Annotated in this window: 55 protein-coding genes (2 of these 55 running past the window's edge); 31 read left to right on the forward strand and 24 right to left on the reverse strand. The window is 68.7% G+C overall.

Translation table 11 applies throughout. The annotated features are described in order from the left end of the window. The 3 genes in view from ACSFBM_RS10485 to ACSFBM_RS10495 are tightly spaced (at most 41 nt apart) and all read left to right on the forward strand, a layout consistent with a single transcriptional unit that may run on beyond the window. Positions 1-57, forward strand: partial view of an ABC transporter permease gene (locus ACSFBM_RS10485; protein WP_435436586.1) — the 3' end only. Its footprint begins 816 nt before the window's first position; the window shows 57 of its 873 coding nt (coding positions 817-873); the start codon falls outside the window, past its left edge; it ends in the stop codon at positions 55-57. Position 58: 1 nt separating this feature from the next. After that, entirely contained in the window at positions 59-943 is an 885-nt protein-coding gene (locus tag ACSFBM_RS10490; RefSeq protein WP_435484274.1) for an ABC transporter permease, read from the forward strand. Positions 944-984: 41 nt separating this feature from the next. Continuing rightward, the gene (locus ACSFBM_RS10495) at positions 985-2,253 is read left to right on the forward strand and encodes a xanthine dehydrogenase family protein molybdopterin-binding subunit (RefSeq protein ID WP_435484275.1); all 1,269 of its coding nucleotides are present in this window, start codon (positions 985-987) and stop codon (positions 2,251-2,253) included. Between the two features lie 50 nt (positions 2,254-2,303). Here the strand turns inward: ACSFBM_RS10495 and ACSFBM_RS10500 are convergent, their stop codons facing one another. From ACSFBM_RS10500 to ACSFBM_RS10515, 4 genes are read right to left on the reverse strand one after another with little or no spacing between them, the layout of a single operon-like run. Beyond that, positions 2,304-2,981, reverse strand: a complete 678-nt coding sequence (locus tag ACSFBM_RS10500; RefSeq protein WP_435484276.1) for an aspartate/glutamate racemase family protein — start codon at positions 2,979-2,981, stop codon at positions 2,304-2,306. A gap of 11 nt (positions 2,982-2,992) precedes the next feature. Further along, positions 2,993-3,763: an amino acid ABC transporter ATP-binding protein gene (locus tag ACSFBM_RS10505; RefSeq protein WP_435484277.1), complete on the reverse strand. Its 771-nt coding sequence runs from the start codon at positions 3,761-3,763 to the stop codon at positions 2,993-2,995. A 1-nt stretch (position 3,764) separates the two neighbouring features. Next, positions 3,765-4,562 carry an amino acid ABC transporter permease gene (locus ACSFBM_RS10510; protein ID WP_435484278.1) on the reverse strand — a complete coding sequence of 266 codons (798 nt, stop codon included), beginning with the start codon at positions 4,560-4,562 and terminating at the stop codon, positions 3,765-3,767. 10 nt (positions 4,563-4,572) lie between these two features. Beyond that, positions 4,573-5,406, reverse strand: coding sequence for a transporter substrate-binding domain-containing protein (locus ACSFBM_RS10515; protein ID WP_435484279.1), 834 nt, complete (start codon positions 5,404-5,406; stop codon positions 4,573-4,575). A gap of 167 nt (positions 5,407-5,573) precedes the next feature. Here ACSFBM_RS10515 and ACSFBM_RS10520 point away from each other — a divergent pair, with 167 nt between their 5' ends. The 6 genes from ACSFBM_RS10520 (at position 5,574) to ACSFBM_RS10545 (ending at position 10,094) form a co-directional block, all read left to right on the forward strand. Further along, entirely contained in the window at positions 5,574-6,704 is a 1,131-nt protein-coding gene (locus tag ACSFBM_RS10520; RefSeq protein WP_435436584.1) for a sterol desaturase family protein, read from the forward strand. Next, on the forward strand, positions 6,704-7,492 hold the full coding sequence (locus tag ACSFBM_RS10525; RefSeq protein ID WP_435484280.1) for a YaeF family permuted papain-like enzyme: 789 nt from the start codon (positions 6,704-6,706) through the stop codon (positions 7,490-7,492). The genes ACSFBM_RS10520 and ACSFBM_RS10525 overlap by 1 nt, the downstream gene beginning before the upstream one ends. Then, the gene (locus ACSFBM_RS10530) at positions 7,489-8,733 is read left to right on the forward strand and encodes a BaiN/RdsA family NAD(P)/FAD-dependent oxidoreductase (RefSeq protein WP_435484281.1); all 1,245 of its coding nucleotides are present in this window, start codon (positions 7,489-7,491) and stop codon (positions 8,731-8,733) included. The genes ACSFBM_RS10525 and ACSFBM_RS10530 overlap by 4 nt, the downstream gene beginning before the upstream one ends. Positions 8,734-8,843: 110 nt before the next feature. Beyond that, a complete protein-coding gene (gene rpsU / locus ACSFBM_RS10535; RefSeq protein ID WP_007833691.1) occupies positions 8,844-9,056 on the forward strand; it encodes a 30S ribosomal protein S21 in 213 nt (70 codons plus the stop codon). A gap of 109 nt (positions 9,057-9,165) precedes the next feature. Then, positions 9,166-9,615, forward strand: coding sequence for a GatB/YqeY domain-containing protein (locus ACSFBM_RS10540; protein ID WP_435436581.1), 450 nt, complete (start codon positions 9,166-9,168; stop codon positions 9,613-9,615). Next, positions 9,615-10,094, forward strand: a complete 480-nt coding sequence (locus ACSFBM_RS10545; protein ID WP_435484282.1) for an NUDIX domain-containing protein — start codon at positions 9,615-9,617, stop codon at positions 10,092-10,094. The genes ACSFBM_RS10540 and ACSFBM_RS10545 overlap by 1 nt, the downstream gene beginning before the upstream one ends. A gap of 13 nt (positions 10,095-10,107) precedes the next feature. Here the strand turns inward: ACSFBM_RS10545 and ACSFBM_RS10550 are convergent, their stop codons facing one another. Beyond that, positions 10,108-10,863 carry a sulfite exporter TauE/SafE family protein gene (locus ACSFBM_RS10550; protein ID WP_435484283.1) on the reverse strand — a complete coding sequence of 252 codons (756 nt, stop codon included), beginning with the start codon at positions 10,861-10,863 and terminating at the stop codon, positions 10,108-10,110. A 101-nt stretch (positions 10,864-10,964) separates the two neighbouring features. Here ACSFBM_RS10550 and ACSFBM_RS10555 point away from each other — a divergent pair, with 101 nt between their 5' ends. Next, positions 10,965-11,861, forward strand: a complete 897-nt coding sequence (locus tag ACSFBM_RS10555; RefSeq protein ID WP_435484284.1) for a LysR substrate-binding domain-containing protein — start codon at positions 10,965-10,967, stop codon at positions 11,859-11,861. A gap of 33 nt (positions 11,862-11,894) precedes the next feature. Here the strand turns inward: ACSFBM_RS10555 and pmbA are convergent, their stop codons facing one another. After that, positions 11,895-13,265: a metalloprotease PmbA gene (gene pmbA, locus ACSFBM_RS10560; RefSeq protein ID WP_435484285.1), complete on the reverse strand. Its 1,371-nt coding sequence runs from the start codon at positions 13,263-13,265 to the stop codon at positions 11,895-11,897. A gap of 133 nt (positions 13,266-13,398) precedes the next feature. Between pmbA and yjgA the strand changes: the two genes are divergently transcribed. From yjgA to ACSFBM_RS10575, 3 genes are all read left to right on the forward strand, one after another. Next, a complete protein-coding gene (gene yjgA / locus ACSFBM_RS10565; RefSeq protein ID WP_435436576.1) occupies positions 13,399-14,055 on the forward strand; it encodes a ribosome biogenesis factor YjgA in 657 nt (218 codons plus the stop codon). Between the two features lie 133 nt (positions 14,056-14,188). Next, positions 14,189-14,779 carry a molybdopterin adenylyltransferase gene (mog, locus tag ACSFBM_RS10570; RefSeq protein WP_435484286.1) on the forward strand — a complete coding sequence of 197 codons (591 nt, stop codon included), beginning with the start codon at positions 14,189-14,191 and terminating at the stop codon, positions 14,777-14,779. 14 nt (positions 14,780-14,793) lie between these two features. Then, positions 14,794-15,960, forward strand: coding sequence for a hypothetical protein (locus ACSFBM_RS10575; RefSeq protein ID WP_435484287.1), 1,167 nt, complete (start codon positions 14,794-14,796; stop codon positions 15,958-15,960). 25 nt (positions 15,961-15,985) lie between these two features. Here ACSFBM_RS10575 and ACSFBM_RS10580 read toward each other — a convergent pair whose 3' ends face one another. From ACSFBM_RS10580 to czcI, 5 genes are all read right to left on the reverse strand, one after another. Further along, positions 15,986-16,915, reverse strand: a complete 930-nt coding sequence (locus ACSFBM_RS10580) for a cation diffusion facilitator family transporter (protein ID WP_435484288.1) — start codon at positions 16,913-16,915, stop codon at positions 15,986-15,988. Next, positions 16,905-20,144, reverse strand: coding sequence for a CusA/CzcA family heavy metal efflux RND transporter (locus ACSFBM_RS10585; RefSeq protein ID WP_435484289.1), 3,240 nt, complete (start codon positions 20,142-20,144; stop codon positions 16,905-16,907). The genes ACSFBM_RS10580 and ACSFBM_RS10585 overlap by 11 nt, the downstream gene beginning before the upstream one ends. A gap of 9 nt (positions 20,145-20,153) precedes the next feature. Continuing rightward, positions 20,154-21,587: an efflux RND transporter periplasmic adaptor subunit gene (locus ACSFBM_RS10590; protein ID WP_435484290.1), complete on the reverse strand. Its 1,434-nt coding sequence runs from the start codon at positions 21,585-21,587 to the stop codon at positions 20,154-20,156. Positions 21,588-21,606: 19 nt separating this feature from the next. Next, positions 21,607-22,950: a TolC family protein gene (locus ACSFBM_RS10595; RefSeq protein ID WP_435484291.1), complete on the reverse strand. Its 1,344-nt coding sequence runs from the start codon at positions 22,948-22,950 to the stop codon at positions 21,607-21,609. A 98-nt stretch (positions 22,951-23,048) separates the two neighbouring features. Then, a complete protein-coding gene (gene czcI / locus ACSFBM_RS10600) occupies positions 23,049-23,423 on the reverse strand; it encodes a cation efflux protein, CzcI family (protein ID WP_435484292.1) in 375 nt (124 codons plus the stop codon). A 161-nt stretch (positions 23,424-23,584) separates the two neighbouring features. Between czcI and ACSFBM_RS10605 the strand changes: the two genes are divergently transcribed. Together ACSFBM_RS10605 and ACSFBM_RS10610 are read left to right on the forward strand one after the other, a co-directional pair. Continuing rightward, positions 23,585-24,262, forward strand: a complete 678-nt coding sequence (locus ACSFBM_RS10605; protein WP_435436568.1) for a heavy metal response regulator transcription factor — start codon at positions 23,585-23,587, stop codon at positions 24,260-24,262. After that, a complete protein-coding gene (locus ACSFBM_RS10610; RefSeq protein WP_435484293.1) occupies positions 24,259-25,590 on the forward strand; it encodes a heavy metal sensor histidine kinase in 1,332 nt (443 codons plus the stop codon). The genes ACSFBM_RS10605 and ACSFBM_RS10610 overlap by 4 nt, the downstream gene beginning before the upstream one ends. Positions 25,591-25,614: 24 nt before the next feature. On the opposite strand, the gene ACSFBM_RS10615 is transcribed toward ACSFBM_RS10610, so the two are convergent. Beyond that, complete coding sequence (locus ACSFBM_RS10615; protein WP_435436566.1) at positions 25,615-26,880, reverse strand: cation:proton antiporter; 1,266 nt, start codon at positions 26,878-26,880, stop codon at positions 25,615-25,617. A gap of 113 nt (positions 26,881-26,993) precedes the next feature. Between ACSFBM_RS10615 and ACSFBM_RS10620 the strand changes: the two genes are divergently transcribed. Next, the gene (locus ACSFBM_RS10620; protein ID WP_435484294.1) at positions 26,994-27,692 is read left to right on the forward strand and encodes a hypothetical protein; all 699 of its coding nucleotides are present in this window, start codon (positions 26,994-26,996) and stop codon (positions 27,690-27,692) included. 3 nt (positions 27,693-27,695) lie between these two features. Here ACSFBM_RS10620 and ACSFBM_RS10625 read toward each other — a convergent pair whose 3' ends face one another. Further along, positions 27,696-30,065, reverse strand: coding sequence for a heavy metal translocating P-type ATPase (locus ACSFBM_RS10625; protein WP_435484295.1), 2,370 nt, complete (start codon positions 30,063-30,065; stop codon positions 27,696-27,698). A gap of 70 nt (positions 30,066-30,135) precedes the next feature. Here ACSFBM_RS10625 and cadR point away from each other — a divergent pair, with 70 nt between their 5' ends. The 5 genes from cadR to ACSFBM_RS10650 all read left to right on the forward strand — a co-directional run bounded on the left by cadR (position 30,136) and on the right by ACSFBM_RS10650 (position 33,858). Then, complete coding sequence (cadR, locus tag ACSFBM_RS10630) at positions 30,136-30,606, forward strand: Cd(II)/Pb(II)-responsive transcriptional regulator (RefSeq protein WP_435484296.1); 471 nt, start codon at positions 30,136-30,138, stop codon at positions 30,604-30,606. A 176-nt stretch (positions 30,607-30,782) separates the two neighbouring features. Then, on the forward strand, positions 30,783-30,980 hold the full coding sequence (locus tag ACSFBM_RS10635; RefSeq protein ID WP_435436562.1) for a CsbD family protein: 198 nt from the start codon (positions 30,783-30,785) through the stop codon (positions 30,978-30,980). Positions 30,981-31,024: 44 nt separating this feature from the next. Beyond that, positions 31,025-31,273, forward strand: coding sequence for a CsbD family protein (locus tag ACSFBM_RS10640; protein WP_435484297.1), 249 nt, complete (start codon positions 31,025-31,027; stop codon positions 31,271-31,273). A gap of 37 nt (positions 31,274-31,310) precedes the next feature. Continuing rightward, positions 31,311-32,285: a hypothetical protein gene (locus ACSFBM_RS10645; protein ID WP_435436560.1), complete on the forward strand. Its 975-nt coding sequence runs from the start codon at positions 31,311-31,313 to the stop codon at positions 32,283-32,285. Positions 32,286-32,370: 85 nt separating this feature from the next. Continuing rightward, complete coding sequence (locus ACSFBM_RS10650) at positions 32,371-33,858, forward strand: PAS domain S-box protein (RefSeq protein WP_435484298.1); 1,488 nt, start codon at positions 32,371-32,373, stop codon at positions 33,856-33,858. Between the two features lie 9 nt (positions 33,859-33,867). Here ACSFBM_RS10650 and cysE read toward each other — a convergent pair whose 3' ends face one another. Continuing rightward, positions 33,868-34,659 carry a serine O-acetyltransferase gene (gene cysE, locus ACSFBM_RS10655; RefSeq protein WP_435484791.1) on the reverse strand — a complete coding sequence of 264 codons (792 nt, stop codon included), beginning with the start codon at positions 34,657-34,659 and terminating at the stop codon, positions 33,868-33,870. A gap of 57 nt (positions 34,660-34,716) precedes the next feature. Further along, a complete protein-coding gene (locus ACSFBM_RS10660) occupies positions 34,717-35,472 on the reverse strand; it encodes an RNA methyltransferase (protein ID WP_435484299.1) in 756 nt (251 codons plus the stop codon). Between the two features lie 120 nt (positions 35,473-35,592). Between ACSFBM_RS10660 and ACSFBM_RS10665 the strand changes: the two genes are divergently transcribed. Genes ACSFBM_RS10665 through ACSFBM_RS10680 form a run of 4 tightly spaced genes read left to right on the forward strand, consistent with a single transcriptional unit; the run spans position 35,593 to position 40,394 of the window. Then, positions 35,593-36,645, forward strand: coding sequence for an inositol monophosphatase family protein (locus ACSFBM_RS10665; RefSeq protein WP_435484300.1), 1,053 nt, complete (start codon positions 35,593-35,595; stop codon positions 36,643-36,645). Continuing rightward, entirely contained in the window at positions 36,645-38,888 is a 2,244-nt protein-coding gene (locus ACSFBM_RS10670) for an FUSC family protein (RefSeq protein ID WP_435484301.1), read from the forward strand. The genes ACSFBM_RS10665 and ACSFBM_RS10670 overlap by 1 nt, the downstream gene beginning before the upstream one ends. After that, complete coding sequence (locus tag ACSFBM_RS10675; RefSeq protein ID WP_435484302.1) at positions 38,888-39,964, forward strand: mechanosensitive ion channel family protein; 1,077 nt, start codon at positions 38,888-38,890, stop codon at positions 39,962-39,964. The genes ACSFBM_RS10670 and ACSFBM_RS10675 overlap by 1 nt, the downstream gene beginning before the upstream one ends. A gap of 28 nt (positions 39,965-39,992) precedes the next feature. Then, the gene (locus tag ACSFBM_RS10680) at positions 39,993-40,394 is read left to right on the forward strand and encodes a YbaN family protein (protein ID WP_435484303.1); all 402 of its coding nucleotides are present in this window, start codon (positions 39,993-39,995) and stop codon (positions 40,392-40,394) included. Positions 40,395-40,482: 88 nt separating this feature from the next. Here ACSFBM_RS10680 and ACSFBM_RS10685 read toward each other — a convergent pair whose 3' ends face one another. Then, positions 40,483-40,959 carry an Lrp/AsnC family transcriptional regulator gene (locus tag ACSFBM_RS10685; RefSeq protein WP_435484304.1) on the reverse strand — a complete coding sequence of 159 codons (477 nt, stop codon included), beginning with the start codon at positions 40,957-40,959 and terminating at the stop codon, positions 40,483-40,485. Between the two features lie 106 nt (positions 40,960-41,065). Between ACSFBM_RS10685 and ACSFBM_RS10690 the strand changes: the two genes are divergently transcribed. After that, the gene (locus ACSFBM_RS10690) at positions 41,066-41,686 is read left to right on the forward strand and encodes a LysE/ArgO family amino acid transporter (RefSeq protein ID WP_435484305.1); all 621 of its coding nucleotides are present in this window, start codon (positions 41,066-41,068) and stop codon (positions 41,684-41,686) included. Here ACSFBM_RS10690 and ACSFBM_RS10695 read toward each other — a convergent pair. After that, positions 41,659-42,906: a DUF418 domain-containing protein gene (locus tag ACSFBM_RS10695; RefSeq protein WP_435484306.1), complete on the reverse strand. Its 1,248-nt coding sequence runs from the start codon at positions 42,904-42,906 to the stop codon at positions 41,659-41,661. The genes ACSFBM_RS10690 and ACSFBM_RS10695 overlap by 28 nt on opposite strands. Positions 42,907-43,033: 127 nt before the next feature. Here ACSFBM_RS10695 and ACSFBM_RS10700 point away from each other — a divergent pair, with 127 nt between their 5' ends. Then, the gene (locus ACSFBM_RS10700; protein ID WP_435484307.1) at positions 43,034-43,798 is read left to right on the forward strand and encodes a hypothetical protein; all 765 of its coding nucleotides are present in this window, start codon (positions 43,034-43,036) and stop codon (positions 43,796-43,798) included. 25 nt (positions 43,799-43,823) lie between these two features. Here ACSFBM_RS10700 and ACSFBM_RS10705 read toward each other — a convergent pair whose 3' ends face one another. Further along, positions 43,824-44,351: a LysR substrate-binding domain-containing protein gene (locus ACSFBM_RS10705; RefSeq protein WP_435484308.1), complete on the reverse strand. Its 528-nt coding sequence runs from the start codon at positions 44,349-44,351 to the stop codon at positions 43,824-43,826. A gap of 3 nt (positions 44,352-44,354) precedes the next feature. Beyond that, on the reverse strand, positions 44,355-44,762 hold the full coding sequence (locus ACSFBM_RS10710) for a LysR family transcriptional regulator (RefSeq protein WP_435484309.1): 408 nt from the start codon (positions 44,760-44,762) through the stop codon (positions 44,355-44,357). Between the two features lie 146 nt (positions 44,763-44,908). Between ACSFBM_RS10710 and ACSFBM_RS10715 the strand changes: the two genes are divergently transcribed. The 3 genes from ACSFBM_RS10715 (at position 44,909) to ACSFBM_RS10725 (ending at position 48,408) form a co-directional block, all read left to right on the forward strand. After that, entirely contained in the window at positions 44,909-45,922 is a 1,014-nt protein-coding gene (locus ACSFBM_RS10715) for a Bug family tripartite tricarboxylate transporter substrate binding protein (protein ID WP_435484310.1), read from the forward strand. Positions 45,923-46,057: 135 nt separating this feature from the next. Continuing rightward, positions 46,058-47,065: a Bug family tripartite tricarboxylate transporter substrate binding protein gene (locus ACSFBM_RS10720; protein ID WP_435436547.1), complete on the forward strand. Its 1,008-nt coding sequence runs from the start codon at positions 46,058-46,060 to the stop codon at positions 47,063-47,065. A 26-nt stretch (positions 47,066-47,091) separates the two neighbouring features. Next, positions 47,092-48,408: a sulfatase family protein gene (locus ACSFBM_RS10725; RefSeq protein WP_435484311.1), complete on the forward strand. Its 1,317-nt coding sequence runs from the start codon at positions 47,092-47,094 to the stop codon at positions 48,406-48,408. A gap of 86 nt (positions 48,409-48,494) precedes the next feature. On the opposite strand, the gene ACSFBM_RS10730 is transcribed toward ACSFBM_RS10725, so the two are convergent. Both ACSFBM_RS10730 and ACSFBM_RS10735 read right to left on the reverse strand, forming a co-directional pair. After that, a complete protein-coding gene (locus tag ACSFBM_RS10730) occupies positions 48,495-49,361 on the reverse strand; it encodes a protein NO VEIN domain-containing protein (RefSeq protein WP_435484312.1) in 867 nt (288 codons plus the stop codon). A gap of 100 nt (positions 49,362-49,461) precedes the next feature. Then, a complete protein-coding gene (locus ACSFBM_RS10735; RefSeq protein WP_435484313.1) occupies positions 49,462-50,208 on the reverse strand; it encodes a hypothetical protein in 747 nt (248 codons plus the stop codon). A gap of 145 nt (positions 50,209-50,353) precedes the next feature. Between ACSFBM_RS10735 and katG the strand changes: the two genes are divergently transcribed. Then, positions 50,354-52,612, forward strand: a complete 2,259-nt coding sequence (gene katG / locus ACSFBM_RS10740; RefSeq protein WP_435484314.1) for a catalase/peroxidase HPI — start codon at positions 50,354-50,356, stop codon at positions 52,610-52,612. A gap of 49 nt (positions 52,613-52,661) precedes the next feature. Here the strand turns inward: katG and ACSFBM_RS10745 are convergent, their stop codons facing one another. The 3 genes in view from ACSFBM_RS10745 to ACSFBM_RS10755 are tightly spaced (at most 20 nt apart) and all read right to left on the reverse strand, a layout consistent with a single transcriptional unit that may run on beyond the window. Beyond that, positions 52,662-53,459: a crotonase/enoyl-CoA hydratase family protein gene (locus ACSFBM_RS10745; RefSeq protein ID WP_435484315.1), complete on the reverse strand. Its 798-nt coding sequence runs from the start codon at positions 53,457-53,459 to the stop codon at positions 52,662-52,664. A gap of 13 nt (positions 53,460-53,472) precedes the next feature. Further along, the gene (locus tag ACSFBM_RS10750; protein WP_435484316.1) at positions 53,473-54,456 is read right to left on the reverse strand and encodes an acyl-CoA dehydrogenase family protein; all 984 of its coding nucleotides are present in this window, start codon (positions 54,454-54,456) and stop codon (positions 53,473-53,475) included. A 20-nt stretch (positions 54,457-54,476) separates the two neighbouring features. After that, a protein-coding gene (locus tag ACSFBM_RS10755) for an acyl-CoA dehydrogenase family protein (RefSeq protein WP_435484317.1) crosses the window boundary here: on the reverse strand, positions 54,477-54,956 show its 3' end. It continues 678 nt past the right edge of the window; only the last 480 of its 1,158 coding nucleotides appear in the window; the start codon falls outside the window, past its right edge; its stop codon occupies positions 54,477-54,479.

Raw genomic sequence — 54,956 nt, forward strand, 5'->3', positions numbered from 1 at the left:
GTGCTGATGATCATCTGGGGGCTGACCCGGCTGGTCGACATTCGCAAGGAGCTCTAGGGTGAAAATCGGCGAACAACGCAGCCCCGGCTTCTGGCCCCTCGCGACAGTCTTCGCACTCTTCGTGCTGTTTCTCTACGGCCCGATGATCACCATCTTCGTGCTCAGCTTCCAGGGCCCCGAGGGCGGCCTGACGTTCCCGCTGCGGGGCGTGTCGTTGCACTGGTTCTACAAGCTGGCCGAAGGCCTGGGCACCGTCGACATCGGCGCGGCCTTCCGGCGCTCGCTGGCGCTGGGGGCGGTGGTGATGGCCTTCACCGTCGTGCTGTCGGTGCTGGCTGGTCTGGCGTTCCGCAAGAAACTGGCCGGCAGCAACGCCCTCTTCTTCGTGACGGTGGCGAGCCTGATCATGCCGTCGATCATCATTTCTCTGGGCATCGGCCTGCAGTTCCGGCTGCTCGACACCGCCGTGAAGGGCATGCTGACGGCCATGGACGCGACCACGCTGCTCGAAGGCTACGGCACCGCGCTCGGCCTGTTCAGCTCCGCGCTGGGGGCCCACCTGACGTGGACGCTGCCCTTCGGGCTGCTCATCATGTTCGCGGTGTTCAACCGCTTCAACCCGGCCTACGAAGAAGCCGCGCGCGACCTGGGTGCCACGCCGTGGCAAACCTTCCGCTTCGTGGTGCTGCCGCTGATCGGCCCCTCGATCGTGGGCATCGGCATGTTCGGCTTCACCCTGTCGTGGGACGAGATTGCCCGCACCTCGCAGGCCATCGGCGACGTCAACACGCTCCCGCTGGAGCTGCAGGGCCTGACCTCGACCGTGACCACGCCGTCGATCTATGCGCTGGGCACGGTGACCACCGTGGTGTCGCTGCTCGTGATGGCCGTGGCATTGGGCGCCGCCGCGCTGCTGGGCCGGCGCTCCACCCGCAAGCGCTGAGCCACCGAGAGCCTGAGGCCGCAGGTTGCCGGCCGCGGGCGGTGCCCACTGGAGCGCGCCAGAGCCCGGCGCTGCCAGCGCCAAGCAGGGCGCTCGACGTCGAGGTAGCGACCCTCGACATGCTGGCCAACACGTTCATGCGCGCGCCCGGAGAAGCGGTCGGCACCTTCGCGCTGGAGAGTGCCATCGACGAACTGGCCGATGCCATGCAGATGGACCCGATCGAGCTTCGCATCCGCAACGAACCGCAGAAGGATCCGACCACGGGCGCCCCCTTCTCGTCGCGCCACATCGTCGAGGCCTACCGCTCCGGCGCCGAGCGCTTCGGCTGGATCCGTCGAAACGCGACGCCGGGCACACGCCGCGAAGGGGAATGGCTGGTCGGCATGGGTTGCGCGACCGCCACCTATCCTTACTACCGCATGCCGGGCGGCGCGGCGCGCATCACGCTTGCGAAAGACGGCGGGGTGTCGGTCGAGATTGCGGCGCATGAAATGGGCATGGGCACCGCCACCGCGCAAAAGCAGGTCACCGCCGAGCGGCTCGGCCTGACGATGGACCAGGTGAAGTTCTGCCACGGCGATTCGCGCTTTCCCGGGGTCGTGCTTGCAGGGGGGTCTCAGCAGACTGCCTCGATCGGCAGCGCAGTCATGGCGGCGCAGCACGAACTCTTCGCAGCGCTGTTGAAGCTTTGCGACAAGGACTCGCCCTTGCATGGCCTGAAGCCCGACGATGTGGTCGGCCGCGACGGCGGCATCGGCAACGTCGATGATCCCGCTCGTTTCGAAAGCTATGCCGCCATATTGGCGCGCGCCGGGCGCGACGAGCTGGTCGTCGAGGCCAGCGCCCCGCCCCCGCTCGAGACCATGCATTGGTCGATGCACTCGCACGGCGCGATGTTCTGCGAGGTGCGGGTGAACGAGGTGACCGGCGAGACGCGGGTCAGCCGCTTTCTAGGCTCGTTCGACTGCGGACGCATCCTCAACGCCAAGACGGCCGCCAGCCAGTTCCGTGGCGGCATCGTCATGGGACTGGGCCTGGCGTTGATGGAAGAAACGCAATTCGACGAGCGCAACGGCCGCATCATGAATGCCAGCCTTTCCGATTACCACGTGCCGGTGCACATGGACGTGCCCGAGATCGACGTGATGTGGACCGACATACCCGACCCGCACTCGCCCATGGGCGCCCACGGCGTAGGCGAGATCGGCATCACCGGCGTGGGCGCCGCGGTCGCCAATGCTGTTTTCAACGCGTGCGGAAAGCGGGTTCGAACGCTGCCCATCACGTTGGACAAGCTGATGAGCTGATGAACTGACGCAGCGGCGCATCCGTCCAAGGGGGCCAAGGGGCCTGGGGGTCAAGGGCGGGCGACTCTGCCAGCCCACCGGGCCACCAGCAGCGTCTCGATGTCGTGCACACGGCGGCCCGTGGCGCGCACGATGGCGTCGCGGTAAGGCGGCATGTTGGTGCACTCCAGCACGATGTCTTCGACCCCCGGATGAAGCGCCACCAGACGGCGCGCGGCATCGACCACGTCGCGTTCGGCTTGCGCGAGGTCGAGCCGCGTCTCGTTGTTCAGGATGCGCCGATGGAACTCGCAGCCCGGCCGCACGCCTTGCACCGGCGTGTGCCGCGGCACGTCGGCCGCATCGAGGATGGCCCGGCTCATCGACGCCGCGTCGAAGGTCAGGATGCCCGGCCGCGCGAACTCCCGGCATTGCAGCAGGCTCGACGTGACCACAGGTACGTGCACCGCACGGGCCAGCACCTGCTGGTACGCCGCGAGAAAACCGCAGCTGGTCGTGAGCATCGCCGCGCCCTCCCCGGCCAGCCGCAGCGCGCCGTCGACGAAGGGTTGCAGCAGTGAAGGGTCGGCCTCTTTCACGATGCGCTCGGGCGATGCGCCCTCGATCGTGAGCAAGCGCACGGCCATGCCATGCCGCTCGAAAGTCGCCGGGTTGCCCACGTCGCCCGGCGGCCGCGGAAACCGCGTGTCGAGCATCAGCACGCCGAGAAAGGGCGCTGCGTCGCGCACAGCACCCGCCACTATGCCGCCGCGCCCTTGAAGCGGCCCAGAAAAGCCTGCGTGGACGCTTGCCGCGGGTCGTCGATCACCACATGCGCAGGCCCGCTTTCCGCGACCACGCCGTCGCGCATGAAGATGACCTGGTCGGCCACCTCGCGCGCGAAGCCGATCTCGTGCGTCACCAGGATCATGGTCATGCCGTCCTTGGCCAGGCCCTTGATGACGCCGAGCACCTCGCCGACCAGCTCCGGGTCGAGGGCGGACGTCGCCTCGTCGAACAGCATCACGGCGGGCTTCATGGCCAGCGCACGCGCAATGGCCACGCGCTGCTTCTGGCCGCCCGAGAGCTTGTCGGGAAAGTAGTCCGCGCGATCGAGCAGGCCCACCTTGGCGAGCAGCGCGCGCGCCTCGGCCTCGGCCTGCGCCCTGGGCGTCTTCAGCACGGTGACGGGACCTTCCATCACATTGCGCAGCACCGTCATGTGCGGGAAGAGATTGAAATGCTGGAACACCATGCCCGTCGACGCCCGGAAGCGTGCGAGCGCGCGCTCGTTGGGCAGCGTGGTGTGCACCCCGTTGAACTCGATGGTCTGCTCGCCCACCGTGATGCGTCCGCCGTGGGGCACCGACAGCAGGTTGATGCAGCGCAGCAGCGTCGACTTGCCCGAGCCCGAGGGCCCGATGATCGCGACCACCTGGCCGCGCTCGACCTGCAGCGAAATGTCCTTCAGGACGACGTTCTGCCCGAACGCCTTCCTGAGGTTGCTGATCTCGATCAGGGGCTGGGGCATCTCAGACTTCTTCCTTCGGCCCGGCGCCGAATTCCATGCGCTTGGCCCAGATGGTGACGGGCAGCAGCACCGCAAAGTAGGCGACCGCGATGAAGGTGTAGAGCTCCAGCGGGCGGTAGGTTTCGTGCGCGATCACCTGGCCCTGGTAGAGCAGGTCGGGCACGGCCAGCACCGACAGCAGCGAGGTGTTCTTCAGCTGCATGATCGACTGGCTCATGAGTGGCGGCACCATGCGCTTGAACGCCTGCGGCAGCACCACGCGGCGCATGAGCTGCATGCGCGTCATGCCGAGCGCGCGGGCGGCCTCGACCTGGCCGCTGTCGATGGAAATGATGCCGCCGCGCACGATCTCGGAGTAAAAGGCGCCGCCGTACAGCGACAGGCACAGCGTGGCGGCGACCACCGCCGATATCTCCAGCCCGGTGAGCACCGGCAGCGCGTAGTAGAACCACACGAGTTGCACCAGCACCGGCGTGCAGCGGAACACCTCGATGTAGGCGCGGATCGGCGCCGACACCCAGGGGTTGCGCGACAGGCGCCCCAGCCCCGTCGCCAGCCCGACGATGAGCCCGAGCACGATGCACACGACGGTGAAGACCAGCGTGTAGGCCAGACCGATGAGCAACAGCCTGCGGTAGGTCCAGAGCACGCCGAAATCCCAGTCGTAGGCCGTGCCCGACGCGCCGCCGGAGAAATGGCGCACCGCGGCCCAGATGCCGGCCAGCACGCACGCCAGCAGCACGACCGTGCCGAGCCGGGAGCGGCCCCTGGCTTCGCTCGCGGGATCCTGGAGGTCCATGACGCCCCCTTCAGAACTTGATTTCGGGCGGGAAGGCGCTGGCCGGCACGCCCGCGAGCTTTTCCATGTTCTTCAGGATGACGCTGCGGACTTCGCCCTTGGTGCGCTCTTCGGCCAGCCAGGCGTTCACTGCTTTCTGCAGGCCGGGGTCGGTGTCCTTGCGCAGGCCGATGCTCACGGGCGCGGTGTAGACCGGCTGCGGGACGTACATCGTGCCCAGGCCCGGACGCTTGGCCAGCAGCGGCTCGGCCAGCAGGATCACGAGCACCTGGCAGTCGGCGCGGCCGGCCTGCAGCGACATGGTGGCGGCGCCGGAGTTCTCCAGACGGGTGACGTCGGCCTTCGGCAGCACGCGCTGGGCCAGCTGGTCGTGGCTGGAGCCGATGTCCACCACGATCTTGGTGTCGGGCGTGTTCAGCTGCTCCCAGCTCTTTTGCGGCACGCCCTTCTTGCAGACCACCGTGTAGGTGTTCTCGAACAGCGTGTCGGCAAAGTTGACCATGGCGGCGCGCTGCGGCGACGGGGCCAGGCCGAACATGGCGTCGATCTTGTTGGACTGGAGGTCGAGCACCGCATTGCCCCAGGTGGTCTCGACGTATTCGACCTTGGCGCCGAGGCTCTTGGCCAGGCTCTCGCTGAAGTCGGGGCCGAAGCCTTCCCACTTGCCGGTGCCGGGGTCCTTGGCGAAATACGGAATGGCGCCGGCGATGGCGCCAACGCGCAGCACATGCGTGCGCTGAACCCGCGCGAGCGAGCTCTCCTGGGCTTGGGCAAAGGCCGACCCGAGGGTGCAGGCGGCAACGGCAGCCACGAGGGCGCGGATGAAATTTCGTTTGATGATCACGACCACTCCAAGCAATTAGTTTGCCAATATACGAACGTCGACGATTGTGTCCCAAGGCGTCGACGGCGCCCGTCGCGCTGGAGCAGGCCCCAGGGCGCGCCCGGAAAGGGCCCGCGCGACCTAAAATCCGCCGCACAACAAACACAACGCAACCCCGAGGGGGCTCCATGCTCGACATCGACAAACTCAACGATTTCACCCAGAACCACGGCGAACTGCGCCGCGGCCAGGGCTTGGTCACCGGCACCATTGCACTGAGCCTGGCCATCCTGTGCTTCCTTGGCGTGCTGGCCTTCCACTTTCCGCAGTACCTCACCACGCCCGAGCTGCGCAAGAGCTACAACGTCGATGTGATGCGCTACATCTTGCTGGCGGCGCTGGTCGTCTCCGGCGGGCTGTCGCTGGTGAACATCATCTTCAACCGCTCGCGCTGGCTGTCTTCGGCCGCGTTCCTGCTGGTGGCGGCGTCGGCGCTGCTGGGCGGGCACAAGGTGCCGGTGCACGACTTCGCGGACAACACGCCGTACATCGGTCTGGACTGGTTCATTCTCGATCTGCTGGGCTCGTCGCTGATCTTCATCTTCATCGAGAAGCTCTTTGCACTGCGCAAGGACCAGCCCGTGTTCCGCGAGGAGTGGCAAACCGACTTCCACCACTTCGTGGTGAACCACATGATCGTGGGCTTCGTGCTGCTGGCCACCAACCTGATGGTGCACAAGCTCTTCGGCTGGGCCGCCAACGACGGCATTCGCGGCTGGGTGGGCAACCTGCCTTTCTGGGCCGGCATCCTGCTGATCATCCTGGTGGCCGATCTGGTGCAGTACTGGACCCACCGCGCGTACCACGAGGTGCCCGTGCTGTGGCGCCTGCACGCGGTGCACCACAGCGTTAAGAGCATGGACTGGATGGCCGGCTCGCGCCAGCACATCCTGGAGCTGCTGATCACGCGCACGCTGGTGCTGGCGCCCATCTACGTGCTGGGCTTCAGCAAGGAAGTGATCGACGCGTACATCGTGGTGGTCGGCTTCCAGGCGGTGTTCAACCACTGCAACGTGAGCGTGCGGCTGGGCCCGCTGCGCTACCTGATCGTGACGCCCAACTTCCACCACTGGCACCACAGCCAGGACATCGAGGCGCTCGACAAGAACTATGCGGCGCACTACGCCTTCCTCGACTACCTCTTCGGCACGGCCGTGAAGAGCACCAAGCTCTGGCCCGAGAAGTACGGCGTGCTGGGCGACTACGTGCCCAACGGCTTCTTCAAGCAGCTGAAGTTTCCGTTCGTCTGGAAGGGCTGATGCGCGCCGCTCTCAAGACCGCCGCGGTCATTGCCGCGGCGGGCGCCGCCCTGCTGCTCTCGGCCTGCGCCACCCGGCTCGACCTGCCGAGCAAGGACAACGGCCTGCGCCTGCGGGTGCAGAGCTCGGTCATCGCGCCGGGCAACGGCGGCGAGCTCATTGCCGCCGACGTGCTGGAGCCCGGCGACATCCTGCTGACCTCGATCGCCACGGTGAACTCCTTCGGCATCCGCCTGGGCACCTTCTCGCCGGTGAGCCACGCCGTGCTGTATCTCGGCGACGGCCAGATCGCCGAAGCCGTGGGCACCGGCGTGCGTTCGCGGCCGCTGGCCGAGGTGGTCGACGAAGAACAGATGGTGGTGGCGTTTCGCGTACCCGGCGTCGACGAAGCCGGCGCCGCGCGCATGCGTGCCTGGGCGATGTCGAAGGTGGGCGTGCGCTACAACACCGTGGGTGTGCTGCTGAACGCCCCCTTCGTGCTGAACCGCCGCCTGTGTGAGCTGCCGCTGGTGCCGAGCGCAATCAGCAACTACTGCATGAGCGGCATGGCCATGGTGCAACTGGGCGCGAGCCGCAACGACCAGTTCTTCTGCTCGCAGTTCGTGCTCGAAGCCTACAGGCAGGCCGGCCTGCCGATCACCAGCGCCGACCCGCGCTGGGTGAGCCCGGCCGACCTGCTGCACATGCGCGAGGGCGACGTGCCGTCGATTGCCGCCACGCAGCCGCTGCGCTACGTGGGCCACCTGAAATACAACCCGCCGCCGCTGCTGGCGGCCGACGGGCCTTGAGCGCCGCGCCTTCCCCAGCCGCCCGCTTCGACGTCGTTGTGATCGGCGCCGGCGCCGCCGGGCTGTTCTGCGCCGGCGTGGCGGGCCAGCGCGGGCTGAAGGTGCTGGTGGTGGACCACAGCGAGAAGGTGGGCGAGAAGATCCGCATCTCCGGCGGCGGGCGGGCCAACTTCACCAACCGCGACCTCGACGTGCGCGCGCCGCAGCGCCACTTCATCGGCGACAACCCGAATTTCTGCCGCTCGGCGCTGTCGCGCTATGCGCCGGCGCAGTTCATCGAACTGGTGCAAAAGCACGGCATCGCCTTCCACGAGAAGCACAAGGGGCAGCTGTTCTGCGACGGCTCCTCGCAGCAGATCGTCGACATGCTGCTGGCCGAATGCGCGGCGGGCGGGGTCGAGCGCTGGCAGCCGTGCAAGGTCGGGAAGATCACGTTCTCCGCCGCGCACGCTGAGGGAACGGGCCTGGGCAGCTATCAAATCGAGAGCAATCGCGGCGCCATCGAAGCATCGAAGATCGTGGTCGCCACAGGCGGGCTGTCGATTCCGCAGATCGGCGCGAGCGACTTCGGCTACCGCATCGCCGAGCAGTTCGGCCTGCGGCTGGTCACGCCGCGGCCGGCGCTGGTGCCGCTGACCTTCGGCGGCGACGCCTGGGCGCCGTATGCAAAGCTGGCCGGACTGGCGCTGCCGGTGCGCATCGAGACGGGCGCCAAGAAAGAGAAGATGGGTTTCCTCGAAGACCTGCTGTTCACCCACCGCGGCCTGTCGGGTCCGGCGGTGCTGCAGATTTCGAGCTACTGGAAGCCCGGCACCCCGCTGACGCTGGACTTTGCGCCGGGCGTGGACGTGGCCGCATCGCTGGGCGAGGCCAAGCTCCGCTCGAAGAAACGCATTGCCAACGAACTGGCCACGCTGGTGCCCTCCCGGCTGGCGGACGCCTGGGTCGGACAAGACCCTGCCCTGCAGCGCCCCGTCAACGAAGCGGCCGACAAGGCGCTGGCGGCACTGTCGGAGCGCATCGCCCGCTGGCAGATCACGCCCAGCGGCACCGAGGGCTACAAAAAGGCCGAAGTCACGGCCGGCGGGGTCGATACCCGCGATTTGTCGTCCCAGACGATGGAATCGAAGCAACCGGGCCTGTATTTCATCGGCGAAGTAGTGGATGTCACCGGTTGGTTGGGCGGATACAACTTCCAATGGGCCTGGGCGAGCGCCCATGCGTGCGCAACCGCGCTATAATCGCGGGCTAACTTTTGGCCTCCCCTCAACGGCCACAAAATTTTTCAGTTGAGGAACCCCGGCTTTGGGCCTCGATCTCCCCGAGCCAACTTCAGTTCAACGATTCATCAATGACCACCATCCGCGTTAAAGAAAACGAGCCCTTCGACGTCGCACTTCGCCGTTTCAAGCGCACCATCGAAAAGCTCGGCCTGCTGACCGACCTGCGCGCCCGCGAGTTCTACGAAAAGCCGACCGCCGAGCGCAAGCGCAAGAAGGCCGCTGCCGTCAAGCGCCACTACAAGCGCGTGCGCAGCATGCAGCTCCCCAAGAAGCTGTACTAAGCAACGCCCAGGGCAGCTGGCCGCCGACGAAAGTCACCGCCAGCGCCCCGTTGCCCAAGCCGCGCCAGGGAAACCTGCCGCGGCTTTTGTTTTTTCCGAAAGGTTGCGAATGACACTCAAAGAACAGATCACCGAAGACATGAAGACGGCCATGCGCGCCAAGGACGCCGAGCGCCTGGGCACCATCCGCCTGCTGCTGGCCGCCCTGAAGCAGAAGGAAGTCGACGAGCGCGTGGAGCTCGACGACGCCATGGTCGTGGCCATCGTCGACAAGATGGTCAAGCAGCGCAAGGACTCGATCGCCGCCTTCACCACCGGCGGCCGCGCCGACCTGGCAGACAAGGAAGCCTCTGAGATCAAGGTGCTCGAGGTCTACCTGCCCCAGCGCATGAGCGCCGATGAGACGGTGGCCGCGGTGAAGGCCATCGTGGCCGAGCTGGGTGCCAGCGGCCCCGGCGACATGGGCAAGGTGATGGGCGTGGTCAAGACCCGCCTGGCCGGCAAGGCCGACATGGGCCAGGTCAGCGCAGCGGTCAAGGCCGCCTTGTCGGGCGCCTGATGACTGCCGCCAGCCCCACCGCCCCGATCCTCAAGGCCTGCGCCTGCCTGGTCGACGCGCGGGGCCGGCTGCTGGTGTTCCGCCACCCCGAGGACGGCAACATGCAGCTCCCCAAGGGCACCATCGAGCCTGGCGAATCGCCCGAGGTGGCCGTGCGGCGCGAGCTGCTCGAGGAGTCGGGCCTCGACTACGCCGGCCCGCTGCAAGCGCTGGGCACGCTCGAGCGCGAATGCGAGGCCGGCGTCGAGGGCAACACCCACCGCCACCCCCAGCTGTGGCACCTGTTCCTGATGCGCACCGAGGGCCATCTTGCCGACGTGCCCGAAACCTTCGTGCACACGGCCACGGGCAGCCCCGAAGAAGAAGGCCTGGTGTTCACGTTCAGCTGGCTCGAAGCCGGCGACGCCATCGACGACTTCGCCCTGCCCTACCGCCAGACCATCGAGCGCGTGCGCGCGGCCCTGCTGCTCGGCGCGTGAGCAGGCTTCGCCCTCACGCCAGGGCGCGCGCGGCCATGTAAAGCCCCAGCAGCGCCAGCCCGATCAAGAAGCAGCGCCGAAACACGGCCACCGGCAGCCGCTTGCGCAGCCAGGTTCCGAGCACCATGCCGCCGACGGCCGGCACCAGCATCGCGAACGACGCACCGAGCGCCGACATCGGATAGCCGCCGTTCCCCGCCAGCCCGATGGCGAGCACCACCGTCGAGGTGGTGAACGAGATGCCCATCGCCTGGATCAGCGCATCGCGCTCGAAGCCCAGCGCCTGCAGGTAGGGCACCGCCGGCACCGCGAACACCCCGGTCACCGCCGTCACCAGACCCGTGGCCATGCCCACCAGCGGCCCGAGCCAGCGCGCCTGTGCGTCGCTCACGTGGAGCTGGCGCCCGGTCAGGCTCCACCCCGCATAGACGACCAGCGCCACGCCGAGCGCCACCGAAGCCCAGGCCCCCGCCGGCACGCCCAGCCAGAGCGCTCCGCCCAGCGTGCCGATGACGACGCCCACCTGCATGCCACCGATGCGCCGCAGCACCGGCATGAAGGTGGCGCGCGGCCCGGTCTGCCAGATGTTGGTGACCAGCGAAGGCACGATCAGCAGCGCCGCGGCCTGCACCGGCGGCATCCACAGCGCCAGCACCGCCATCGACACCGTGGGCAGACCCAGCCCGATCACGCCCTTGATCACCCCCGCCAGCAGGAACACTGCCGTGGCGGCGGCCCAGAAACTCGTCACGTCGTTCGAATGCGTCATCGCGGCGGAGTCTGCCGGGCAATGGCGTGCCTGGAAATGCGGGGTTCGCAGAGCCGGCCTCAGGCTGCGGCTGAGGCTGCTGGTGCACACTGCGGCGAACCATGCGATTCGACCTCACCGACCTGCGGCTCTTCCTGAACGTCGCCGAAGCCGGCAGCCTCACCGGCGGCGCCGGGCGTTCGCACATGACGCTGGCCTCCGCCAGCCAGCGCGTGCGCGGCATGGAAGACGCGCTGGGCACCCCGCTGCTCACCCGCCACGCGCAAGGCGTGCGCCCCACCGAGGCCGGCCGCACGCTGCTGCACCATGCGCGCGTCGTGCTGCAGCAGATGGAGCGCCTGCGCGGCGAACTCGGCGAGTACGGCCAGGGCCTCAAGGGCCATGTGCGCTTCATGTGCGGCACCTCGGCGCTGACCGAGCACCTGCCCGAGGTGCTCGCGCGCTTCCTGGCGCAGCACCCGCGCGTGTCGATCGACCTCGAGGAACGCCCCAGCCCCGACACCGTCGAGGCCCTGCGCGCGGGGCTGTGCGACATCGGCATCGTCTCGGACGCCATCGACACGCAGGGCCTCGAATGCCATCCGTTCCGGCGCGACGACCTCGTCCTCGTGATGCCGCGCGGTCATGCGCTGGCCGGGCGACGGCGCGTGAAACTGGCCGACGTGGTCGACAGCGAATTCATCGGTCTGCCCGCCGACAGCGCACTGCAGCAGTTGGTCACCACGCATGCGCGCTCCCTGGGGCGGCACCTGTCCTACCGCGTGCGCGTGCGCAACTTCGAGGCGGTGTGCCGCATGGTCGAGCAAGGCATCGGCGTGGGCATCGTGCCGCAAACCGCGGCCGCGCGTTGCGCCCGCACGATGAAGATCGCACGCGCCTCGCTGGCCGACGCCTGGGCGGAGCGCACCTTGCTGGCGTGCGTGCGCACGTCGCAAGAGCTGCCGCTCAATGCGCAGCGCATGCTGCAGCACTTGCTGGGCGCGCCGGAAGCCCCTTAGCGCGAGCCCGGCGACCTCGCCAGATCGGCCGGCTCAGCTGCCGGCGATCTTCATCCGGTTGACCAGGATCGAACCCGTGGTCTTGGCGCCGAAGGTGTAGGCGTCCGCCCCGATGGCTTCGATGCCCATGAGCATGTCCTTCAGGTTGCCGGCGATGGTGATTTCTTCCACCGGGAAGGCGATGCGGCCCTTCTCGACCCAGAAACCGCTCGCGCCGCGCGAGTAGTCGCCGGTCACGTAGTTCACGCCCTGGCCCATCAGCTCGATCACGAACAGGCCGGTGCCCAGCTTGGCAAGCATGGCGTCGAGGTCGTCGCCGTGCTTCGTCAGGCGCGAGCTCAGCGTCAGGTTGTGCGAGCCGCCGGCGTTGCCGGTGGTCTTCATGCCCAGCTTGCGGGCCGAATAGGTCGAGAGAAAGTAGCCTTCGAGGCGGCCTGCATCGACCACCTTGCGCGCCCGGGTGATCACGCCTTCGTCGTCGAAGGGCGAGCTGCCCTTGCCGCGCATCACATGCGGGTCTTCTGCGATGTCGATGTGCTTGGGCAGCACCGGCTTGCCCAGCGAGTCGAGCAGGAAGGTGCTCTTGCGGTACAGCGCCCCGCCGCTCACGGCCTGCACCAGCCCGCCCAGCAGGCCTACGGCCAGCGGCGACTCGAACAGCACCGGGCATTCGGTGGTCTTGATCTTGCGCGACTTCAGGCGGCTGAGCGCCCGCTCGGCGGCGTAGCGGCCCACCGCCTGCGGGCTGGCAAGCTCGTCGGCCGCGCGCATGGAGCTGTACCAGGCGTCGCGCTGCATGCCGTCGCCCTTGCCGGCGATGGGCGCCACCGAAATGGAGTGCCGCGAGCTCGCATAGCCGCCACGAAAGCCGTGCGTGTGGGCGCTGAAGAAATGGCTCTGCTGGGCCGACACACCCGCGCCTTCGCTGTTGGTGATGCGCTTGTCGGTCGACAGCGCCGCTTCTTCGCACTCCAGCGCCAGCTTGGCGGCCTGCTCGCTGGTCACGTCCCAGGGGTGGAACAGGTCGAGCTCGGGGTGTTCCTTGGCGATGTCGGCCTCGTCGGGCAGGCCGCTCACCGGGTCTTCGGCGGTGAACCGGGCAATGTCGTAGGCCGCCTGCACGGTCTGCTGGATGGCGGCTTCGGAGAAGTCGGAGGTGCTGGCGTTGCCGCGTCGGTGACCCACATAGACCGTGACGCCCAGCGACTTGTCGCGGTTGCGCTCGACGTTTTCCAGCTCGCCCTTGCGAACCGACACGCTCAGGCCGCAGCCCTCGGAGGCCTCGGCCCCGGCGTCGGTGGCACCGAGCTTCTTGGCATGCGCCAAGGCTGTGTCGACCAGGTTTTCGAAGAAGGAGCGGCTGTAGGCGAAGCCGGAATCGGCGCGCGAAGATGGTGTCGTCATGTGGTGGCTATGATACTTGCGCCCCCTGTTTCACGTTTACCCCCCAGCTTCCCACTGCCCATTGCACGCATTGCATGCGTTGCATGCGTTGCATGCGTTGCAACGCCGCACGGTGCGGCCCAGAATCCATCTCATGTCCCGCAAACCCAAAAAAGGCTATTTCGTCCGTGGCCAGTTCGTCGCCGAAGGCAGCGAACTCGACCTGGAGCTCAAGCGCGAGCTCAAGGGCACCGACGAATCCAGCCGCACCGATCTCAAGCGCGAAAGCGACGAACTGCAAAAGCTCGGCGAGGAACTGCTCGGCCTGCGCGCGGCCCTGTTCGATGCGCTGCCGCTCGGCGAGAAGCTCGTCGATGCCGTCATCGAAGCCAAGCGCATCACCAATTTCGAGGGCAAGCGCCGGCAGATGCAGTTCATCGGCAAGCTGATGCGCAAGCTCGACGAGCCCACGCTGGAAGCCGTCAAGCTCGCCCTGACCGAGCAGAACACCGTGCCGGCCGCCGAGGCCGCCGCCCTGCACGAGGCCGAACGCTGGCGCGACCGCCTGATCGCCGACGACGACGCCCTCGGCGGCTGGATCGAAACGCACCCCGCCACCGATTCGCAGCAACTGCGCGCCCTGGTGCGCCAGGCCCGCAAGGACATGAAGACCGGCCCGGCCGGCGAAGCGCCGCGGCAGGGCAAGGCCTACCGCGAGATCTTCCAGTTGATCCGCCAGCAACTGGCCGTGCACGGCGGCGACGACCATGCCGCGGCGGCAGCGGCACAGGACCGGGAAGAGGACGCATGAGTCCGCGGTCTTTCTCCCTCCCCCGCTGGGGGAGGGCCGGGGTGGGGGCACGACGGCCTTTGCGAATGCGCAGCGCCTCACCAAAAGCCCGCCCCCATCCCCACCTTCCCCCAGAGGCGGAAGGAGCAACACCATGAGCGCACCCGACGCCGTTCGCATCGGCATCGTCTCGGTCAGCGACCGCGCCTCCAGTGGCACCTACGAAGACAAGGGCCTGCCTGCGCTGAAGGAATGGCTAGGCCGCGCACTGAAGAACCCGATCGAATTCGAGCCCCGGCTGATCCCCGACGAGGCCGCGCGCATCAGTGCCACGCTGGTCGAGCTGGTCGACGCCGGCTGCTCGCTGGTGCTCACCACCGGTGGCACCGGCCCCGCCCTGCGCGACGTGACGCCCGAGGCCACGCTGGCCGTGGGCGACAAGGAAATGCCCGGCTTCGGCGAGCAGATGCGCCAGATCAGCCTGCGCTTCGTGCCCACCGCGATCCTGTCGCGCCAGGTGGCGGTGATTCGCGGCCAGAGCCTGATCCTCAACCTGCCCGGCCAGCCCAAGGCGATTGCGGAGACGCTCGAAGGCCTGAAGGACGCCGACGGCACCCAGCTCGTGCCCGGCATCTTCGCGGCAGTGCCCTACTGCATCGACCTGATCGGCGGGCCATACCTCGAGACGGACGACACGGTCTGCAAGGCCTTCCGGCCCAAATCGGCCATCCGCCAAAACCGCTGAAGGCGCATCGAACGATGCTGGCGGCGGTCTACCGCACCTATTCGGACATTGCCAACGCCAGCCGGCTGCTGGCGGACTGCGCGGCGCAGGCCGTGTCTTGGCGCTGGGCCACCGAGTCGATGGGCGAAGCCACGCCCTTCATGCGCGAGAACTACGGCGGGCCCGCGCCCCGATGGCTGGCCGATGACAAGGCCGACCCCGAGCGCCACATGCACCACGGCTTCGACGCCGAGGGCCGCCTGGTGCTGCAGTGCCAAAGCCGTGGCCGCGTCACCGCATGGCTGCACGAAGCCGACCGGCGCACCGCCCTGGACCTGGACGTGTACGAAGAAGGCGCGCCCCGGCTCGCCACGGTCACCCAGTACCGCTACCGCCCCGACGGCCTGCTCGGCTCGCAGCACATCAGCCGCGGCCACGAGGGCTTCGACACGCGCTACGTCTGGGAGAACGGGGAAAACGGGAAGAACGGCCGGCTCGAACGCGCCGTCACCTCCAACTGGGCCCAGACCCGCAAGACCTGGCTCTGCCAGGACGTCTACCGCTACACAGAGGCCGCGCAACTCGACACCATCACGCTCGAGTACCTCGGCGACGACGGCACCCCCAGTGGCGAAAGCCGCCTGAGCTACCGCCGCCCGCGCAAGGGCGAGACGCTCGCGAGCGTGGCCGCCAAGGTCGAGGCCTTGCTGCGGGACGAGATTGCGCGCGCCCTCGCGCAGATCCACTCGGACGAAAAGATCTACTGCCTGCTCATCTGCTACACGCAGGAAGACTTCGAGGCCGCGTGGCCGCCGTTCCTGGTGTGGGGCCTCGAGTCGACCCGGCGCCGCGTGCTGGAGACCGGAGAAGAGGTCAGCTACCACCTCTGGGCGCCCGACGAAATTCGCGCGGTGCAAGGCGACACGCACGAGCGCTGGCTCGACGACGCGGCGCTGAAGGAAGCCTGCCTGCTGCACGGCCAGTTCATGGCGCTGCGGCAAAGCACGGCCTCGGCAATGCGCGTGCTGAAGAACCTCGCGGCGCATTTCAACGCGCCCGCCGCGCACGCCATGCTGAACACGACCGACGATTTCGTCGTCGCCCGCGCGGACAACACCGGCGAGATCGATCCGCTGAAAGCCATGAAGGCCGCCATCGCGCCCGAGCGCTGGGCCCTGCTCAAGGCGCGCGGGCAGGTCTGACGTCTGAACGCGGCTTGCCGCGGGCTCAGGCCGGCGCCGGCCCGAAGCCATGGCTCTCGGCGGCCTGCTCGCAGGACACGCGCTCGACCTGCACGGTGGAATGGTGGATGTCGAAGCGCTCCGCCAGCAACGCGCGCAATCTCAACGTCAGCGGCGCCAGGTCGGCCGTGCCCGGCGTGCACACCACGTGCACGCTGAGGCTCACCTTGCCGCTCGACAGGGCCCACACGTGCAGGTCGTGCACGCTGGCCACGCCCTCGCCGCCGAGCAGCGCGCGCTCGACGGCGGGCAGGTCCACGTCGTCGGGCACGCCTTCCAGCAGCACGTTCAGGCTCTCGCGCAGCAGTCGCCACGTGCGCGGCAGCACCCACAGCCCGATGGCCACCGCGACCACCGAGTCGACCCACGCCCAGCCCGTGAAGCGGATCACCAGCGCACCCACGATCACGCCGACCGAGCCCAGCATGTCGGCCCACACTTCCAGGTACGCGCCCTTCACGTTGAGGCTGTCGTCCTTGCCCGCCGCCAGGATGCGCATGCTCGCGAAGTTGACGGCCAGCCCGCCCACGGCCACCCAGAGCATGGTGCCCGACGCGATCTCGGCCGGCGACGAGAGCCGTCGCCAGGCCTCGTACAGCACATACATCGCCACCGCGAACAGCAGCACGGCATTGAGCATCGCCGCCAGGATCTCGAAGCGGTAGTACCCGAAGGTGCGCCGCCGGTCGGCCGGCCGGCGGCCGATGCGGATGGCCGCCAGCGAAATGGCCAGCGCCGCCGTGTCGGTGAACATGTGGGCCGCGTCGGAGAGCAACGCCAGGCTGCCGGACCACAACCCGCCCGCCACCTCGATCACCAGGTAGGTGGTGGTCAGCAGCAGCGCCCAGCGCAGCGCCTTCTCGTTGCCGCCCGCGCCATGCGAATGGCCGTGGGCCTGGGAATGGTCATGGGCCATGTGAACCTTGCGTGGCGGGTGTGGGGGGTGTAGCGGGTGCCAGCGGCGTGCCGTGCTGCGTTTCGTCCGCTTCCTGCCGCACCTCGTCCTCGTCGCGCCGGTGCGCCATGCGGTAGAGCAGCGGCAGCACCAGCAGCGTGAGCGCAGTCGAGGAAAGGATACCGCCGATCACCACCGTGGCCAGCGGCCGCTGCACCTCGGCGCCCGTGCCGGTGGCGATGGCCATCGGCACGAAGCCCAGCGAGGCGACCAGCGCCGTCATCAGCACCGGCCGCAGCCGCGTGAGCGCGCCTTCTCGGATGGCCGCGTCCAGCGCTAGGCCGTTGTCGCGCAGGTTGCGGATGAACGAGATCATCACCAGCCCGTTGAGCACCGCCACGCCCGACAGCGCGATGAAGCCCACCGCCGCCGAAATGGACAGCGGAATGTCGCGCAGCCACAGCGCCACGATGCCGCCCGTGAGCGCGAACGGGATGCCGGTGAACACCAGCAGGCCGTCCTTGAGGTTGCCGAACATCGCGAACAGCAGCGTGAGCACCAGCAGCAGCGACACCGGCACCACCACCTGCAGCCGCTCGGTGGCCGACGCCAGGTTCTCGTACTGGCCGCCCCATACCGTCCAGTAGCCGGCGGGGATCTTCACGTTGCGCATGGCTTCCTCGGCCTCGGCCACGAAGGAACCCAGGTCGCGCCCGCGCACGTTGGCGCTCACCACGATGCGGCGCTTGCCGTCTTCGCGGCTCACCTGGTTGGGGCCGGGCGCAATGTCGAGCGTGGCCACCTCGCCCAGCGGAATGAAGCTGGTGCGCAGGCCCTCGGTGCCGGCGCCCTTGGGCAGCGCCACGGGCAGCCGCTTGATGGCTTCCAGGTCGGTGCGCAGGTTTTCCGGCAGCCGCACGATGATGTCGAAGCGCCGGTCGCCGTCGAACAGCGTGCCGGCCTCGCGCCCGCCCACCGCGATGGAAATCGCGTCCTGCACGTCACCCACGTTCAGGCCGTAGCGCGCGGTCTTCTGGCGGTCGATGTTCACGGTGAGCATCGGCAGGCCGGTGGTCTGCTCGACCTTCACCTCGGCCGCGCCGGGGATCTTGCCGAGCGCCTGCGACACCTCGGCCGCCGTCTGGTTGAGCACGTCCATGTCGTCGCCGAAGATCTTCACGGCCACGTCGCTGCGCACGCCCGAGATCAGCTCGTTGAAGCGCAGCTGGATGGGCTGCGAGAACTCGTAGTTGTTGCCCGGCAGCTTTTCCACTTCTTCCTGCACGGCGGCGAGCAGCTCGGCGCGCGTGCGTCGTGACGCGCCGTCGACCGCGGGCCACTCGCTCTCGGGCTTGAGCATGATGTAGCCGTCGGAGATGTTCGGCGGCATCGGGTCGGACGCGATCTCGGCCGTGCCGGTGCGCGCGAACACGCGCTCGATTTCCGGAAACTTCGCCTTCAGCGTGCTTTCCAGCTGCTTCTGCATCTGGACCGACTGCGTGAGGCTGGTGCCCGGAATGCGCAGCGCCTGGATGGCGAAGTCGCCCTCGCTCAGGCTGGGCACGAACTCCGTGCCCAGGCGCGTGGCCAGCAGGCCCGACAGCACCACGGCCACCGCGGCCACGGTGATGACCAGCGCCTTGGCTTGCATCACGCGCGCCAGCAGCGGCTCGTAGCCGCGCTTGGCCCACAGCATCAAGCGGTTTTCCTTCTCGCTGACCTTGTTGCCGATGAACAGCGCCACGGCCGCGGGAATGAAGGTGATCGACAAGATCATTGCGCCCAGCAGCGCAATCACCACGGTGAAGGCCATCGGGTGGAACAGCTTGCCCTCCACGCCCGTGAGCGCAAAGATCGGCAGGTACACGATCATGATGATCAGCTGGCCGAACAGCAGCGGGCGCCGCGCCTCCTGCGAGGCTGCGAACACCTCGTGGAAGCGCTCGCTGCGCGTGAGCGGCCGCCCGTGCTTCGCCTGCGCATGGGCCAGGCGCCGCACGCAGTTCTCCACGATCACCACCGCCCCGTCGACGATGATGCCGAAGTCCAGCGCCCCCAGGCTCATGAGGTTGGCGCTGACCTTCTGGTTCACCATGCCGGTGAAGGTGAACAGCATCGACAGCGGAATCACCAGCGCAGTGATCAGCGCCGCGCGGATGTTGCCCAGGAACAGGAACAGCACGGCAATGACCAGCACCGCGCCCTCGAACAGGTTCTTCTTCACGGTGGCGATGGCCTTGTCGACCAGCACCGTGCGGTCGTACACGGTGACCGCCTTCACGCCCGCGGGCAACGTGCGGTTGACCTCCTGCATCTTCCTGTCGACCGCCTGCGACACGGTGCGGCTGTTCTCGCCGATCAGCATGAACACCGTGCCCAGCACCACCTCGCGGCCGTTGTCGGTGGCCGCGCCCGTGCGCAGCTCCTGCCCGATGCCGACCTCGGCCACGTCCTGCACGCGCAGCGGAATGCCGCCCGCGTTGCCAAGAATGACGTTGCCGATGTCTTCGGCCGACTTCACCTGCCCAGGCGCGCGAATGAGGTACTGCTCGCCGCGCTTCTCGATGTAGCCCGCGCCCACGTTGGCGTTGTTGCGCTCCAGCGCGGTGACCAGGTCGGTCATGCTCAGGCCGTGGGCCAGCAGCTTGGCCGGGTCGGGCGCGATCTGGAACTCCTTGGCGTAGCCGCCGATGGAGTTGATCTCGGTCACGCCGGCCACGTTGCGCAGCTGCGGCTTGATGATCCAGTCCTGGATCTCGCGCAGGTCCGTCGGCGAATACGGCTGGCCGTCGGCCTTCTTCGCGCCCTCTTCCGCCTCCACGGTCCAGAGGTAGATCTCGCCCAGGCCGGTCGAGATGGGCCCGATCACCGGCGAGATGCCGCTGGGCATGCTCTCGCGCGCCGACTGGATGCGCTCGTTCACGAGCTGGCGCGCGAAGTAGATGTCGGTGCCGTCCTTGAAGATCACCGTCACCTGCGACAGGCCGTAGCGCGACAGCGAGCGCGTCTGCTGCAGGCCGGGCAGCCCGGCCATGACGGTCTCGATCGGGTAGGTCACGCGCTGCTCGGTCTCCAGGGGGGAGTAGCCGGGCGTGGCGGTGTTGATCTGCACCTGCACGTTGGTGATGTCGGGCACCGCGTCGATGGGGAGCTTCTGGTAGCTGAACACGCCCAGCGCCGCCATGCCGAGCACGGCGAGCAGCACGAACCAGCGCTGCGCAATGGAAAAACCGATGATGCGTTCGAACATGCGGCGTCCTCAGTGCGTGTGCGTGGCCGAGCTCTTGCCCTGCTGCGACTTCACGACGAAGCTGCCGCTCGCGGCATAGGCAGCGCCGGGCGTCAGGCCGCCGACGATCTCCACGCGCTTGCCGTCGCTGCGCCCCGTCTGCACGTGCTGCGGCACGAAGCCGCCGGGCACGCGCAGGAACACCGTGGGCTTGTCTTCCACCGTTTGAATCGCTTCGGCCGACACGGTCACGGGCGCGTCGGTCTCCGAGGCCACCAGCTCAACGTTCACGAACAGGCCCGGGCGCCAGATGCGCTGCGGGTTGGTCAGCGTGACGCGCGCGGTGGCGGTGCGCGTCTGCGCGCCGATGAGCGAGCCCACGTAAGACACCTTGCCGGCGGCCGTCTGGTCGAAGGCACTGGCGCGAATGGTCACCGGCTCGCCGATGCGCACCAGGTTCAGGTTGCCGGCGGCCACGCTGATCTCGGCCCACACGCTCGACAGGTCGGAAATGGTGAACACGTTGACGTCTTCCTTCACCGACTCGCCCAGCGCGATGTGCTTCTCGACCACCATGCCGTCGAAGGGCGCGCGCAACTCGTAGCGACCGAGCGCGGCCGAGCCCGGGGTGGCGCCCAGCGCCAGCAGCTTCTGGTTGGCGTTGGCCACCTCGATCCGGGCCTCCTGCATGGCCTGCTCGGCCTGCAGGTAGTCCTGCTGCGGGGAGATCTTTTCTTCCCACAGCTTCTTCTCGCGCTCGTAGGTGGTGCGGGCCAGCGCCAGCCGGCGCTGCGCCGTCTGCAGCGCGCTGCGCTGCTCCGACAGCGAAGGGCTCGACAGCACGGCCAGCACCTGGCCTCGCTTGACCTCCTGCCCCAGGTCGGCCGACACGCCCTCGACCACGCCCGCCACGCGCGGCACCACGTGGGCCGTGCGGTCTTCGTTGAACTTGATCTCGCCGGGCAGCTGCAGCGCGAGCTTGATGCGCGCGGGGCCGGCGCTTGCGATGGCGATGTCGGCGGCCTTGACCTGCGCGTCGGTGAAGGCGATCTTTTCTTCGCCTTCCTCGTGTGCCTTGTGTTCCTTGTGTTCCTTGTCCTCGCCGCCCTCCTTGCCAGGCGCGGCGGCAGCCTTGCCCGGTGCGCCACCCTCGGGTTTCTTGCCCTCGGCGTGGTGCTCCTTGTCGGCATGGCCTGCGGCCTCGCCGTGGTCGTGGTCGTGGTCCTTGTCCGCTTCCTTGGTCGTTTCCTTGCCGGCCTCCTTGCCGTGGGCCTCGCCCTCTTCGTGGTGCTCGCCGTCGCCGTGCCCGGCCGCTTCGGCGTGGCCGGCCGCCTCGGGCTTGGCGGGCGAGGTGCGCAGAATCATCGCGCCGGCGCCTAGCCCCACGGCGAGGACCACTGCGATGGCGATCCACTGCTTCTTGCCGATGCGCTCGGCCACTGGTTTGCGTTCTTGTGCGTTCATGGTGTGTGGAATTTGGGGTTCAGCGCGCGACGGGCGTCGCGAGCGGGAGTGCAAGGGCGGCGTCGTCGCCGTGGCGGCCCAGCAGCCGGTCGAGGTCGCCGGCCGCGCGGTGCGCGTCGGCCAGCGCCAGCAGGTACTGCGCGCGCACCTGGAACAGCGTGCGTTGCGCGTCCAGCGCCTCCAGGAAGCTGAACTTGCCGAGTTCGAAGCCCTTGGTCGCGGCCTTGTAGGCGGTCTCGGCGCCGGGCAGCGCGTCACGCTGCAGCGTCTGGGCGGTGGCGCGCGCGGAGTTCAGGCGCTCGGTGGCCTGGGCCACGTCGGTGCCCAGCTGCAGCTCGGCAGCGGCCAGTTCGTCGCGCGCCTTCTCCTCGCGGCTCAGCGCCTCGGCCACGTTGCCGCGGTTGGTGTCGAAGATCGGCAGCGGAATCGACAGCCCCACCACCACCTGGTTGCGCCGCCCGCCGCCCGTCTCGCCTTCGGAAGACGGCACGCGCTTGGCACCGAGCGACACGGTCACGTCGGGCATGCGTTTGGCCTGCTCCAGCTCGGACAGCGCCCGGCGCCGTTCGACCTCGAGCCGCGCCTGCCGCACCACGGGCGCGGCGGCCAGCAGGCTTTGCATGTCCTGTGCCGGCGCCATGGCCGGCAGCTGGTCGACCGCGCCGTCCACCTGCGTGAAGCGCGGGGCCGCGTTGCCCCACAGCGCGGCCAGTTGCTGGCGCGCCGAGCGCAGCGTGCCTTCGGCCTGCAGCAACTCGACGCGAATGCCCGCCTCGGCCACGCGCGCCCTGGTTTCTTCCAGCGGCGAGACCTTGCCGGCGGCCACGCGGTTGGCGGCCGCGCGGGTGCCCGACTGCGCAAGGCCCACCGAATCCTGCGCAAGGCGCAGCCGCTCCTGCGCGGTCAGCACCTCGAAGAAGGCAGTGACGGTGGCCGCGCGAATCTCGGCGCGGCGCGCGTCCAGCGCCGACGCGGCCTGGTCGCGCGCGCGCTCGGCCGCCGTCACCCGCGCCGCGCGCTTGCCGCCCAGTTCGAGGGGCTGGTTCAGCATCAGCGTGGTGGTGCGGTTGTCGCGGCGCAGGTCTTCCACCTGCGCGTCGAGCGTGGGGTTGGGCCAGGCGCCGGCCTGCACGATGGCGGCCTCGGTCGCGTCCTGCTCGCGCGATGCGGCGTACAGGCCCGGGTTGGCCTGCAGCGCCATCGCGAGCGCGGCCTGCAGATTCAGCGGGCCGGAGGGCTCCAGCGTGCGCGTGGCCGCACGGGAGGACGAGTAAGGGGAGCCGGCCGAGGTCTGCACGACCTGCGAAAAAACCGGGGGCGCCGCCAAGGCCAAGACGGCCAGCGGCACGAAGAGCGTGCGCATCGAATTCTCCTGGGTTGCAAAACAACGGACGGACGAATTCGGCGAGAAAGGCTCAGCTGATGATGAAGATCAGAAGGTGGGTGGGTTCTCTCGCCGAATCAGAGGGCGAGAGACCAGTCGGGCCGCACGGGAACGTCGGCGATGTGCGAGGCGAAGCGCTCGGCGGGCGTCATGCGGGGCGCCTGCGCGATGCGGGCCGCGGCCAGCGCCGGCTCGGTCGAGGCGTCGGCATGCTGTGCCCAGCCTGCATGGCAGACCGCGCAGTCGCCGACCACGGCATTGGGCTGCGTGCTCGAATTTTTCTGCGCACCCTCGCCGCTGTGGCTGCGGTCGGTGTCGCGGCCTTCGCTGTCGTGGTGGCCCCAGTGCTCGGGCTGCTTGTCGCGCTCGTGCTGGCAGTACGCCGATGCCGCGGCCCAGCTGAGCTGCAGCGGCAAGAGAGCAAGCAGGAAGATGAGGAGCCAGCGGCGCATGGAGGCAAAAAGTATATCGGCGGCCTTCGGCGCGTCCTGCGTCAAAGCCCCTGCTATCCGCAGGCCCGGCGCAATGTATGACGCCAAGGGGAGCGTTTGTCCGTCAATAGGATTACTAAATCGTAACCGGCGTAGCGAAAGCGCTTCGTTACCATCTAACGATGCGAATTCTTGTCATTGAAGATGAGCCCAAACTCGGCGATTACCTCAAGAAGGGACTCGAAGAGAACGGCTACGTGGTGGATATCGCGCGCGATGGCATCGAAGGAAAGTACCTTGCGACGGAGGGCGACTACGCCCTTGTCCTGCTCGACGTGATGCTTCCCGGCATCGACGGCTTCGGCGTGCTGCAGGCCATACGCCGCACGAAGAACGTTCCGGTGCTGGTGCTCACCGCGCGCGACAAGGTTGAAGACCGCGTGCAGGGGCTGCAGCAAGGCGCGGACGACTACCTCGTCAAACCCTTTTCGTTTTCAGAGCTGCTGGCCCGCGTGCAGGCGCTGCTGCGGCGCGGCAAGCCGCAGGAATCGACCCATCTCCGGCTGGCCGACCTCGAGGTCGACCTCATCAGCCGCAAATGCGCACGCAACCGCACACGCCTGGAGCTCACGGCCAAGGAGTTCACGCTGCTCGTCGTGCTGCTGCGCCGGCGCGGCCAGATCCTCTCGCGCACCACGCTCGCCGAGCAGGTGTGGGACATGAACTTCGACAGCGACACCAACGTGGTGGAAGTCGCCATCCGCCGCCTGCGCAGCAAGCTGGACGACCCGTTCGACGTGAAGCTGCTGCACACGGTGCGCGGCATGGGCTACGTGCTGGAAGACCGCTCCTGGGCATGAGCCCGCGGCCGCAACGGCTCTCGCTGCAGCGCCGGCTGTCGCTCTGGTTCGCCGCGCAGACCCTGTTCGGCCTGAGCGTGGTCTGCCTGGCGGTGTACATGGTCACGGCCTGGAGTTTCGGGCAGAAGCAGGAAGACGAGATCAGCCAGAAGGCCGTGCTGGTACAGCACCTGCTGCAGGAGGCTGAAAAAGGCGGCGACCTGGTGTTCCTGCGGCACAAGCTGGACGACTTCTTCTCGATGCAGGACGACGTGTCGCTGCGCATCTCGCACGCAGGCCGCGAGCTCTTCCAGTCCGCCCCCGCGCCGGGCGCCCACTGGATGCGGCGCGACCTGGAGGTGCCCTGGACGCAGGGCGGCACGACCCTGCAGCTGTCCGTACAGCTTGGCGTGAACATGGAGCAGGAGGCGCGGCTGCTGCGGCGCCTGGCGTGGACGCTGCTGGGCGCCGTGGTGCTGGGCACCGCGCTGGTCTCGCTCACGGGCATGTGGCTGGTGCGGCGCGGCCTGCGCCCGCTGAAGGCGCTGGCCGACCGCACCGCGGCCATGGCGCCCGACAAGGCCAACCAACCCATCGACGCCATGGCCTTCGCCGAAGAGCTTCGCCCGTGGATCACGCAGTTCAACGCGCTGCTGCTGCGGGTGCAGCGGGCCTATGTGCAGTTGGAGTCCTTCAACGCCGACGTGGCGCACGAGCTGCGCACGCCGCTGGCCAACCTGATCGGCTCGACCGAGCTGGCGCTCACCCGCCCGCGCAGCAACGAGGAGCTGCAGACGGTGCTGGCGTCCAACCTCGAGGAAATCGGACGGCTGTCGGGCATCGTCACCGACATGCTGTTCCTGTCGCAGGCCGAGCGCGGCGGGGCGATGCGCAAGCGGGCGGCCACGCAGCTGGCCGTGCAGGCCGCCGACGTGATCGACTTCTACGACGCCATGCTGGAAGAAGCCGGCCTGCGCGCCGAGGTGCGGGGCGACGCCACGGCCGACGTGGACGCCGCGCTGATCCGGCGCGCCCTGTTCAACCTGCTGGGCAACGCGATCCGCTTTGCCGCGCCGGCCTCGACCTTGCGCATCGAGATCGGGGAACACAACGCGAACGAGTTCTCCGTGGCCGTGGTCAACCAGGGCGAGCCGATCGACCCGGCAGCCCTGCCCCGCCTGTTCGAGCGCTTCTACCGCGCCGCGCACGCCCGCGACGGCTCCACCCGGCACCACGGCCTGGGCCTGTCGATCGTGGAAGCCATTGCGCGCATGCACGGCGGGCGCGTGTTCGCGTCGAGCCAGGGCGGCGAGACGCGCATCGGGTTCACGGTGCGGCGCGGGGACTGAGCCGCCCCGGCGGCAAGCCCGTCGTCAGGACTTGGCCGCCGCGCCGACCTCTGCAGTGCCGGCCGGCACGCTCGCCTTGCGGCCGATGAACAGGTTGATCAGCGGCCCGGTCATCGCGGTGGTCACCAGCGCCATCACCAGCAGCATCGTGAACAGCTCGGGGCCGATGAGGCCGGCGTCCAGCCCGATCTTCATGACGATGAGCTCCATCAGCCCGCGCGCGTTCATCAGCGAGCCGGTGGCCAGGCTGTCGCGCCAGCCGTAGCCGGCCATGCGCGCGCCGATGGCGCCGCCGGCAATCTTGCCGAAGGCGGCCACGCCCAGGATGAGCATCATGGCGCCGAAGCCCGCACCCGAGAACGCGCTGGACGTGGTGCCCAGCCCCGCCAGCGCGAAGAACAGCGGCATCAGCACCACGATCGAGATCGGCTCGATGCGCTCGGTCAGCGACTTCAGCAACCGGTCGTCGCGCGGCAGGCAGGCGCCGAACAGGAAGGCGCCGAACACGGCATGCAGGTGCAGCCACTCGGTGACCAGCGCGGTGGCCAGCAGGCCGATCATCAGCGCGGCCATCAGCGTGATCGACGGCTCGCCCTCGGGCGCCTTGGTGCGCAGCAGCCAGGCGAAGGCCGGCTTGACGGCCAGGAACAGCACGCAGAGCACCACCACCATGCCCAGCGTGGTCTTCAGCAGGCCGTGGAAGCCCTCGCCCGCGCCGACCATCGCCACCACGAAGGCCAGCAGGATCCAGGCGAACACGTCGACCACCGCGGCCGCGCCGAGCGACAGCTGGCCAAAGGAAGTGCGCGTCATGCCGCGGTCCTTCAGGATGCGCGCCATCACCGGGAACGCGGTGATCGACAGCGCCGCCGCGATGAACAGCGCGAAAGGCCAGAAGCCCACGCCGGCCGGCGCCAGCGAGGGATGCAGCGCGGGCGCGATGGCAATGCCCAGCGCGGCCGGCACCACGGTGCTCAACACGCCCACGTAGCCGGCAGAGCGCAACTGCTCGCGCACGCCCTGCGACGCCCGCAGCTCCAGGCCGACCACGAACATGAACAGCACCAGCCCCAGCGTGGACAGCGACGAGAGCCCCTGCAGCGACTCCTTGGAGAACAGCTGCGCATGCAGCGAAGGAAACAGCGCGCCCATGACGACCGGGCCCAGCATCAGCCCCGCCGCCATTTCGCCCACGACACTGGGTTGGCCCACGTAGCGAAGCACCCAGCCGCAGACGCGCGCGGTGGTGAGGATCACGATGAGTTGCAGCAGCAGCGAGGTGGCGGACATGGATCGGATCGCTTCGTTGACAAAAGTGTCCGCAATGTTAGTTCGAACCCGGTTCGCGGCGCCAGAGGCTCGCCAGGCCGGGGGATGCAATGGCATGATGGCCCGCACCCGCCATGGAGTTCCTCAAGTTCATCCGCTCCGTCGAAGAGCTTCTGTATGAAGTGATGACGTGGCTGCTCTTCTATCCCAGGACGTTCTGGCGCGTCCTGCGGCACCCGCTGGCCCTGGCAGCAAAGGCCGAAGCCGAACTGAGCGAGCCCGACGAAGAGCAGTTCACCGATCTCGTGAGCCCGCCGCTGTTCCTGATGCTGTCGGTGCTGCTGATGCACATGGTCGAGGTGGGCCTGCACACCCAGCTGGCCAGCATCGGCAAGCCGACGCCGCTGGCCAGCCAGGTGCTCGCCTCCGAAACCAACCTGCTGATCTTCCGCGCCATTGCGTTCAGCATCTTCCCCATGTCGATGGCGGTGGGCCTGCTGGGCAGGCAGAAGCGCGCCATCGACCGCACGACGCTGCGCCGGCCGTTCTACCTGCAGTGCTTCCTGGCAACACCCTTCATGGTGGCCTGCTCGGCGGCCACCCTCTTCGGGCAGCACGTCTCGGGCGTGGCGGCGGGTGTCGTCGTGCTGGTGGCGACGGCCTGGTACCTGGGTGTAGAGACCGCATGGTTCCGTTCGCGGCTGGGCATCGGCCGCGGGCGGGCGCTGGCCATCTCGGTCTGGCTGCTGACGGTGGCGCTGGTGCTGGTCATGGGCGCGGGCCTGCTGATCTTCAATCCGACGCTGTCCACGGCCGGGCCTGCGAGCAGCTGAAGCTCAGCATGCCGCGCGCATCAGCCGCAGCCCGTTCGCCACCACCAGCAGGCTCGCGCCCATGTCCGCGAACACGGCCATCCACATGCTCGCGCTGCCGAACACGGCCAGCACGAAGAACACCGCCTTGATGCCCAGCGCCAGCGAAATGTTCTGCCACAGCACCGCATGCGCGCGGCGCGACAGGCGGATGGTCTCGGGAATGCGGCGCAGGTCGTCGTTCATGATGACCACGTCGGCCGCTTCCATGGCGGTGTCGGTGCCGGCGCCGCCCATGGCAAAGCCGATGTCCGCCTGCGCAAGCGCGGGGGCGTCGTTGATGCCGTCGCCGGTCATCGCAACGGCGCCGTAGCGCTGCTGCAGGGCCTTGATGGCGGCCAGCTTTTCTTCCGGCAGCAGGTTGCCGCGCACGTCCTCGATGCCGGCATGCGCGCCGATGCTCTTCGCGGTGGCGGCGTTGTCGCCGGTGAGCATGACGGGCACCACGCCCAGCGCGCGCAGCTCGGCCACTGCGGCCTGGGACGATTCCTTGATGGTGTCGGCCACGGCGAACAGCGCGAGCACGGCCTTGTCGGACGCCAGCAGCGTGACGGTGCGCCCGGCCTCTTCATGGCGCTGGAGCTCGGCCTCGAGTTCGGGCGAACACAGCCCGCGCTCTTCGATCAGGCGGTGGTTGCCCAGCACATAGGCCTGGCCCGCTACCGTGGCCTGCACGCCCCGCCCGGGCAGCGCGGTGAAGTCGCCCGCCTCTTCAAGCGCCGCCTCGCCCGCTTTCTCGCGCGGCCCCTTCAGCCCGTCGGCGATGGCCTTGGACACCGGGTGGTCCGAGCGGCCCGCGATGCTCGCGGCCGTTGCGAACACCACCGCCTCGTTGGCCGAGGCATCGAGCAGCGACGAGGCCACCAGCTTGGGCTTTCCTTCGGTGATGGTGCCGGTCTTGTCGAGCGCGATCGCCTTGAGCTTGCGCGCCTCCTCGAGGTAGGTGCCGCCCTTGATGAGAATGCCGCGCCGCGCGGCTGAGGCCAGCGCGCTCACCACGGTGACGGGCGTGGAGATGACCAGCGCGCACGGGCATGCGATGACCAGCAGCACCAGCGCCTTGTAGAGCGCCTGCAGCCACGTCCAGTCCATGAACAGCGGCGTGAACACGGCCACGGCCAGCGCCATCACGAACACCGTGGGCGTGTAGACGGCGGCGAAGCGATCGACGAAGCGTTGCGTCGGCGCGCGCGAGCCTTGCGCTTCCTCCACCGCATGGATGATGCGCGCGAGCGTGGTGTTGGCCGCCACCGCCGTCACGCGGAACTCCAGCGCGCCGGTCTGGTTGATGGTGCCCGCGAACACCGGGTCGCCCACGGTCTTGTCGACCGGAATGCTCTCGCCCGTGACCGGCGCCTGGTCGATGGCGCTCGTGCCCGCGGTGACAACGCCGTCCAGCGGCACACGCTCGCCGGGGCGGATGCGGGCCACGGCGTCCAGCGCGACGGCATTGGCCATCACGGACTGCCAGCTGCCGTCGGGCTGCTTCACTTCGGCCTGCTCGGGCGCGAGCGCCAGCAGGCCCTGGATGGCGTTGCGCGCGCGGTCGACGGCGCGGGCTTCGATGAGCTCGGCAATCGCGTACAGCGCCATCACCATCGCGGCCTCGGGCCACTGGCCGATGACGAACGCGCCGGTCACCGCCACGGCCATCAGGGCATTGATGTTCAGGCGGCCGCGCACCAATGCGGCAAAGCCCTTCTTGTAGGTGTCCAGGCCCGCCAGGCCGATGGCACCGAGCGCCAGCACCATCTCGGCGGCCATGAAACCCTTGCCCTCGAACCCCATGAACGAGATCGACTCGGCCGCCACGGCCAGCACCAGCGCGGCGATGAGGCGTACCAGGCCCACGCTCATGCCCGCGATCTGCGCGGGCGCGGCGGCGGCCTGCGTGCCCGATGCGGGGCCGCCCGCGGCGTTCAATGGCTCGGGCTTGAAGCCGGCCTTGCGGATGGCGGCCAGCGCCTCGGGCAACGCGCCGTCGTCGGTGGTGATGGCCATCGTGCGTTCGCCCAGGCGAAAGCGCAGCGCCTTGACGCCCGCCACGGGCTCGAGGGCGCGGCGGATTTCAGACTCTTCGACGGCGCAGTCCATGGTGGGGATGCGAAAGAGCAAGGCGCCTTTCGGCACGTCCGCCACATCGGGCGCCAGCGGCACCGGGCCGTGGCTGCCGGCGCAGCAGGCGTCGGCGGCATGCGAATGGGCGTGCGCATGGGCTTGGGTGGGCGCATGGTCATGGCCGTGACCGTGGTCATGACCGTGGCCGTGCCCGTGGTCGTCGGCATGTGAATGCGCATGTGGCGCGGGCTGCTTCAAGGCGTTCTCGTTCGTCATGCAACCGATTGGAAACCCTGAAGCAGGTGTAGAGTCAAACGCTCTTTTCCATTCGTTCATTTGCCGCATCATGAAAATCGGGGAACTGGCCAAGGTCGCGAACACGCCGGTCGAAACCATCCGGTACTACGAGCGCGAGCAATTGCTGCCCGAGCCCGCGCGCACCGACGGCAACTACCGCATCTACGACGAAGACCATGCCCAGCGCCTGGGCTTCATCCGCCGCTGCCGCTCGCTGGACATGACGCTCGACGAGATCCGCAGCCTGCTGAAATTCCGTGATGCGCCGCAGGAAGACTGCGGCCAGGTCAACCAGCTGCTGGACGACCACATCGGCCACGTGGCCGCGCGCATCGCGGAACTGAAGATGCTCGAGAAGCAACTGAAGGCGCTGCGCCTGCAGTGCGGCGGGCCGGCGTCGGCGAACAACTGCGGCATCCTGCAGGAGCTGGACACGGCGGCGGTCGCGCCCGAAGCCTTCGCGCAGCATGCGGGCCACGTGCATGGCGCGCTGCATCCGCCGGCCAAGCGCGCCGGCTGACCTCCACGCGGCGCCGCCTCCTACGCAGGCGTTGAGCACCCCTGAATTTGCCCCGTCTTCTGGAGCAAATGCACTAGGCCATCTGGTGCATACGCAGCTGTTTCGAGGCGCGGCGCAAACCTAACATTCCTTTCACCAGGCAGCTTCGCCTGGGCATTTTTCGAAAGGAATACGCCATGAACAAGAACACCGTCGAAGGCACGCTCAAGCAGGTCAAGGGCTCCGTGAAGGAAGCGCTCGGCAAGGTCACGGGCAACGACAAGCTCGAGGCCGAAGGCGCCACGGAAAAGGTCGAGGGCAAGGTGCAGGAAGGCGCAGGCAAGGCCCAGCAGGCCGCCAAGGACCTGGCCGACAAGGTGCGCCCGTCGAAGTGACCGCGCATCGCACCCTCCCCCACTGAATCAAGGAAAACAACACCATGTTCGAACGAACCGAAGGCGCGATGCAGAACATCGCAGGAAAGATCCAGGACGCCGTGGGCGGCGCCACGGGCAATGTCGGCACGCAGATCGAAGGCAAGGCACGCCAGGTTGCCGGGCGCACGCAGCAAGGCTACGGCGAAGTGCTGGCCCAGCTGCGCAGCGCGGCGCGCACCAGTCCCGTCGCCACGCTGGCGGCGGTGGCGGCCGTGAGCTTCATTGCCGGCTCGCTGTGGTCCCGGCGCTGAGCGCGCCGTCCCATTGAACATTCAGGGAAGCAACAACATGAACACCACCACCCTCCTGACGGCCGAAAGGCTGCGCCCTTGGCCGTCGCGCGTCTCCTGGGGCGCCGTCTTCGTCGGCCTGTTCCTCGCACTCGCCACCTACCTGTTCCTGGGCGTGCTCGGCACGGCCGTGGGCTCCGGCGCCATCGACGCGCTGGGCGAACGCAACCCGCTCGCCGGCTTCGGCACGGGCACCGGCCTGTGGGTCGGCGCGTCCACGCTCATCGCGCTGGCCGTGGGCGCCTTCTTCGCCGGCCGCTCGGCGCCGGGCAAGGGCATCCTGCACGGCGTGCTGTGCTGGGCGGTGACCACGCTGGTCACGGTCTACGCCATTTCATCGCTGGCAGGCGGCGTCATCGGCGCGGCCTCCGGCGTGGCGGGCACCGGCCTGTCGCTCGCCGGCCAGGGCGTGGCGGCCGCCGCACCCACGCTGGCGTCCGGCGTGAAAGACCAGCTGCAGAAGAACGGCATCAACTTCGACCTGTCTGACGCCCGCGCCCAGCTCGAAACCCTGCTGCGCCAGACCGGCAAGCCCGCGCTCGACCCCGACAAGCTGAAGGCCGACGCCCGTGCGGCGGCCAGCGACGGCAAGGCGAGCGCCGCTGACGCGGCCACCACGCCGCAGACCTCGGCGGACGATCTCGCGGCCTTCTTCGAGCGCCTGCGCCAGAAGGCGCAGCCCGGCCTGGACGCGGCCGACAAGGACGCGCTGGTGAACATCATTGCCGCGCGCACCGGCAAGAGCCGCGCCGAAGCCGAGCAGGTGGCGAACAACTACGAGCAGACCTTCAACCAGGCGGTCGCCAAGTACAACGCCTTCAAGCAGCAGGCCGAGCAGAAGGCCCGCGAAGCCGGCGACGCGGCGGCCAAGGGCGTGAGCCATGCCGCCTGGGCGGGCGTGATCGTTCTGCTGCTGGGCGCCCTGGTGTCGGGCGGCGCGGGCTTCCTGGGCCGGCGCAGCAGCCCCGACTGACCATAGAAAAAGCGGAAAGCACCGCTCTGCGCGGCCGGGTTCTAATGGCGCGCATGCGGGCTTTCCGCGGTTCGAGATGCACACGATGAACGATCGCGTTCTACAGACCCAGACCGACAGACGACAGCTCCAGCAGATCATCACCGGCCTCACCGAGGGCGTGATGCTCATCGAGCCCGACCAGCGCATCGTCTGGGCCAACGAGGCCGCGCTGAAGATGCACGGCGTCGGCACCGTGGCCGACCTGGGCGGCGACGTCACGCAGTACCGCGAGCGTTTTCGCCTGCGCTACCGCAACAACCACCCGCTGCAGGAAGGCCAGTACCCGATCGAGCGCGTGATCGCCGGCGAATGCTTCAGCGACGTGATCGTCGAGGTGTTTCCGGCGCACGACGAAACGGTGAACTGGGTGCACCGCGTGCGCAGCCTGGTGCTGACCAATACCGACGGCGAGCCCGACTGCCTCGCGCTCATCCTGCACGACGCCAGCGAGTGGGCCAGCGCCGAGAACCGCTTCGAGAAGACCTTCAATGCCAACCCGGCGCCCGCGGTGATCTGCCGCCTGAGCGACCAGCGCTACATCAAGGTCAACCAGGGCTTTCTGGAAATGACGGGCTATGTGCGCGAACAGGTCATCGGGCGCTCGGTGTACCAGCTGGACGTTTTCGAGAATGCCGACAAGCGCGACCTGGCGGTGGAGCGGCTGGGCGAAGGCGGCACCATCCCGCAGATGGAGGCCGAGCTGCGGCTGCCCGACGGCGGCCACAAGCCGGTGGTGGTGGCCGGCCAGCCGATCGACATCGGCGAGGAGGCCTGCATGCTCTTCACCTTCATGGACCTGGAGCCCCGCCGCAAGGCCGAGAGCACGCTGCGCCAGAGCGAGGAACGGTTCCAGAAGGCATTCCGCATGCTGCCCGTGCCCAGCGCCGTGCTGGGGGCGCAGGACCTGACGCTGCTCGACATCAACGAGGCGTTCACCGCGGTGACCGGCTACGCGGCCGAAGACCTGGTCGGTCGCGCCGCGGACACGGCCGGCATCTGGCTGGACGATGCGCGCGAGGCCATCGCGGCCCAGTTGGCGCAAAGCGGCAGCGTGAGGGCCGCCGAGTTCCGCGTCGGCCGCAAGGACGGCGAGCCCATCGACTGCCTGGTGTCCGCCGAGAACGTGACGATCAACGGCCAGGCCTGCGTGCTCATGGCCTGGCTGGACATCAGCGAGCGCAAGCGCTCCGAGCTGGAGCTGGTCAGCGCCATCGAGACCGTGATGAAGGACGCCTCCTGGTTCAGCAAGTCGCTGATCGAGAAGCTGGCCAACGTGAAGCGGCACAACGAGCAGGGCCGCGCCCCCCAACTGGACGACCTGACCCCGCGCGAGCGCGACGTGTTCGACGCCCTGTGCGAGGGCCAGGCCGACAAGGAGATCGCCAAGAAGCTCGGCGTGGCGCTGAGCACGGTGCGAAACCATGTGTCCACCGTGTACGCCAAGCTCGACGTGCACAGCCGCGGCGCGGTGGTGCTCTGGGCGCGCAACCACGGCTACTTCGTGGCGCGCCGCCCGCCGCCGGCGGACTGAAGCGCGGGCCTACTTGCCCACGAGCTGCGACAGCTTTTCCGCCTCGAAGCTCTGGTCGCGCGCCGCGTCGCACGGCACGCAGTCCTTGGTGCCCGGCTGGGCCGACAGCTTTTCGATGGCCTGCCACAGCAGCGCGATCTGGTGCTCCTGGCTGGAAGCGTTGTCGATCAGCCCGCGCATGGCCTGGCTCAGCGGATCGTCTTCCTGCGTGATGCCGTAGGCAGAGAACTTCTGCGGCGCGGCCACATCGGCGCTCTCGCCCGTCTTCGAGGGAATGATGCGTGCCGGAATGCCCACCGCCGTCGCCCCTGCCGGCACCGGCTTGATGACCACCGCGTTGCTGCCGATCTTCGCGCCGTCGCCGACCAGGAACCCGCCCAGCACCTTGGCGCCGGCACTCACCACCACGTTGCGGCCCAGCGTCGGGTGCCGCTTGGCGCCCTTGTAGAGCGAGGTGCCGCCCAGCGTCACGCCCTGGTAGATGGTGCAGCCGTCGCCGATCTCGGCGGTCTCGCCCACCACCACGCCCATGGCATGGTCGAAGAACACCCGTTCGCCGATCTTGGCCGCCGGGTGGATCTCGATGCCGGTCAGGCCGCGCGCGCAGTGCGCGATGAAACGGCCCGACCACTTGAAGCCGTGGTTCCAGCACGCGTGGGCCCAACGATGCAGCACCACGGCATGGAAGCCGGGGTAGAGCGTCACTACTTCCCAGGCGCTGCGGGCGGCCGGGTCGCGTTCGAGGATGCACCGGATGTCGGCGCGCAGTCGAGAGAACATCGCTGCCTTTGTTTTCGTTATATCGATAGGGGGCGCGCAGTCTATAACCCGCCGTCATCGCGTACAGGCAATGGGGGTTTACGGACCCGTCGGGTCCTTCGGGGCGGTTGCGCCGCGGGGCGGGCGCGTGGCGTCGCTCATGGCCTTGGCGATGCCGCGCAGGATGTGGATCTCTTCCGGCGTGGGCTGGGCCCGGTTGAACAGCTGCTGCAGCCGCGGCATGAGCTTCTTGGGCGCCTCCGGGTCCAGAAAGCCGATCTCCACCAGCGAGCGCTCCCAGTGGTCGAGCATGCCGGCCACGGCCTGCGCGTCGGCCTGCACGGAGGGCGTGGCCTCGCGCACGCCATAGCCGCCCAGGGCTAGGCGCCATTCGTAGGCCACCACCTGGATGGCCGCGCCCAGGTTGAGCGAGCCGAACTTCGGGTCGGTGGGAATGGTCAGCGCCACGTTGCAGCGGTACACGTCTTCGTTTCGCATGCCGAAACGCTCGGAGCCGAACAGGAAGGCGACATGCTGGTCGCCCTGCTTTCCCAGGGGTTCCAGGTATTCGCGCGGGCTGCGGGTGGGCGGGCCGAAGTCGCGCGCGATCATGGCCGTGGCGCACAGGTGGGTCACGCCGTCGAGGGCCTCGTCGAGCGTCTCGACGATGCGGGCGTTGGTCAGCACGTCGAGCGCGCCGCTGGCGCGCTGGATGGTTTCCTCGCGCCGCAGCACGTTGGCCCAGCGCGGTGCCACCAGCACGAGGTCGTCGAAACCCATGGTCTTCATGGCGCGGGCGGCGGCGCCCACATTGCCGGCGTGGCTGGTCTGGATCAGGATGAAACGGGTGCGCATGGCGGGTTGGGGAGACACGAACGGGCGGACCCGGTAAAATCCCCCGATTCTCGCCGCCCGCATCGCCGGGTCGCTTCCAGGGGTTCCCAGAGGCTCCTTTCCTGTTCTTCTCACAATCCAATGTCGTCCCCCAACCTGCATCCCATGCTCAATGTGGCCGTCAAGGCCGCACGCGCCGCCGGCGCGATCATCAACCGCGCCGCCCTCGACGTCGAGGCCGTGCGCATCTCCCAGAAGCAGGTCAACGACTTCGTCACCGAAGTCGATCACGCCAGCGAGAAGGTCATCATCGAGACCTTGCTTGGCGCGTACCCGGGGCACGGCATCCTGGCCGAAGAATCGGGCACCGAGCATGGTGCGCAAGACTCCGACTACGTCTGGATCATCGATCCGCTGGACGGCACCACCAACTTCATCCACGGCTTCCCGGTGTACTGCGTGTCCATCGCGCTGTCGGTGCGCGGCAAGATCGAGCAGGCCGTCATCTACGACCCGAGCCGCAACGACCTGTTCACCGCCACCAAGGGGCGCGGCGCCTACATGAACGACCGGCGCATCCGCGTGTCCAAGCGCGTGAAGCTCAGCGAGTGCCTGATCTCCACCGGCTTCCCGTTCCGCACCGGCGACAACTTCAAGCAGTACCTGGCCATCATGGCCGACATGATGCCCCGCATGGCCGGCCTGCGCCGCCCCGGCGCCGCCGCGCTCGACCTGGCCTACGTGGCCGCCGGCTTCACCGACGGCTTCTTCGAAACCGGCCTCAACCCCTGGGACGTGGCCGCGGGTTCGCTGCTGGTCACCGAGGCCGGCGGCCTGATCGGCAACTTCACGGGCGAGCCCGACTTCATCGAGCAGCGCGAATGCCTGGCCGCCGCACCGCGCATCTACGGCCAGCTGGTGCCGCTGCTCGCCAAGTACTCGAAGTTCGCCAACGTGGACGACAAGCTGCGCGCCAGCGACCGCGTGCGCGCGGTGTCCGCCTCGACCAAGTCGAACCCTGAGGAAGCCTCGGCAGACCTGTACGCCCGCAGCACGGTGGTCGACTTCGCCGATGCGCCGGCCGACGGCGACGCGCCCGCCGCGGCACCCGCCGCACCGCGCAAGCTCACGCGCATCCGCCGCGACGCACCCACCGCCGGTGGCCCCTCCGAGGGCGACGCTTCCGCCAAGTGATGCCGGGGCCCCACGCCGCGCCCCGCCTTCGCGCCGCCCTGCGCATTGCGCTGAGCCACTACGTCGCGAGCGGGCTCACCGTGGCGCTGGGGCTGCTGTTCATCTCGGGCGGCATCCACTTCTGGCTGGGCACGCTCGCGGCCTCGGCCGCCGCTACCGGCGTGATCGTCACCGCGCCGCCCGACCTGCCCGGCCCGCGCCGCGGCAAGTTCCTGCAGATGCTGCCGGCGCCGCTCATCGGGCTGCCGCTGTTCTTTGCGGTGCAGATGCTGCACACCGCGCCCATCCGCCTCGGGCTGCTGCTGGTGCCCGCCACCTTCATGGCCTTCCTGGCCATGGCCTGGGGCAAGCGGGGCATTCCCATCGCCATCGCGGTGATGTTCTCCATGATCTTCTCGATGGCCACGCCCACGCCCACCGGCATGGCCGACGCACTCGAACGCACCTGGCACTTCGGCATGGGCGCCGGCCTGTACGTGATCTGGGCGACGCTGTCGAACCTGCTGCTCAACGGGCGCTTTCGCACCCAGTCGATCGCCGACGTGCTGTATTCGCTGGCCGCGCTGATGCGCACCGAGGCCAGCCAGTTCCTGCCGCAGGACGAAACGCGCGACGTGCGCGACACCCCCGCCCCGCTGCTGGGCCAGCTGCTGCGCGAGCAGGCCGCGCTGGCCGACCAGCTGCAGGCCACGCGCGACATCGTGCTCGAGTCGCCGCGCACGCCGCGCCGCCAGCGGCTGGCTGCCATGCTGGTGATCGTGCTCGAAATGCGCGACCAGTTGCTGGCCAGCGAGCTCGACCTCGACACCCTGCGCGCCCACCCGGCGCATGCCGAGGCGCTCATCCAGATGCGCACCGTGCTCGAGGAGCTGTCCGACGAAACCATCGCGCTGGCCGACGCCCTGCTGATGCGCCGCCACCCCGAGGCCGTGGCCGACCGCCGGCCGCGCCTGGCGGCCATCCAGGTCTCGTCCGACGACAGCAACAGCCAAGGTGGCCACATCGGGCCCACCGCAGCCATGCTCGCGCGCGGGCTGGCCAGCCGCATCGGCCACATCAACGACGAAGTGCTGCGCCTGTCGGCCATGGCGCGCGGCGACGTCGAGCCCAACCTGGCGGTGGTGCGCGCCAACTGGCAGATGTTCGTGAGCCCGACCGACTGGTCGTTTCGCCCCTTCTTCACGCTGTGGCGCTGGGACCAGCCGCCGCTGCGCCACGCCATTCGCGCCGCGCTGGCCATTGCCGCGGGCTACGCCATCGCGGTGTCGATGCCCTGGGGCTCGCACGACTACTGGATCCTGCTGACCATCGTGGTGGTGCTGCGCGGCAGCCTCTCGCAGACGCTGGAGCGCCGCAACGCGCGGGTGGCCGGCACGCTGCTGGGCTGCGTGCTCGCGGTGGGGCTGCTGTCGGCGCATCCGTCGGCGCTGATGCTGCTGGTGTTCGTCACCGTTGCGCAGGCCATTGCGCACAGCTTCGCGGTGCGGCGCTACCTCATCACCGCCGTGGCGGCCACCGTGCTCGGCCTGGTGCAGGCCCACATGCTGAACGTGGGCGTGGCACCCATCTTCGCGCTGTTCGAGCGCATTGCCGACACGCTGATCGGCGCCACGCTGGCCTGGGGCTTCTGCTACGTGCTTCCCTCGTGGGAGCGCACGCAGATTCCGGCGCTGGTGGCGCGCGTGCTCACCGCGCAGGCGCGCCATGCGCGCCTGGCGCTCGGCCTGGGCCAGCTGCAGGCCATCGACAGCAGCCCCGAACTCGAATGGCGCCTCGCGCGCCGCGAGGCCTACGACAGCCTCTCGGCGCTGGTGCAGGCCACGCAGCGTTCGCTGTCCGAACCGCGCGCGGTGCAGCCGCCGCTGGAGCCGCTCGAACACCTGCAGGCCCACAGCTACCAGCTGCTCGCGCAGCTGAGCGCGGTGAAGTCGATGCTCGTGCTGCGGCGCGACCGCCTCACGCCGGACGACATCGTGGGCCCGATCAGCCGCACCTCGCAAAGAATCGAAGCCGCCATCGGAACTCTGCCCACCACCGGGCCCTCTCAACCCGAGAGCGCCGGCTCCACCGCCGTGGGCGGACCGATTCCCCTGCCCGACCCCTTCGACAACGACATCAGCCCCTGGCTGCTGCGCCGGCTCGACCAGGCCACGGCGCTCGCCACGCAGCTGCGCGACGACGCGGCGCGCATTCTTCAACCTCTGAACGAGACAACGGAAACAGCAAAGACGACCACCGCCTGATGACCAAAGAGATACTTGCCCACCCCTGGTTCGGCACATGGGTTGCCGCCCTGATCGCAGTTCCCCTTTCTCTTCTCGCCCACCGCATCGGTGGCATGGTGCTCAGGCGGATCACCCGCCCGGCCCCGACGATCCACACGATGGTGGTCAACTGCAACGCCGCGGCGCGGCTCGTGCTGCCGCTGGTGGCGCTCAACGTGGTGTGGCAGGGCGCGCCCGACGACCTGCGCTTCATCGGCAACGTGCGCCACTTCACCGGGTTGCTGCTCATCGCATCGACCACCTGGCTCGCGGTGAAGGCCATCAGCGGCTTCGCCGACGGCGTGCTCGCGCAGAACCCTTCGGACGTGTCGGACAACCTGCAGGCGCGCCGCGTGCTCACCCAGACCCGCGTGCTGGCACGCACCGCCGCCACGGTGGTGCTGGTGGCCGGCGCCGCGATGATGCTCATGACCTTTCCGGGCGCGCGCCAGGTCGGGGCCAGCCTGCTCGCCTCGGCCGGTGTCATCGGCATCGTGGCCGGCCTGGCGGCCAAGCCCGTGTTCAGCAACCTCATCGCGGGCCTGCAGATTGCGCTGGCCCAGCCGATCCGCATCGACGACGTGCTCGTGGTCGAGGGCGAATGGGGCCGCGTGGAAGAAATCACCGGCACCTTCGTGGTCATCAAGATCTGGGACGAGCGCCGCCTCATCCTGCCGCTGACCTACTTCATCGAGAAGCCGTTCCAGAACTGGACGCGGCATTCGGCGCAACTGCTGGGCGCGGTGTTCATCTACGCCGACTACGGCATGCCGCTCGCGCCGCTGCGCGAAGAGGTGGAGCGCATCGTGAAGGCCGCGCCCGAGTGGGACGGCCGCTTCTTCAACCTGCGCGTGACCGACGCGACCGAACGCACCATGCAGCTCCGCGTGCTGTGCACCGCAGCCACGTCGAGCCTGGCTTTCGACCTGCGCTGCAGCGTGCGCGAAGGGCTGATCGACTTCATGCAGCGCGAGTACCCGCAGTTCCTGCCGAAGATGCGCATCGAGAGCGACGGCCCGCAGGAGCGGGAACAGCCGCGGGCGATGGCCGCCTGAACGGCCTGAACAGCCCGAGCGTGCTGCGTTGAAGCCAGACCCCGAACGAAACTCCCCGCTCACGCGGTTCCTGCTGTACGCCTTTGCCGTGCTGTGCCTGGTGCTGGGCCTCATCGGCGTGGTGCTGCCGGGCATGCCGACGACGGTGTTCATCCTGATGGCCGCCTGGGCCGCCGCGCGCAGCTCGCCGCGCCTGCACGCGTGGCTGCTGAGCCATCGACTGTTCGGCCCGCTGTTGCACAACTGGGAGAACGGCCGCACCGTGAGCCGCCGTGCCAAGTGGAGCGCGACGGTGACCATGGCGGTCTGCGCGGTGATCGTGTCGTTCACCGCGCACCGCGCATGGCTCGCCGTGCTGGCCATCGCGTGCATGGCAACGGTGCTGGCCTGGCTGTGGTCGCGGCCGCTGCCGGCCGTGCCTCCTGCCTGAGCCGAGTCCGTTTCGGGGCTCTTGTCCAGGCGCGCACGCGTGATCGGCGGTGACGTGTCATGGGACGCGCCGGCCGATGCCGCGTTGTCTATGCCGGCTTCGCCGGCCTGAGCTCGGCCATGCCCGCAGGCACCGCCACGGGCCGCGCCGGAATCGGCATCGACATGACGATCGACGTGCGCGTCTCGCCCAGGTGGTTGATGCTGCTCACGAAGGCTTCGAGGTGTTCGATGTCGCGCGCAATCACCTTGAGCACATACGAGTCCTGCCCCGTCACGTGGAAGCACTCCAGCACCTCGGTCTTGCCCTTGAGCAGCTTCAGCAGCCGCGCCTTGTCGGGCTGCGCGGTGGTGATGCCGACCAGCGCCGTCACGGTGTAGCCGACCTTGCGCGGCGGCACCACCGCGCGGTAGCCGTCGAGCACGCCGGCCTCTTCCAGCCGCTTCACGCGCTCGGAGGTCGAAGGCACCGACAGGCCCACCTGCTTCGACAGCGCCGTGAGCGAGGTGCGTGCATCGGCCTGCAGCACGTCGAGGATCTGCCAGTTCTTGCTGTCGATTTCCATGAATTTCAGGCTCGGGTTGACGATGGGCTTCCGATTTCAGGCAAACAAGGCGTTGCGCCTGCGTTTCGCCATTCTCTCCATCGATACGCCCCAAGACAATTCCTGCATGGATCTCGCTCTCTTCCTCAAGGCCCTGGTCATCGGGCTCTCCATCGCCGCCCCGGTCGGCCCGATCGGGCTGCTGTGCATCCAGCGCACGCTGGCGCATGGGCGCGGCATCGGCTTTCTCAGCGGGCTGGGCGCGGCGTTGGCCGACGCGGTCTACGGGGCCATCGGCGCGCTCGGGGTGTCGGCCGTCGTCTCGACCATGGTTGCCGCGCGCGTGCCGCTGGCGCTGGGCGGCGCGGCGTTTCTCGCATGGATGGGCGTGCAGCTGCTTCGCGCGCCGGCCGCGTCCACGGCCAGGGCGGCGCAGGACGCAGCCACGCCGGTGAAGGCAATGCTGTCGATCTTCGTGCTGACGCTGGCCAACCCGATGACGATCCTGTCGTTCATTGCGGTGTTCGCCTCCATCGCTGCCGGCCACGTGGGCAGCGCCGGTGCGGCGGCGACGATGGTGCTGGGCGTGTTCCTGGGCTCCGCGCTGTGGTGGCTCGGCCTGTCGACGGCGGTGGCGTCGGTGCGGCACAAGCTCGGCGATGGCGCCATGCGGTTCATCAACCGGTTGTCGGGCGCGGTCTTGCTGGCCTTTGCGGTCTATCAGCTCTCCACCTTGCTCGCGCGCTGAGCGGGTGACGCCGGCCTTTTCCGCATGGGCGGCAGTTCGAGATTCGTGAACGCCCGCAGCAGCCATTCGACCGGGCCGTAGACGAAGCGGCGCATCCACCAGCGGCTCAGCACCAGCTGGCACCCGAAGATCGCGAAGGCAATGCCGGTGGTGGCGAGCGGGCCGAAGGTGCCGACCCATCGCAGGCCGTAGGCCAGGAAGAGCCACGCGCACACCAGCGACTGCAGCAGGTAGTTCGACAGGGCCATGCGCCCGGCCGGCGCGAGCAGGCCTTCGACGGCATTCCCGCGAGGGCCGAGCATCCACAGCACCAGCCCGCTCGCGTAGGCGGCGGACAGGAACGGCGCGGTCAGCAGGGTCGCGGAAAGGCCGTAGATCTCGCGGATCGAGTTTTCCACGCGCGCCGACGGCCAGGCATAGACGGCGGCGCCCGGCAGGCCGATCGCGAGCCCCCAGACCAGCAGGCGCCGGAACAGGGTGCGGTGCTTCGCGGCATTCACGAACAGCCCGCGCCGGCCCGCGATGAAGCCGGCAAAGAACATGGCCAGCGCCGTCGGCGCCTGAACCAGCACGGTGATCCACCAGATCTGCGTCAGCTCGTGCACGTGCTGCACGATCACCGTGGCGGGCGTGCCGCGGTAGGCCGCCAGCGCCCTGCCCGCCTCGGCGTACGCGCCGCGCATGTCCGTCGACAGGTTGACGAATGCCAGCAGGTAGCCGATGCCGGCCCACAGCAACGACGTGGCCAGCACCAGCCCGATGGCGAAGCACGTCAGCACCACATCGCCGCGCCGCCGCAGCATCAGCAGCACCGCACCGATCACCGCATAGGTGGTGAGGATGTCGCCGTGGTACAGCACCACCGCATGCAGCACGCCGAGCACCCACAGCCCCAGGAGCCGGCGCGCCATGCGCGGCGCGAACGGCGTGCCGATGCGCTGCGCGGCCTGCATCTGCAAGCTGAAGCTGTAGCCGAACAGGAACGAGAACAGCAGGTAGAACTTGGTCTCGAACACGAAGGTGCGCACGAACGACGCGCCACGCTCCACCAGCGACAGGCCCAGCGGGTCGGGCACACCCGCCCCGTAGTAGGTCGACGAGAAGCTGGCGATGTTCACCACCAGGATGCCCAGCAGCGCGAAGCCGCGCAGTGCATCGACGAGCGACTGGCGCCGGGGTGGTTCGGCGGGGGAATCGGGGAAGCTGGGGGTTTGGTTCATGGTCTGTCGGCGCGCGCGCGAAGAACTTGCAAGGTGCCGGATGCCGCCGCGCCGGCAACGCAGGTTACCTGACCGATACTTCGCCCTTTTTCAAAATTCGCCGCACACGCGGCACGGGGAGAGTGCAATGATTTTTGTCTGGTCGGGTCTTGGTTTTCTGGTGGTGCCCATCGTGTTCGTCACTTCCATGGCGGTCTCGATGCTGCTCGAGCGCCTGCTCGGCGCCATCGGGCACAGCGAGTGGCTGATGGTCGCCATTGCACTCGGCATTTTTTCGGGCGCGGCGGCCAACTGGTTCATCGGCCGCAAGCTCAACAGCAAGCCGCCACGCGAGCTGGTCGACGCCAAGACCAACGAGACGGTGCTGCTCTACAAGCGCCACAAGTTCTTCTGGGTGCCGATGCAGTACTGGTCGTTTCCGGTGGCAGTCGTCGGCCTGTTCGTGCTGTTGGCGCAGTCGACCATGGCTGCGCCGGCGGACAGCGGCAAGGCGCTGCCATCGCTGCAGACGCTCATCGAATGCAAGGGCGCTGCCAGCGGCATTCCGGCCTACGCCGACAAGCTGGAAGACGGCTCGCTCGCGGGCTGGAGCAAGAGCGCGGAGCTCAGCGCCTTCATGTCCGACGTGTGGCACCTGCCCCAGCCGATCACGGTGGCGGGCTTCCAGGTGCAGGACGTGCGCTTCGGCAGCCACGAGCTGGGCAACTACTCGGTGCATGCCGTGACCGACAGCACCGACCTCGATGCGGTGGCGCGCCGGCTGGGCCTGCGCGGCGTCGACGGCCGGGGCCTGGCACGCGAGGCCGGCAAGGGCGCATGGATCGTGGCGAGCAAGCTCAAGGGTCGCGTCGAAGTGGGCTGCGAATACCCGAACCCCAGGATCGCCCACTGAGCGTTGCGCGACCCGCAGCGCGGCATCAGGCCTTGCGCTTGCGCACGATGCCGCGGATCTCCTCGATCAGCAACCGCGCGCCCTCGCCGAGCTCACCCGCCTCGCCGGCCTCCAGGGTTCGCCGAACGGTGAGCCCCACCGGCCCTTCGGTGCTGGCGGTGTCGAGGGCCACGCGCTTGAGCTCGCCGCGCGCGAGCAGCCCTTCCACCGCGCCCTGCGGTGCGAACCACACCGCCTCCGAACGCTGCAGCGGGCCGACCGCGAAGCTGGTGTCGGTCGCCTCCACCAACTGGTTCGGCAATGCCATGCCTTGCGCGATGAGGAAGGCGTCCGCCGTGTGCCGGATCAGCGTGCCCGACACCGGCAGCACCAGCGGATAGGCCGCCAACGCATCGAGCGTCGGCTTGCGCCGCGACGCCAGCGGATGCCCGGGCCGCACCACCAGCCGCAGCGGCTCGCTGTAGAGGTGCTCGAACGCCAGGTCGGCCATGGCCGAAGCCTGCGCGAGCCGGCCCAGCACCAGGTCGATCTCGCCCTGGCGCAGCTGCGTCATGAGCTACGCATTGGTGCCGCTCACCACGCGCACGCGCACCGCCGGGTGCATTGCGTGCAGCTGCGCCACGGCTTGCGGCAACAGCTCGCCCGCCATGTTGGGCAGCGCGCCGACGGCCACGCGCAGCTGGTCGGCCTCGGGCTGGTCCATGGCCAGGCCCAGGCCTTCGCGCAGCCCGCGCAACGCCGAGACGGCATGCCGCACCAGCACCTCGGCGGCCGGCGTGAGTTCCACCCCGCGGCGGCGGCGCAGCAGCAACTGCCGCCCGACGATTTCCTCCAGCTCCGCCACGGTCTTGGACACCGCCGGCTGCGTGAGCGACAGCGCCCGGGCCGCACGCACCAGGTTGCGCTCCTGCGCCACCATCACCAGGCACTGCAGATGGCGCATCTTCAAGCGTGCAAAGTTCATGGCTGACACGGTGTTTCCTTCGGGGGCGGCATCGTTCAAATATAACGACAGGGAATAGCTGGCGGATGAGCTTTCAGTTGTGAAGCGAAAGCCGCCCTTCTAGAGTTGCGTTCGGTCCAGAGCCACAGAAAGACAAAGAGAGACACATGACCCACCGTTTGCAGAACGCTTCCGGCGGCGCGCGCCGCCGCCTCGCCAGTGCGGCCCTTGCGGCCCTCGCGGCCTGCGCCGCGCTGTCCCTTGGCAACGCCGCCGTCGCGGCCGATGCGCCCTACCCCACCAAGGCGGTGAAGTTCCTCACCAACTTTCCCGCGGGCGGCCCCATCGACATCCTGGCCCGCGCGCTGGCCGACGCGCTGCAAAAGGACCTGAAGCAGCCCTTCATCGTCGACAACCGCCCCGGCGCGGGCGGCAACATCGGCGCCGACCTGGTCGCCAAGAGCCCGGCCGACGGCTACACGGTGCTGCTGGGCATCGACAGCACCTTCACCATCAACCCGCACCTGTATGCGGCCATGCCCTTCGCCGCGAAGGACCTGAAGCCGCTGATGATCTTCAGCTCCTCGGGCCTGAGCTTCGGCGTGGGCTCCGGCGTGAAGGCGAAGACGCTGCCCGAGTTCATCGCCCAGGCCAAGGCCGAGCCCGCCACCTTCAGCTCGGCCGGCAACGGCAGCCCGGGGCACATTGCGGCGGAGATCTTCGCCACCGAGACGGGCGCGAAGATCACGCACGTGCCCTACAAGGGCAACGCGCCGGCCGTGCTGGCGCTCATGGGCAACGAGGTGCAGGCCGGCATCCTGGCCACGCCGGGCCTGCTGCCCCAGGTGCAGTCGGGCAAGCTGCGCGCCCTGGCCGTCACCGGCAGGCAGCGCTCGCCGCTGCTGCCGCAGGTGCCCACCGTGGGCGAACTGGGCCTGAAAGACCTGGAGTTCGAGGTGCTCTACATCGCCATGGTGCCCGCGGCCACGCCCGAGCCGGTGATGCAGACACTGCGCCAGTCGCTGCACAAGGCCATGGCCCTGCCCGAGCTCAAGTCGCGCCTCGCCTCGCTCGACATGGTGGCGCTCGGCGAAACCGGCAACGCCGCCAGCGAGCACCTGGCCGCGAACCAGGCGCGCTACGGGCGCATCGTGAAAGCAACAGGCATGAAGGTCGATTGACACCTTCGGGTTAACACGGGCGATGGTTGATTTGAACAATCAGACGCCGCGTCTTCAGAATCGTCCGCAACCGCGGACCTCGCGGCCACACTCACCGGCCACCGCCCGAACGACGAAGACCAGGACCTGCCCATCATGCTGACCAATTCGCCCTCCTCCCTGTCCACCCCGCGCGTGACGCGCCGCCTGGTCGGTCTGCTGGCCATCGCCGCCGCCACGGCGGCCTTCGCCACCGGCGCAGCCGCCCAGGCCAAGCTCGAGACCCCGCTGCACCTCGTGGTCGGCTACGCCCCGGGCGGCGCCACCGACCGCGTGGCGCGCATCGTGGGCGACAAGCTCTCGGCCAAGCTGGGCGTGCCGGTGGTCGTCGACAACAAGCCCGGCGCGGGCGGGCGCCTGGCGGCGCAGCAGGTGAAGATCACGCCCGCCAACCAGAACGTGCTGATGCTGGCCAACCCCGCCGTGATGGTGGTCGCGCCGCTGGTCTTCAAGGACAACAACTACGACGCCGAGCGCGACTTCGTGCCCGTGTCGCACGTCAACGACTACGACTTCGCGCTGGCCGTGTCGCCCACCTTGCCCGTGCGCGAACTGAGCCACCTGCTCGCCTGGATGCGCGCCAACCCCGCGCAGGCCAACGTGGGCGTGCCCGCCACCGGCAGCCTGCCGCACTTCTTCGGCCTGATGGTGGGCGAAAAAGCCAAGGTGCAGACGCAGGTGATCGGCTATCGCGGCTCCGCCCCGCTGCTGAACGACCTGATCGGCGGCCAGGTGCCCATTGCGGTGGACACCGAAGACGTGGTGCTGCCGCAGCATGCGGCAGGCAAGCTGCGCATCCTGGCGCTGTCGGGTGCCAAGCGCTCGCCGTTCGCGCCGAACATTCCCACCTTCAAGGAAGCCGGCCTCGATCTGTCCGCCACCGGCTGGAACACCTTCTTCGCGCCGACCAGCATGCCCAAGGCCAAGGTCGAGCAGCTGGCCACGGCCATCCGTGAAGTCATGCAGGACGCGGACACGCAACGCAAGTTCAAGGACTCCGGCATGACGCCGGTGGTCAGCACCCAGGCGCAGACCGCCGCGATGCTCAAGGCCTACAAGACGCAGTGGGCGCCCGTGGTGCAGAAGTCCGGCTACCAGCCCTGAGCCCCCACAACATCCACAGCAGAGACATGACCCGACCCAACATCATCTTCATCGTTGCCGACGACCTCGGCTACGCCGACCTGGGCTGCTACGGCGGGCGCGACGCCGCGTTCGGCCCCGTGTCGCCCGTGCTCGACGGCCTGGCGGCCAACGGGCTGAAGCTCACGCAGGGCTACGCGAACTCGCCCGTGTGCTCGCCCACGCGCTTCGGCATGATCACCGCGCGCTACCAGTACCGCCTGCGCGGTGCGGCCGAGGAGCCCATCAACAGCAAGAGCCGCGGCAGCACCACGCTGGGCCTGCCGACCGACCACCCCACGCTGCCGTCGCTGCTGAAGGCCAGCGGCTACCAGACCGCGCTCATCGGCAAATGGCACCTGGGCTACCCGCCCACCTTCGGGCCGCTGCGCTCGGGCTACGACGAGTTCTTCGGGCCCATGTCGGGCGGCGTCGACTACTTCACCCACTGCGATTCCACCGGCCGCCACGACCTGTGGTTCGGCGAGGAAGACAAGAAGGAAGACGGCTACCTCACCGACATCCTTTCGAAGCGCGCGGTCGACTACGTCGAGCGCATGGCCGCGCAAGATGCGCCGTTCTTTTTGAGCCTGCACTACACCGCACCGCACTGGCCGTGGGAGACGCGCGACGACGCCGAGAAGGCGCCGACCATCAAGGACAACCTGTTCGACCTGGCCGGCGGCAACATCCACGTGTACCGCCGCATGATCCATCACATGGACGAAGGCATCGGCTGGATCATGGCCGCGCTGGAAAAGCACGGCATGGCGGAAAACACGCTGGTGGTGTTCACCAGCGACAACGGCGGGGAACGCTTCTCGGACAACTGGCCGCTGGTGGGCGGCAAGATGGACCTGACCGAAGGCGGCATCCGCGTGCCATGGATCGCGCACTGGCCCGCCGTGATCGGCAAGGGCGGCGAAAGCACGCAGCTGTGCATGACGATGGACTGGTCCGCAACGATGCTCGACGCGGCCGGCGTGTCGGCCGATCCGGCCTATCCGCTGGACGGCGTGTCGTTGATGCCTGTGCTCAAGGACGCGACGAAGAGCTTCCGCCGGCCGCTGCACTGGCGCATGAACCACCGGGGGCAGGAAGCCCTGCGCGATGGGGACTGGAAGTACCTGAAGGTGGACGGGAACGAATACCTGTTCAACATTCCATCCGACGAGCGGGAGCGGGCGAACCTGGCCAAGAAGGAGCCTGAGAGGCTCGCCGCGATGCGGGCAGATTGGGCAGCCTGGAATGCGACGATGCCTGCAATTCCGGAGGACGCAACGGTAAGCCTGGGGTATTCGGTGAAGGATATGCCGCAGCGGTGAGGCGGCACTCCCTCCAGAGTCACTCGACACAAGCAACATCGCCCCGCAATACGGGGCGATGTTGCTCTATCGAAGGCTGAAGACCTTCAACCCAGCGGGTCGTACCCCGGCGCCGAGCTGATCTCGGAGGCCTTGAAGATCTTGTGCTGCGCCGTCGGGCCGATGGCGTCCAGCACCACGATCAGGCGCCACAGCGGCTCGCGGGCCAGGCTGGTGCGCTCTTCGGCCGTGAGCTGGAAGCTCGACACGCCCGAGCCGGTGCCCTTCACCGCGACCCTGAGGAGCGTTGCGCCCTTGGAGTTCGACACTTCGAGGTCGTAGCCGAGGTTCTGCTCGCTCACGTTCTCGGCCTTGTAGCCGTAGCCCTTGAAATGGCGCGTGACAAAAGCGAGCGCGGCAGCCAGGATTTCTTCCTGCGAGGCCTGGCTGGCGACCACGGGGGCCAGCACTTCCGGCTCCGGCACATTGCTGCGCGCCTTGGCGGTCTTGATTTCTTCGTCGGTCGGAACCCAGCCGCGCGGGCCGCGCACGAGCACGGCCAGCTTGTCGTCGAGTTCCCAGCTGGCCACGTGCCATTCGTCGTCGTCGCGCACGCGCGTGGACACCTTGGCGTCCTTGTTGCTCTCGAGCTCGACGATGGCGATGCGGTTGGTCTGCACCACGGCGCGAAAGCCGGTGCCTGCGTCCCAGGTGCGCTTGAGCAACGACAGGCGGTCCTTGGCGCGCTGGACCTGATGGGCGCTGCGTGCGCCGCCGTCGGCACGGCGCTGCACGTCGAGCGGCTCGAGGCAGAACCAGCGTCCGCCGGCGCCCACGCTCACCCACTCGGCCCAGATGGTGGCGATGACGTTGTCGCCCGTGGCGAGCCAGGCGTGGTCGAACGGCTTTTCGCGGGCGTCGAACACACCCATCTTGGCAACGATTTCGACGGGGGTGAGCCGTGGTCCGGACAATCGCTTTTCATTGATGACAGCGAGTACCTGGGGATCGACTTCGTTTTCCATTCAGCGGGCTTCTGGCTAGTTGTTGGGGGGCTGGGGAGTATGACATCCGTCAGTCGGCACGGCGCCACACGCCGGATTCGGGGCACACGACGGCCCGGGCGCCGTCCAGCCAGACCTGCTCCTCGGCCAGTTGCAGCGCGGTGGCGGGGTCGGTGTCGAAAGTGACCCGGAGTGCGCGGCCCACGGGGCCGTCTTCCAGGGGAAGCTCCCAGGTCAGGAATACCAGGGTGCAATCGTGGTCGGGCGCGAAATCGGCCGCATCGAAGCCGCCGGTGCCGCGCCGGATCACGGCATGGGGCTGGCCGGTGTCGAACACCACGGCGGTGCCCCGGGTCAGGGGAATGCGAACGCCCGCACCGGGGAAATGCAGGTCGAGGCCCTTGTCCTCGCTCAGGAAGAGATTGCAGAAGGCCGCGCCGCCGTATTGCTCGCCGTCGTGGTGATAGCGCGCGCCGCGGCAGGCCATGAGGGCGACGTCGCTGGCGGCCAGCACCTCGGGCAGGCCCAGCGCGCGCGTCCAGTCGGCCGCGGCCTGCACGCAATGCCTGTAATCCGGCCAGCGCATGCGCGCCCTGGCCAGCGGCAGCGTCTCGACGTCGCCGGGATCCAGGGCCAGCGTCGATGCGATGTCCCGCTCCCAATCCGCCACCAGGCGCGCGGGCGGCTCGGGCACATCGAGCGTGCCCGACAGCACGACATGGCTCACGCCCCGGCTGCGCAGGGCGTCGCCGCTCCAGAAATAGGACGTGGGCCGTGGCGGCGTGGGCTGCGGGGTGTCGAAGTCGTTCGTTCGCATTCGTGGATGCACCGGGAAACAAGTCTTCCTTTTTACAGCCAGACGGCCGGCCCGCTATCACCGGAATTAAATGGTTCTATTCGCCCCACCGCGGCATCTGTCAGAGAATTTGCCGGTCCCCACAGCACAAACCAGGAGATCCTCCATGAGCAATGAAAAGACCGAAGCGAAGTGCCCATTCAGCCAGGCCGCAGGCGCCGGCACCACCAACCGCGATTGGTGGCCCCAGCAACTGCGCGTGGACCTGCTGCACCAGCACTCGTCCAAGTCCGACCCGATGGGCAGCGGCTTCGACTACGCCACGGAGTTCAAGAGCCTCGACCTGGCCGCCGTGAAAAAGGACCTGGCCGCGCTGATGACCGACTCGCAGGACTGGTGGCCGGCCGACTTCGGTCACTACGGCCCGCTGTTCATCCGCATGGCCTGGCACAGCGCCGGCACCTACCGCATCGGCGACGGCCGCGGCGGCGCCGGTCGTGGGCAGCAGCGCTTTGCGCCGCTCAACAGCTGGCCCGACAACGTGAGCCTGGACAAGGCGCGCCGCCTGCTCTGGCCGATCAAGCAGAAGTACGGCAAGAAGATCTCGTGGGCCGACCTGATGATCCTCACGGGCAACGTCGCGCTCGAGACCATGGGCTTCAAGACCTTCGGCTTCGCCGGCGGCCGCGCGGACGTGTGGGAACCCGACCAGGACGTGTACTGGGGCCGCGAGAAGACCTGGCTCGGCGGCGACGTGCGCTACGCACAAGGCTCGCCCGGCGTCGACAAGGACCGCGGCGTGCTCGTGAAGGACGACGACAGCAAGGTGCCGCACACGCGTGACCTCGAGAACCCTTTGGCTGCCGTGCAGATGGGCCTGATCTACGTGAACCCCGAAGGACCGGACGGCAACCCCGACCCGCTGGCCGCGGCGCGCGACATCCGCGACACCTTCGCACGCATGGCCATGGACGACGAGGAAACCGTGGCGCTCATCGCCGGCGGCCACACCTTCGGCAAGACCCACGGCGCGGCCGAGGCGTCCAACGTGGCGCACGAACCCGAGGCGGCCGGCATCGAAGCCCAGGGCTTCGGCTGGAAGAACAGCTTCGGCACCGGCAAGGGCGGCGACACCATCACCAGCGGCCTGGAAGTGACCTGGACCACCACGCCCACGAAGTGGAGCAACAACTTCTTCGAGAACCTGTTCGGCTTCGAATGGGAGCTGACCAAGAGCCCCGCGGGCGCCCACCAGTGGGTGGCCAAGGGCGGCGCCGGTGCCGGCACCATTCCGGACGCGCACGACCCCTCCAAGCACCACGCGCCGACCATGCTCACGACCGACCTGTCGCTGCGCATCGACGCGGCCTACGAAAAGATTTCGCGCCGGTTCCTCGAGAACCCCGACCAGTTCGCGGACGCCTTCGCCCGCGCCTGGTTCAAGCTGACGCACCGCGACATGGGACCGCGCGTGCGCTACCTCGGCCCCGAAGTGCCGGCCGAAGAACTGATCTGGCAAGACCCGATTCCCGCGGTCGACCATGCACTGGTCGATGCGCAGGACGTCGCGGCGCTGGGCCAGAAGGTGCTGGCGTCGGGCCTCACGCCGGCGCAGCTGGTCTCGACCGCATGGGCTTCGGCATCGACCTTCCGCGGCTCCGACAAGCGCGGCGGCGCCAACGGTGCGCGCATCCGCCTGGCACCGCAGAAGGACTGGGCCGTGAACGAGCCGGCGCAGCTGGTCAAGGTGCTGCAGGTGCTGGAAGGCATTCGCAGCGAGTTCAACGGCGCCCAGACGGGCGGCAAGCAGATCTCCCTGGCCGACCTGATCGTGCTGGCCGGTGGCGCCGGTGTGGAGCAGGCCGCGCGCAACGCGGGCCGCGAGGTCAAGGTCCCGTTCACGCCGGGCCGTGCGGACGCCTCGCAAGCGCAGACCGACGTGGCCTCCTTCGCGCCGCTGGAACCCGCCGCGGACGGCTTTCGCAACTACACGAAGGCGCGCTTCAGCGTGCCGGCCGAAGTGCTGCTGGTCGACCGGGCACAACTGCTCACGCTCACGGCGCCTGAAATGACGGTGCTGGTCGGCGGCCTGCGCGTGCTCGATGCCAATGTCGGCCAGAGCAAGCACGGCGTGTTCACCGGCAAGCCGGGCACGCTGAGCAACGACTTCTTCGTGAACCTGCTCGACATGGGCACGGAGTGGAAGCCGGCCTCGGGCGGCAACGAGCAGTACGAAGGGCGCGACCGCAGGTCGGGCGAACTCAAGTGGACCGGCACGCGCGCCGACCTGGTCTTCGGCTCGAACGCGCAGCTGCGCGCCATCGCCGAGATCTACGGCAGCGCTGATTCGCAGGACAAGTTCGTTGCCGACTTCGTGGCGGCTTGGACCAAGGTGATGAACCTCGACCGGTTCGACATCGCCTGACCCCGCAGCGCCGGCCGCACCGCTTCGCGCGCGTGCGGCCGGCGCGCCCTCATTCGTTGCCGAACACCGGCTTGCGCTTTTCCACGAAGGCGCGCACCGCCTCGCGGTGGTCGCCGGTCATGTGCGCGATGGCCTGGTAGCCCGCCGACATCTCGAGCAGCGATTCGAGCGTGCTGCGCTCCCCTTCGCGCAGCAGCCGCTTGGTCATGCGCAGCACGCCGCCCGGGTTGGCGGCGATGCGCGCGGCGAGCTTCAGGCTTTCTTCCATCAGCTGCTCATGCGGCACCACGCGCGACACCAGGCCGCAGGCCAGGGCCTCCTGCGCCGTGAGCAGGTCGCCGGTGAACGCCATTTCCGACGCCTTCGACATGCCCACCACGCGCGGCAGCAGCCACGCGCCGCCGTCGCCCGGCACGATGCCGACCTTGACGAAGCTCTCGGCGAAGGTCGCCTTGTCCGACGCGATGCGGATGTCGCACATGCAGGTCAGGTCCATGCCCGCGCCGATGGCGGCGCCGTTCACCGCGGCGATGACCGGCACGTCGAGGTTGTAGAGCGCCTTGGGCAGGCGCTGGATGCCGTTGCGGTACTCCTCGCGGATGACCTCGGGCGAGAGGCCCTCCCGCTCATAGCGCTGCATGTCCTTCACGTTGCCGCCCGAGCTGAACACGGGGCCGGCGCCGGTGAGCACGACCACGCGGATGCTGCGGTCCAGCGTGACCTGCGCGCAGGCCTGCACGATCTCGTCGACCGCCGTGTTGCCCGTGAGCGCGTTGCGCGTTTCGGGCTGGCTCATGGTCAGCGTGAGGATGGCGCCGTCGCGCTCGGACTTCAGGAAGGTCGTCATGGAGGTTCTCTTTTCAAACAAGGTCGGTGGTGGCGCGCACGAGGTCGAGCGCAAGGCCCTGGCGCTGGTCCACCAGCGCGCGGCCGACCACGTCGTGCCAATAGGACTCGGAGCCGCCGGCCTGGCGCCAGGCGTGCAGGCGGCGCGTGTACAGCTGCAGGTCGAACTCCTCGGTGAAGCCGATGGCGCCGTGGATGGAGTGGCTCAGCGCCACCACTTCGAGCGCGGCCTCGCTGGTGCGCGCCTTGGCGATGGCCACGCGCAGGCGGTCGGTGCTGCAGCCCATCTGCGCGGCCATGCGGGCCGCGAAGGCGTGCTCGGAGATCACGCCCAGCTGGTGCTGGACGGCCTGGAACTTGCCGATGGGCCGGCCGAACTGGTGGCGGTCGTTGGCGTACTGCAGCGTGCGCGTGAAAACGCTCATCAGCGCGCCGGCGAGCTGCGCGGCGAGCACGCAGGCCAGTGGCACGCGCACGTCGGCCACACCCGGCATCGGCAGCGCGGCGGACTGCGCAGGGGCCGGCCACGACAGCGTCGCGTCCAGCGGCGCGACGGCATCGACCTGGGCTGCCGCATCCACCGGCAGCAGCAGGCAGGTCTTGCCCAGCCCCACGAGCACCCAATCGGCCACGCGGCCGAAGCTCACGCGCTCGCACACCAGCGTGCCGTCGCCCTGCAGGCGGCCCTGCGCCAGCGCGATGCTGCCGCCGGGCCGCGCCACGCCCGCCTGCGCCAGCAGCGAGCGCGCCACCATGGTCTCGGCCAGCGGCACGGGCACCACGAAGGCGCCGCACAGCTCGAGCAGCGGAAAGGCCTCGGCCAGCGAGAGGCCCGCGCCGCCTTCGGCCTCGGGCAGCAGCGCATCGGCGAAGCCCGATTCCTCGATGGCCTCCCACAGCGCTTCGGCCGATTGCCCGCCTTCGATGTCGCGCACGGCCTGCAGCGTGCAGCGGTCGGTGAGTACGCCGCGCAGGGCGTCGATGTAGATGTCGTCCATCGTGGGTTGTCCTTGTGGTGTCAACGCAGGCCGAGGCCACGCGCGATCATTCCGCGCAGGATGTCGCGCGTGCCGCCGCGCAGCGAGAACGACGGCGCCACCTGCGTCACGTAGTCGAGCGTGCGCAGCAGTTCGAGCGGAATGTCCTGCCCGTCGCGGGCATACAGGTCGTCGGCAATGGCGGCGGGAATGAGCTGCTCCACGCCGGTGCCCAGGTCCTTGACGAGCGCAGCCTCGACGACGGGGCTGCCTCCCTGCGCCACCTTCTCGGTGACGGCGAGCGACATGGCGCGCAGCGGCGCGAGCTGGCTCAGTATCTTGCCGGCCAGCCGCACCGATGCCGGGGTGCGGCCGGCCTCGGTGCGCACGAAGGCCAGCCACTCGTCGAACAGCACGATGCTGGAGAACAGCCGCTCGGGCCCGCTGCGCTCGAAGGCCAGCTCGGCAGTCACCTGTTCCCAGCCCCTGCCCTCCTCGCCGATGAGCGCGCCGGGTGCGAG

This window comes from Variovorax pasteuri (assembly GCF_051216435.1).
Classification (GTDB): Bacteria; Pseudomonadota; Gammaproteobacteria; order Burkholderiales; family Burkholderiaceae_C; genus Variovorax.

Coding starts and splice junctions, on each gene's coding strand:
- ACSFBM_RS10705 (WP_435484308.1), bottom strand. CDS start 44,351: ATGACGCAGCTGCGCCAGGGCGAGATCGACCTGGTGCTGGGCCGGCTC.
- ACSFBM_RS10640 (WP_435484297.1), top strand. CDS start 31,025: ATGTTCGAACGAACCGAAGGCGCGATGCAGAACATCGCAGGAAAGATC.
- ACSFBM_RS10665 (WP_435484300.1), top strand. CDS start 35,593: ATGTCGTCCCCCAACCTGCATCCCATGCTCAATGTGGCCGTCAAGGCC.
- czcI (WP_435484292.1), bottom strand. CDS start 23,423: ATGCGCCGCTGGCTCCTCATCTTCCTGCTTGCTCTCTTGCCGCTGCAG.
- ACSFBM_RS10620 (WP_435484294.1), top strand. CDS start 26,994: ATGGAGTTCCTCAAGTTCATCCGCTCCGTCGAAGAGCTTCTGTATGAA.
- ACSFBM_RS10720 (WP_435436547.1), top strand. CDS start 46,058: ATGCTGACCAATTCGCCCTCCTCCCTGTCCACCCCGCGCGTGACGCGC.
- mog (WP_435484286.1), top strand. CDS start 14,189: ATGAGCGCACCCGACGCCGTTCGCATCGGCATCGTCTCGGTCAGCGAC.
- yjgA (WP_435436576.1), top strand. CDS start 13,399: ATGTCCCGCAAACCCAAAAAAGGCTATTTCGTCCGTGGCCAGTTCGTC.
- rpsU (WP_007833691.1), top strand. CDS start 8,844: ATGACCACCATCCGCGTTAAAGAAAACGAGCCCTTCGACGTCGCACTT.
- ACSFBM_RS10545 (WP_435484282.1), top strand. CDS start 9,615: ATGACTGCCGCCAGCCCCACCGCCCCGATCCTCAAGGCCTGCGCCTGC.
- ACSFBM_RS10685 (WP_435484304.1), bottom strand. CDS start 40,959: ATGGAAATCGACAGCAAGAACTGGCAGATCCTCGACGTGCTGCAGGCC.
- ACSFBM_RS10575 (WP_435484287.1), top strand. CDS start 14,794: ATGCTGGCGGCGGTCTACCGCACCTATTCGGACATTGCCAACGCCAGC.
- ACSFBM_RS10715 (WP_435484310.1), top strand. CDS start 44,909: ATGACCCACCGTTTGCAGAACGCTTCCGGCGGCGCGCGCCGCCGCCTC.
- ACSFBM_RS10750 (WP_435484316.1), bottom strand. CDS start 54,456: ATGGACGACATCTACATCGACGCCCTGCGCGGCGTACTCACCGACCGC.
- ACSFBM_RS10555 (WP_435484284.1), top strand. CDS start 10,965: ATGCGATTCGACCTCACCGACCTGCGGCTCTTCCTGAACGTCGCCGAA.
- ACSFBM_RS10520 (WP_435436584.1), top strand. CDS start 5,574: ATGCTCGACATCGACAAACTCAACGATTTCACCCAGAACCACGGCGAA.
- ACSFBM_RS10510 (WP_435484278.1), bottom strand. CDS start 4,562: ATGGACCTCCAGGATCCCGCGAGCGAAGCCAGGGGCCGCTCCCGGCTC.
- ACSFBM_RS10700 (WP_435484307.1), top strand. CDS start 43,034: ATGATTTTTGTCTGGTCGGGTCTTGGTTTTCTGGTGGTGCCCATCGTG.
- cadR (WP_435484296.1), top strand. CDS start 30,136: ATGAAAATCGGGGAACTGGCCAAGGTCGCGAACACGCCGGTCGAAACC.
- ACSFBM_RS10670 (WP_435484301.1), top strand. CDS start 36,645: ATGCCGGGGCCCCACGCCGCGCCCCGCCTTCGCGCCGCCCTGCGCATT.
- ACSFBM_RS10635 (WP_435436562.1), top strand. CDS start 30,783: ATGAACAAGAACACCGTCGAAGGCACGCTCAAGCAGGTCAAGGGCTCC.
- ACSFBM_RS10505 (WP_435484277.1), bottom strand. CDS start 3,763: ATGCCCCAGCCCCTGATCGAGATCAGCAACCTCAGGAAGGCGTTCGGG.
- ACSFBM_RS10595 (WP_435484291.1), bottom strand. CDS start 22,950: ATGCGCACGCTCTTCGTGCCGCTGGCCGTCTTGGCCTTGGCGGCGCCC.
- katG (WP_435484314.1), top strand. CDS start 50,354: ATGAGCAATGAAAAGACCGAAGCGAAGTGCCCATTCAGCCAGGCCGCA.
- ACSFBM_RS10695 (WP_435484306.1), bottom strand. CDS start 42,906: ATGAACCAAACCCCCAGCTTCCCCGATTCCCCCGCCGAACCACCCCGG.
- ACSFBM_RS10660 (WP_435484299.1), bottom strand. CDS start 35,472: ATGCGCACCCGTTTCATCCTGATCCAGACCAGCCACGCCGGCAATGTG.
- pmbA (WP_435484285.1), bottom strand. CDS start 13,265: ATGACGACACCATCTTCGCGCGCCGATTCCGGCTTCGCCTACAGCCGC.
- ACSFBM_RS10675 (WP_435484302.1), top strand. CDS start 38,888: ATGACCAAAGAGATACTTGCCCACCCCTGGTTCGGCACATGGGTTGCC.
- ACSFBM_RS10690 (WP_435484305.1), top strand. CDS start 41,066: ATGGATCTCGCTCTCTTCCTCAAGGCCCTGGTCATCGGGCTCTCCATC.
- ACSFBM_RS10650 (WP_435484298.1), top strand. CDS start 32,371: ATGAACGATCGCGTTCTACAGACCCAGACCGACAGACGACAGCTCCAG.
- ACSFBM_RS10525 (WP_435484280.1), top strand. CDS start 6,704: ATGCGCGCCGCTCTCAAGACCGCCGCGGTCATTGCCGCGGCGGGCGCC.
- ACSFBM_RS10645 (WP_435436560.1), top strand. CDS start 31,311: ATGAACACCACCACCCTCCTGACGGCCGAAAGGCTGCGCCCTTGGCCG.
- ACSFBM_RS10745 (WP_435484315.1), bottom strand. CDS start 53,459: ATGACGACCTTCCTGAAGTCCGAGCGCGACGGCGCCATCCTCACGCTG.
- ACSFBM_RS10710 (WP_435484309.1), bottom strand. CDS start 44,762: ATGAACTTTGCACGCTTGAAGATGCGCCATCTGCAGTGCCTGGTGATG.
- ACSFBM_RS10540 (WP_435436581.1), top strand. CDS start 9,166: ATGACACTCAAAGAACAGATCACCGAAGACATGAAGACGGCCATGCGC.
- ACSFBM_RS10580 (WP_435484288.1), bottom strand. CDS start 16,915: ATGGCCCATGACCATTCCCAGGCCCACGGCCATTCGCATGGCGCGGGC.
- ACSFBM_RS10625 (WP_435484295.1), bottom strand. CDS start 30,065: ATGACGAACGAGAACGCCTTGAAGCAGCCCGCGCCACATGCGCATTCA.
- ACSFBM_RS10585 (WP_435484289.1), bottom strand. CDS start 20,144: ATGTTCGAACGCATCATCGGTTTTTCCATTGCGCAGCGCTGGTTCGTG.
- ACSFBM_RS10735 (WP_435484313.1), bottom strand. CDS start 50,208: ATGCGAACGAACGACTTCGACACCCCGCAGCCCACGCCGCCACGGCCC.
- ACSFBM_RS10550 (WP_435484283.1), bottom strand. CDS start 10,863: ATGACGCATTCGAACGACGTGACGAGTTTCTGGGCCGCCGCCACGGCA.
- ACSFBM_RS10615 (WP_435436566.1), bottom strand. CDS start 26,880: ATGTCCGCCACCTCGCTGCTGCTGCAACTCATCGTGATCCTCACCACC.
- ACSFBM_RS10725 (WP_435484311.1), top strand. CDS start 47,092: ATGACCCGACCCAACATCATCTTCATCGTTGCCGACGACCTCGGCTAC.
- ACSFBM_RS10590 (WP_435484290.1), bottom strand. CDS start 21,587: ATGAACGCACAAGAACGCAAACCAGTGGCCGAGCGCATCGGCAAGAAG.
- ACSFBM_RS10610 (WP_435484293.1), top strand. CDS start 24,259: ATGAGCCCGCGGCCGCAACGGCTCTCGCTGCAGCGCCGGCTGTCGCTC.
- ACSFBM_RS10605 (WP_435436568.1), top strand. CDS start 23,585: ATGCGAATTCTTGTCATTGAAGATGAGCCCAAACTCGGCGATTACCTC.